Annotated in this window: 48 protein-coding genes and 2 pseudogenes (1 of these 50 cut by a window edge); 24 read left to right on the forward strand and 26 right to left on the reverse strand. The window is 72.4% G+C overall.

All coding sequences use genetic code 11. The features are described 5' to 3' along the window. Positions 1–214 (reverse strand): annotated as a pseudogene (locus MFF61_RS12030) (hypothetical protein); the annotation flags it as partial. 312 nt (positions 215–526) lie between these two features. Between MFF61_RS12030 and MFF61_RS12035 the strand changes: the two are divergent. Continuing rightward, positions 527–1,783 carry a glycosyltransferase gene (locus tag MFF61_RS12035; protein ID WP_238235366.1) on the forward strand — a complete coding sequence of 419 codons (1,257 nt, stop codon included), beginning with the start codon at positions 527–529 and terminating at the stop codon, positions 1,781–1,783. Positions 1,784–1,838: 55 nt separating this feature from the next. Next, positions 1,839–3,368: an undecaprenyl-phosphate glucose phosphotransferase gene (locus MFF61_RS12040; RefSeq protein WP_238235367.1), complete on the forward strand. Its 1,530-nt coding sequence runs from the start codon at positions 1,839–1,841 to the stop codon at positions 3,366–3,368. 48 nt (positions 3,369–3,416) lie between these two features. On the opposite strand, the gene MFF61_RS12045 is transcribed toward MFF61_RS12040, so the two are convergent. From MFF61_RS12045 to lexA, 6 genes are all read right to left on the reverse strand, one after another. Next, positions 3,417–3,659: a hypothetical protein gene (locus MFF61_RS12045; protein WP_238235368.1), complete on the reverse strand. Its 243-nt coding sequence runs from the start codon at positions 3,657–3,659 to the stop codon at positions 3,417–3,419. Positions 3,660–3,892: 233 nt separating this feature from the next. Beyond that, on the reverse strand, positions 3,893–6,676 hold the full coding sequence (gene fdhF / locus MFF61_RS12050; RefSeq protein WP_373324684.1) for a formate dehydrogenase subunit alpha: 2,784 nt from the start codon (positions 6,674–6,676) through the stop codon (positions 3,893–3,895). A 211-nt stretch (positions 6,677–6,887) separates the two neighbouring features. Further along, positions 6,888–8,606: an NAD(P)H-dependent oxidoreductase subunit E gene (locus tag MFF61_RS12055; protein ID WP_238235369.1), complete on the reverse strand. Its 1,719-nt coding sequence runs from the start codon at positions 8,604–8,606 to the stop codon at positions 6,888–6,890. A 350-nt stretch (positions 8,607–8,956) separates the two neighbouring features. Beyond that, positions 8,957–9,262 (reverse strand): hypothetical protein, encoded by a 306-nt coding sequence (locus tag MFF61_RS12060; RefSeq protein ID WP_238235370.1) that lies wholly within the window; start codon positions 9,260–9,262, stop codon positions 8,957–8,959. A gap of 92 nt (positions 9,263–9,354) precedes the next feature. After that, positions 9,355–10,452, reverse strand: coding sequence for an HD-GYP domain-containing protein (locus MFF61_RS12065; RefSeq protein WP_238235371.1), 1,098 nt, complete (start codon positions 10,450–10,452; stop codon positions 9,355–9,357). 324 nt (positions 10,453–10,776) lie between these two features. Next, positions 10,777–11,499: a transcriptional repressor LexA gene (lexA, locus tag MFF61_RS12070; protein ID WP_238235372.1), complete on the reverse strand. Its 723-nt coding sequence runs from the start codon at positions 11,497–11,499 to the stop codon at positions 10,777–10,779. Between the two features lie 240 nt (positions 11,500–11,739). Between lexA and MFF61_RS12075 the strand changes: the two genes are divergently transcribed. The 4 genes from MFF61_RS12075 (at position 11,740) to MFF61_RS12090 (ending at position 14,768) form a co-directional block, all read left to right on the forward strand. Continuing rightward, positions 11,740–12,135 (forward strand): VOC family protein, encoded by a 396-nt coding sequence (locus MFF61_RS12075; protein ID WP_238235373.1) that lies wholly within the window; start codon positions 11,740–11,742, stop codon positions 12,133–12,135. Between the two features lie 57 nt (positions 12,136–12,192). Continuing rightward, a complete protein-coding gene (locus MFF61_RS12080; RefSeq protein WP_238235374.1) occupies positions 12,193–12,735 on the forward strand; it encodes a twin-arginine translocation signal domain-containing protein in 543 nt (180 codons plus the stop codon). Between the two features lie 81 nt (positions 12,736–12,816). After that, a complete protein-coding gene (locus MFF61_RS12085) occupies positions 12,817–14,385 on the forward strand; it encodes a GMC family oxidoreductase (RefSeq protein WP_238235375.1) in 1,569 nt (522 codons plus the stop codon). After that, the gene (locus MFF61_RS12090) at positions 14,385–14,768 is read left to right on the forward strand and encodes a hypothetical protein (RefSeq protein ID WP_238235376.1); all 384 of its coding nucleotides are present in this window, start codon (positions 14,385–14,387) and stop codon (positions 14,766–14,768) included. Before MFF61_RS12085 ends, MFF61_RS12090 begins: the two co-directional genes overlap by 1 nt. Before the next feature lie 12 nt (positions 14,769–14,780). Here the strand turns inward: MFF61_RS12090 and MFF61_RS12095 are convergent, their stop codons facing one another. Next, positions 14,781–15,086 (reverse strand): ribbon-helix-helix domain-containing protein, encoded by a 306-nt coding sequence (locus MFF61_RS12095; RefSeq protein WP_238235377.1) that lies wholly within the window; start codon positions 15,084–15,086, stop codon positions 14,781–14,783. Positions 15,087–15,257: 171 nt separating this feature from the next. Between MFF61_RS12095 and MFF61_RS12100 the strand changes: the two genes are divergently transcribed. Continuing rightward, positions 15,258–16,748 (forward strand): amino acid permease, encoded by a 1,491-nt coding sequence (locus MFF61_RS12100; RefSeq protein WP_238235378.1) that lies wholly within the window; start codon positions 15,258–15,260, stop codon positions 16,746–16,748. 31 nt (positions 16,749–16,779) lie between these two features. Here MFF61_RS12100 and fliP read toward each other — a convergent pair whose 3' ends face one another. The 12 genes from fliP to MFF61_RS12160 form a co-directional block, all read right to left on the reverse strand. Beyond that, complete coding sequence (gene fliP / locus MFF61_RS12105; RefSeq protein WP_238235379.1) at positions 16,780–17,598, reverse strand: flagellar type III secretion system pore protein FliP; 819 nt, start codon at positions 17,596–17,598, stop codon at positions 16,780–16,782. Between the two features lie 20 nt (positions 17,599–17,618). Beyond that, a complete protein-coding gene (locus MFF61_RS12110) occupies positions 17,619–18,110 on the reverse strand; it encodes a flagellar basal body-associated FliL family protein (RefSeq protein WP_238235380.1) in 492 nt (163 codons plus the stop codon). A 10-nt stretch (positions 18,111–18,120) separates the two neighbouring features. Continuing rightward, positions 18,121–18,819, reverse strand: a complete 699-nt coding sequence (gene flgH / locus MFF61_RS12115; RefSeq protein ID WP_238235381.1) for a flagellar basal body L-ring protein FlgH — start codon at positions 18,817–18,819, stop codon at positions 18,121–18,123. Next, positions 18,819–19,331 (reverse strand): MotE family protein, encoded by a 513-nt coding sequence (locus MFF61_RS12120; protein WP_238235382.1) that lies wholly within the window; start codon positions 19,329–19,331, stop codon positions 18,819–18,821. The genes flgH and MFF61_RS12120 overlap by 1 nt, the downstream gene beginning before the upstream one ends. After that, entirely contained in the window at positions 19,328–20,461 is a 1,134-nt protein-coding gene (gene flgI, locus MFF61_RS12125) for a flagellar basal body P-ring protein FlgI (RefSeq protein WP_238235383.1), read from the reverse strand. Before flgI ends, MFF61_RS12120 begins: the two co-directional genes overlap by 4 nt. Beyond that, the gene (gene flgA / locus MFF61_RS12130) at positions 20,461–20,934 is read right to left on the reverse strand and encodes a flagellar basal body P-ring formation chaperone FlgA (RefSeq protein ID WP_238235384.1); all 474 of its coding nucleotides are present in this window, start codon (positions 20,932–20,934) and stop codon (positions 20,461–20,463) included. Before flgA ends, flgI begins: the two co-directional genes overlap by 1 nt. Positions 20,935–20,982: 48 nt before the next feature. Next, complete coding sequence (gene flgG, locus MFF61_RS12135; protein WP_238235385.1) at positions 20,983–21,771, reverse strand: flagellar basal-body rod protein FlgG; 789 nt, start codon at positions 21,769–21,771, stop codon at positions 20,983–20,985. A gap of 9 nt (positions 21,772–21,780) precedes the next feature. Beyond that, on the reverse strand, positions 21,781–22,122 hold the full coding sequence (gene fliE, locus MFF61_RS12140; protein WP_238235386.1) for a flagellar hook-basal body complex protein FliE: 342 nt from the start codon (positions 22,120–22,122) through the stop codon (positions 21,781–21,783). 11 nt (positions 22,123–22,133) lie between these two features. After that, positions 22,134–22,550: a flagellar basal body rod protein FlgC gene (gene flgC, locus MFF61_RS12145; RefSeq protein ID WP_238235387.1), complete on the reverse strand. Its 417-nt coding sequence runs from the start codon at positions 22,548–22,550 to the stop codon at positions 22,134–22,136. Beyond that, positions 22,547–22,930 (reverse strand): flagellar basal body rod protein FlgB, encoded by a 384-nt coding sequence (gene flgB, locus MFF61_RS12150; RefSeq protein ID WP_238235388.1) that lies wholly within the window; start codon positions 22,928–22,930, stop codon positions 22,547–22,549. Before flgB ends, flgC begins: the two co-directional genes overlap by 4 nt. 88 nt (positions 22,931–23,018) lie before the next feature. Further along, the gene (locus tag MFF61_RS12155; protein ID WP_238235389.1) at positions 23,019–23,405 is read right to left on the reverse strand and encodes a DUF2794 domain-containing protein; all 387 of its coding nucleotides are present in this window, start codon (positions 23,403–23,405) and stop codon (positions 23,019–23,021) included. Positions 23,406–23,848: 443 nt separating this feature from the next. Continuing rightward, positions 23,849–24,511, reverse strand: coding sequence for a peroxidase-related enzyme (locus MFF61_RS12160; RefSeq protein WP_238235390.1), 663 nt, complete (start codon positions 24,509–24,511; stop codon positions 23,849–23,851). 154 nt (positions 24,512–24,665) lie between these two features. Here MFF61_RS12160 and MFF61_RS12165 point away from each other — a divergent pair, with 154 nt between their 5' ends. The 3 genes from MFF61_RS12165 to MFF61_RS12175 are packed head-to-tail and all read left to right on the forward strand — an operon-like array spanning position 24,666 to position 31,524. Next, entirely contained in the window at positions 24,666–29,510 is a 4,845-nt protein-coding gene (locus MFF61_RS12165) for an NAD-glutamate dehydrogenase (protein ID WP_238235391.1), read from the forward strand. After that, on the forward strand, positions 29,507–30,154 hold the full coding sequence (bluB, locus tag MFF61_RS12170; protein WP_238235392.1) for a 5,6-dimethylbenzimidazole synthase: 648 nt from the start codon (positions 29,507–29,509) through the stop codon (positions 30,152–30,154). The genes MFF61_RS12165 and bluB overlap by 4 nt, the downstream gene beginning before the upstream one ends. Beyond that, positions 30,154–31,524 (forward strand): MFS transporter, encoded by a 1,371-nt coding sequence (locus MFF61_RS12175; protein ID WP_238235393.1) that lies wholly within the window; start codon positions 30,154–30,156, stop codon positions 31,522–31,524. Before bluB ends, MFF61_RS12175 begins: the two co-directional genes overlap by 1 nt. 6 nt (positions 31,525–31,530) lie before the next feature. Here the strand turns inward: MFF61_RS12175 and MFF61_RS12180 are convergent, their stop codons facing one another. The 4 genes and pseudogenes from MFF61_RS12180 to MFF61_RS12195 form a co-directional block, all read right to left on the reverse strand. Then, on the reverse strand, positions 31,531–32,058 hold the full coding sequence (locus MFF61_RS12180; RefSeq protein WP_238235394.1) for a cyclic nucleotide-binding domain-containing protein: 528 nt from the start codon (positions 32,056–32,058) through the stop codon (positions 31,531–31,533). A gap of 10 nt (positions 32,059–32,068) precedes the next feature. Further along, entirely contained in the window at positions 32,069–34,969 is a 2,901-nt protein-coding gene (locus MFF61_RS12185) for an NHLP bacteriocin export ABC transporter permease/ATPase subunit (RefSeq protein ID WP_238235395.1), read from the reverse strand. Next, a pseudogene (locus MFF61_RS12190) lies at positions 34,966–37,164 on the reverse strand (NHLP family bacteriocin export ABC transporter peptidase/permease/ATPase subunit). Before MFF61_RS12190 ends, MFF61_RS12185 begins: the two are co-directional and overlap by 4 nt. Before the next feature lie 16 nt (positions 37,165–37,180). Then, on the reverse strand, positions 37,181–38,449 hold the full coding sequence (locus MFF61_RS12195; protein ID WP_238235396.1) for an NHLP bacteriocin system secretion protein: 1,269 nt from the start codon (positions 38,447–38,449) through the stop codon (positions 37,181–37,183). A gap of 292 nt (positions 38,450–38,741) precedes the next feature. Between MFF61_RS12195 and MFF61_RS12200 the strand changes: the two genes are divergently transcribed. The 10 genes from MFF61_RS12200 to MFF61_RS12245 all read left to right on the forward strand — a co-directional run bounded on the left by MFF61_RS12200 (position 38,742) and on the right by MFF61_RS12245 (position 51,215). Continuing rightward, positions 38,742–39,224, forward strand: coding sequence for a hypothetical protein (locus MFF61_RS12200; protein WP_238235397.1), 483 nt, complete (start codon positions 38,742–38,744; stop codon positions 39,222–39,224). Between the two features lie 102 nt (positions 39,225–39,326). Then, complete coding sequence (locus MFF61_RS12205; RefSeq protein WP_238235398.1) at positions 39,327–41,267, forward strand: RiPP maturation radical SAM C-methyltransferase; 1,941 nt, start codon at positions 39,327–39,329, stop codon at positions 41,265–41,267. An 8-nt stretch (positions 41,268–41,275) separates the two neighbouring features. After that, positions 41,276–41,623, forward strand: coding sequence for a TIGR04076 family protein (locus MFF61_RS12210; protein WP_238235399.1), 348 nt, complete (start codon positions 41,276–41,278; stop codon positions 41,621–41,623). After that, positions 41,623–42,738: a hypothetical protein gene (locus MFF61_RS12215; protein ID WP_238235400.1), complete on the forward strand. Its 1,116-nt coding sequence runs from the start codon at positions 41,623–41,625 to the stop codon at positions 42,736–42,738. Before MFF61_RS12210 ends, MFF61_RS12215 begins: the two co-directional genes overlap by 1 nt. Further along, complete coding sequence (locus tag MFF61_RS12220; protein ID WP_238235401.1) at positions 42,729–44,828, forward strand: B12-binding domain-containing radical SAM protein; 2,100 nt, start codon at positions 42,729–42,731, stop codon at positions 44,826–44,828. The genes MFF61_RS12215 and MFF61_RS12220 overlap by 10 nt, the downstream gene beginning before the upstream one ends. 167 nt (positions 44,829–44,995) lie before the next feature. Then, on the forward strand, positions 44,996–45,343 hold the full coding sequence (locus tag MFF61_RS12225) for a hypothetical protein (RefSeq protein ID WP_238235402.1): 348 nt from the start codon (positions 44,996–44,998) through the stop codon (positions 45,341–45,343). A gap of 28 nt (positions 45,344–45,371) precedes the next feature. Continuing rightward, the gene (locus tag MFF61_RS12230; RefSeq protein WP_238235403.1) at positions 45,372–47,459 is read left to right on the forward strand and encodes a B12-binding domain-containing radical SAM protein; all 2,088 of its coding nucleotides are present in this window, start codon (positions 45,372–45,374) and stop codon (positions 47,457–47,459) included. Continuing rightward, entirely contained in the window at positions 47,456–47,818 is a 363-nt protein-coding gene (locus MFF61_RS12235; protein WP_238235404.1) for a hypothetical protein, read from the forward strand. Before MFF61_RS12230 ends, MFF61_RS12235 begins: the two co-directional genes overlap by 4 nt. Beyond that, on the forward strand, positions 47,815–48,657 hold the full coding sequence (locus tag MFF61_RS12240) for a lantibiotic dehydratase C-terminal domain-containing protein (protein WP_238235405.1): 843 nt from the start codon (positions 47,815–47,817) through the stop codon (positions 48,655–48,657). Before MFF61_RS12235 ends, MFF61_RS12240 begins: the two co-directional genes overlap by 4 nt. An 8-nt stretch (positions 48,658–48,665) precedes the next feature. Continuing rightward, positions 48,666–51,215, forward strand: a complete 2,550-nt coding sequence (locus MFF61_RS12245) for a lantibiotic dehydratase (protein ID WP_238235406.1) — start codon at positions 48,666–48,668, stop codon at positions 51,213–51,215. Here MFF61_RS12245 and MFF61_RS12250 read toward each other — a convergent pair. Both MFF61_RS12250 and MFF61_RS12255 read right to left on the reverse strand, forming a co-directional pair. After that, a complete protein-coding gene (locus MFF61_RS12250; protein WP_238235407.1) occupies positions 51,194–52,282 on the reverse strand; it encodes a TfuA-like protein in 1,089 nt (362 codons plus the stop codon). The genes MFF61_RS12245 and MFF61_RS12250 overlap by 22 nt on opposite strands. Continuing rightward, the gene (locus MFF61_RS12255; RefSeq protein WP_238235408.1) at positions 52,279–53,532 is read right to left on the reverse strand and encodes a YcaO-like family protein; all 1,254 of its coding nucleotides are present in this window, start codon (positions 53,530–53,532) and stop codon (positions 52,279–52,281) included. The genes MFF61_RS12250 and MFF61_RS12255 overlap by 4 nt, the downstream gene beginning before the upstream one ends. A gap of 403 nt (positions 53,533–53,935) precedes the next feature. Between MFF61_RS12255 and MFF61_RS12260 the strand changes: the two genes are divergently transcribed. The 4 genes from MFF61_RS12260 to MFF61_RS12270 all read left to right on the forward strand — a co-directional run. After that, a complete protein-coding gene (locus MFF61_RS12260; protein ID WP_238235409.1) occupies positions 53,936–55,189 on the forward strand; it encodes an MFS transporter in 1,254 nt (417 codons plus the stop codon). 185 nt (positions 55,190–55,374) lie between these two features. Further along, positions 55,375–55,509: a hypothetical protein gene (locus MFF61_RS33860; RefSeq protein WP_283205997.1), complete on the forward strand. Its 135-nt coding sequence runs from the start codon at positions 55,375–55,377 to the stop codon at positions 55,507–55,509. Next, positions 55,490–55,702: a hypothetical protein gene (locus MFF61_RS12265; RefSeq protein WP_238235410.1), complete on the forward strand. Its 213-nt coding sequence runs from the start codon at positions 55,490–55,492 to the stop codon at positions 55,700–55,702. Before MFF61_RS33860 ends, MFF61_RS12265 begins: the two co-directional genes overlap by 20 nt. A 434-nt stretch (positions 55,703–56,136) precedes the next feature. Further along, positions 56,137–56,845: the 5' portion of a sigma-70 family RNA polymerase sigma factor gene (locus MFF61_RS12270; RefSeq protein WP_238235411.1), read on the forward strand. The gene runs 20 nt beyond the window's last position; 709 of the gene's 729 nt are visible here — the first part of the coding sequence; the start codon lies at positions 56,137–56,139; its stop codon lies beyond the right edge, outside the window.

Genomic DNA, 56,845 nt, shown 5'->3' on the forward strand with positions numbered 1-56,845 from the left:
TGCCCCCGCCGCCCAAGACCGGCACGGATGCCGAGGCGGTCTTGGGCGGCGGGGGCAGGATCGCCCGGGTGTCGAGCGTCCCGGCCGCCAGATAGGGGACGCGGGCGGGTGCCTGCGGCACGACGGGATCGGCCGAGACCGGCGGCGCGGCCTCCCGGGCGGGCGACGCGGCGGCGAGGAGCAGGGAAGCGAAAGCGGGCAGGATGCGGCGCATGGCAGTCCGGGTCTGAGAAGGCGAGCGAGCCGGGGGCAGGACGTGTCGCATCGTCCGGTGCGACCCGGCGCAGCTTGAGCCGCAAGGCGGGCGACGCGATGGCGAGCCACCGCGAGACGGCTCGGCATCGCGCCGTCGCATTGAGCAGCCCTTAACCACCGCCGCATCCGGATCACGGGAGCTGACGGCATTTAACCCCCCGTCGACGCGGCCGCCTCCACAAGACGAGACGCGAGGTTCGACCAACGAACCGGTCCTGTCTTGATGAAGAGACGGCCTCGCATCAGACGTCCTGCGTTGCGGAGAATCCCCGTGGCCGCGCCTCACCTTCGTCCTGTCGATGTCGTTCCGGTCCCGGATCCGGATGCGCAGGCCCCCCACCCGGCACCGGCCCGGCGCGAGCGCATCCTGCACGTTTTCCGGGCCCCGGTGGGCGGGCTGTTCCGCCATGTCCTCGACGTCGCCCGGCTGCAGATCGCGGCGGGCCACGAGGTCGGCTTCTTCTGCGATGCGAGCACCGGGGGCGAGCGCGCCGCGGCGGTGCTGGCCGACCTCACCCCCCGCCTCGCGCTCGGCCTCACCCGGGTGCCGATGCGGCGCAACCCGCACCCGCGCGACCTCGCGGCGGTCGCGGGCCTGTACCGGCTCATGGGCCGCACGGCGCCGACCGTGCTGCACGGGCACGGCTCGAAGGGCGGCCTGTTCGCCCGCATCGCGGTGGCGCCGCGCGGGGTGGCCGATCCGGTCCGCGCCTACACGCCGCACGGCGGCAGCTTCAACTACCGGCCGGGCAGCGCCCTGCACCAGGTCTACATGGCCGCCGAGGCGGCGCTCTCCCGGCGCACCGACGTCTTCCTGTTCGAGAGCGAGTACATCGCCGGGCGCTACCGGGCCTTCGTGGGCGAGACCGACCGGCTGGTGCGCATCGTGCCCAACGGCATCGACGCTTCCGAATTCGCACCGATCGATCGCGCACCGGACCCCTTCGACCTCGTCTATATCGGCGAGTTGCGGGACGCGAAGGGGGTGCCGGTGCTGTTCGAGGCGCTGGCGCGCCTGCGCCACGCCTTCGACCGCCGCCTGACCCTGCTGGTGGTCGGATCCGGGCCGGACGAGGCCGCCCTGAAGGCACGCGCCGACCGCCTCGGGCTCTCCGGGGCGATCCGCTTCGAGCCGCCCCAGGCGATCCGCTCGGCCCTCTGCCGCGGCCGCGTGATGGTGGTGCCCTCCTTCGCCGAATCACTGCCCTACGTCGTGCTGGAGGCCGCCGCCGCGGCCCAGCCGCTCGTCGCCACGACGGTCGGCGGCATCCCGGAGATCTTCGGCCCCGCGGCCGGCGCGCTGGTGCCGCCCCGGGACGTGGAGGCCCTCGCCCTCGCGGTGATGCGCAAGCTCGACCAGCCCGAGACAGAGCGCCAGGGCGAGGCGGCGGGGCTCAGCGCCTTCATTCGTACCCGCTTCTCCATGCAGCGCATGGCCGACGGGGTGCTCGCCGGCTACGCCGCCGCCCACGCACAGCGGGCCGGCGCCCTGCCCGTCCCGGGCGCGCCCGCACCGTCGCGCCGCTGACCCCCGCGGCCGTCACCCCCGAGCCGTCCGCCCCGACCTCAGCCGGATCCACGTCATGAGCGCGTTCGACGTCCGCGACATCCTGAAGACGGCCGCCGCCCAGGAGGCGGGGGCCGGGCCGGCTCCCGCGCGCGGCGCGATGCCGCCGGCCGAGAACCTCGTTCCGCCGCGCGCCGATGCGCCGCTCTCGCCGGTCGTCGTGGCGGGCTGCGTGCGCCTCGCCGAGCTGGTCCTGGTGGCGGCGACCGGCCTTGTGGTCCATGCGGCGGTGCTGGGCGGCGTGGTGCCGCTCAACCACGTCTATCTGGCGGCCATCGGCGGGCTCGCGGTGCTCACCGTGGCGGTGCTGCAGTCTGCCGGAACCTACGGGATCCGCGCCCTCCGGGCGTTCTTCACCGCCGGCATGCGCGTCGTGGTCGGCTGGTCGCTGGTGTTCCTGATGGCCGGCACGGTCGTGTTCTTCGCCAAGCTCGGTGATCACTACTCGCGGCTGTGGCTCGGCACGTTCTATCTCGCGGGCCTGAGCGTGCTGCTCACCGAGCGGCTGGTGCTGTCCCTGATCATCGGCACGCAGATGCGCCGGGGCCGGTTCGACCGGCGCACCGCCATCGTGGGCGGCGGCGAGTCCGCCGAGGCGCTGATCCGCTCCCTGGAGCATCAAAGCGATTCCGGCATCCGCATCGTCGGCGTGTTCGACGACCGCAACGACGGGCGCTCGGCCGACGTGGTGGCGGGCTATCCCAAGCTCGGCACCGTGAGCGACCTCGTGACCTATGCCCGCCACACGCGGCTCGACCTGATCGTGTTCACCCTGCCGATCTCCGCCGAGGGCCGCATCCTGGCGATGCTGTCGAAGCTCTGGGTGCTGCCGATCGACATCCGCCTCTCGGCCCATGCGAGCAAGCTGCGCCTGCGCCCGCGCTCCTACTCCTATCTCGGCTCCGTGCCGGTGCTCGACGTCTTCGACAAGCCGATCGCCGACTGGGACGTGGTGGTGAAGAGCCTGTTCGACCGCGTGGTCGGCGGCCTGATGCTCATCGGCTTCGCGCCCGTCATGATCGCGGTGGCGCTCGCCGTGAAGCTGACCTCGCGCGGGCCGGTGTTCTTCCGGCAGAAGCGCTACGGCTTCAACAACGAGCTGATCGAGGTCTACAAGTTCCGCTCGATGTACGTCGACCAGAGCGATGCGGGTGCCGCCAGACTCGTCACCAAGGGCGACCCGCGGGTGACCCCGGTCGGGCGCTTCATCCGCAGGACCTCGCTCGACGAACTGCCGCAGCTCTTCAACGTGCTGAAGGGCGACCTCTCCCTCGTCGGTCCCCGTCCGCACGCGCTCCAGGCCAAGGCCGCCAACACGCTCTACGATCAGGTCGTCGACGGCTACTTCGCACGCCACAAGGTCAAGCCGGGGCTGACCGGCTGGGCGCAGATCAACGGCTGGCGCGGCGAGACCGACACCAGCGAGAAGATCCAGCGCCGCGTCGAGCACGACCTCTACTACATCGAGAACTGGTCGGTGCTGTTCGACCTGCGCATCCTGGCCAAGACGCCCTTCGCGCTACTCAAGGCCGAGAACGCCTACTGACATCAACGGCCCAGGATGCCGACGCATCGGGCCGTTGAGCCGCTCCCCTCACCCCGCGAGCGGCGCGAAGAAGCAGAAGACGTAGTCGCCGCGGTGGCACCAGTGGAAGTTGCCGTCCTTGCTCGGCCGGACCTTGGACAACGGCACGAAGATGCCGTGGGTCTGGTAGCCGCCCGGCACCTCCACGGCGTCCTGCACCGGTTCGCAATCATGGTCGGAGCAGCACTCGTAGGGATACCACGAATGTGCCGGCTGGATGAGCGACAGCGCGACGAGCAGCGCAGCTTTCATGGGCGGCGGACCCTCCCCTGAGCCGGCCGGCGATGCCGGGTCCCGGTCACTCCGGCATTCCTCATGCCAGTTCGGGCGGTCTGCCATTCACAAAATCAAGTCGACGGCTCGCCGGATGTCCCGACCATCTGCCGGTCGACCGGACCCTGTGCCGGAGCGAAGGCCTGCAGGGCGCACCGAACGGATCGCCGCGCGAGCGGGGCCGGGCGCCGCCGGAGCGGCGCCCGGCGGCGCTATTCGGCGGCGATCGAGGTCGCGACCGCGGGCACGACCCGGGCCGCGCAGAACTTGAATTCCGGGATCTTGCCCATCGGGTCCAGCGCCGGGTTGGTGAGGAGATTGGCGGCCGCCTCGGCGTAGCAGAAGGGCATGAACACCATGCCGTCCGGCACGTCGCGGTCGGAGCGCACCTTCACCTCCACGGCACCGCGCCGCGTCTCCAGCCGCACCCGGTCGCCCGGCACGAGGCCGAGACGGCCGAGTTCCCGCGGCCCCATCAGCGCCATCGCCTCGGGCTCGATCGCGTCGAGGATCCCGGCCCGCCGCGTCATGGAGCCGGTATGCCAGTGCTCCAGCACCCGGCCCGTGGAGAGCACCATCGGGAATTCGGTGTCGGGCACCTCGTCCGGGGGCACGATCGCGGCGGGCACGATCTTCGCCCGGCCGCTCTCGGTGGGGAAGCCGGCGTAGAAGATGATCTCGTGGCCGGGCTCGTCGGGCGCGTCCACCGGGTAGGTCACCGCACCCTCGCGCTCCACCCGCTCCCAGGTGATGTTCTTGAGGGAAGGCATCACCTGCGCCATCTCGGCGAAGACGTCGGCGGGGCCGCGGTAGTCCCACGACAGGCCGAGGCCCCGGGCCATTTCCTGGATGATCCACCAATCCTGGCGCGCGTCCCCGGGCGGGGGCACCACCGGGCGGGCCATCTGCACCCGCCGGTCGGTGTTGGTGAAGGTGCCGGCCTTCTCGGCGAAGGCCGAGGCCGGCAGGACCACATCGGCGTGGAAGGCGGTCTCGGTGAGGAAGAGGTCCTGCACCACGAGATGGTCGAGCTTGGCCAGCGCCTCGCGGGCGTGGTTGAGGTCGGGGTCCGACATCGCCGGGTTCTCGCCCTCGACGTACATGCCCCGGATCTGCCCGGCGTGGATCGCCTTCATGATCTCGACGACGGTGAGGCCCTGCTTGGGGTCGAGCGACTGGCCCCAGAAGGTCTCGAACAGCTCCCGCACCGCCGCCTTCTCGACGGATTGGTAATCGGGATAGACCATCGGGATCAGGCCGGCGTCGGAGGCGCCCTGCACGTTGTTCTGGCCGCGCAGCGGGTGCAGCCCGGTGCCGGGGCGGCCGATCTGGCCGGTGGTGAGCGCGAGCGCGATCAGGCAGCGGGAATTGTCCGTGCCGTGGACGTGCTGGCTCACCCCCATGCCCCAGAAGATGATCGAGGCGCGCGAGCGGGCGTAGAGGCGGGCGACCTCGCGCAGGGTCTCGGCCGGGATGCCGCAGACCTTCTCCATCCGCTCGGGCGTGAACTCGCGGATGCGCTCCTTCAGCGTGTCGAAGTTCTCGGTGTAGCCGGCGATGTACTGCTGATCGGTGAGGCCCTCCTCGATGATCACGTTGAGCATCGCGTTCAGCATCGCCACGTCGGAGCCCGGCTTGAAGGCGAGGTGCCGGTAGGCGTGGCGCGACAGGACCTGACGCCGCGGATCCATGATGATCAGCTTGGCGCCGCGCTCCTTGACGGCGTTCTTGATGAAGGTGGCGGCGACCGGGTGGTTCACGGTCGGGTTGGCGCCGATGATGACGATCACCTCGGCGTCGAGGGCGGCCGAGAACGGGGCGCTCACGGCGCCCGAGTTCAGCCCCTCCATCAGGGCCGCCACCGAGGAGGCGTGGCAGAGCCGGGTGCAATGGTCGACGTTGTTGGTGCCGAAGCCGAGCCGCACCAGCTTCTGGAACAGGTAGGCCTCTTCGTTCGAGCCCTTGGCGGAGCCGAAGCCCGCCAGCGCGCCGCGGCCGTGCGTGTCGCGGATGGCGCGCAGGCCGCCCGCGGCGCGCTCCAGCGCCTCCTCCCAGGTCGCCTCGCGGAAATGCGTCCAGGGATTGGCCGGATCGACTTGGTCGTTGACGTGCTTGGGCACGTTGTCCAGGCGGATCAGCGGCGCCGTCAGCCGGTGGGGGTGGTGGACGTAATCGAAGCCGAAGCGGCCCTTCACGCAGAGCCGGTTGCGGTTGGCCGGGCCGTCCTTGCCCTCCGCGTAGACGATGCGCTCGTCCTTGACCTTGTAGGAGACCTGACAGCCGACGCCGCAATAGGGGCAGAGGGAATCGACCGTGCGGTCCGGATAGACGACGCGCTCCTGCGCGTCGTTGAGGTAGGCGGCGGGCATCAGGGCGCCGGTCGGGCAGGCCTGCACGCACTCGCCGCAGGCCACGCAGGTCGACTGGCCCATCGGGTCGTCGAAGTCGAACACCACCTTGGCGTCGGCATTGCGGTAGGCCATGCCGATGACGTCGTTGACCTGGACCTCGCGGCAGGCCCGGACGCAGAGATTGCACTGGATGCAGGCGTCGAGATTGACCCGCATCGCCGGGTGGCTCGAATCCGGGTGCCAGCGCTCCTCGGAGGGGAAGCGGCTCTCGGTCACGCCGGCACAATCGGCCTGGGCCCAGAAGTGGGAATCCGGGTCGTGGGAGGTCGCGCGCTCCGGCTGGTCGGCGACCAGCAGCTCCATGACCATGGCGCGGGACTTCACCGCCCGGTCGCTCTGGGTCTTCACCTTCATGCCGACGGCCGGCACGCGCTTGCAGGAGGCGGCGAGCACGCGCTCGCCCTCGATCTCGACCATGCAGGCGCGGCAATTGCCGTCCGGCCGGTAGCCCGGGGCGGGCTTGTGGCAGAGATGCGGGATATGCGTGCCGAGGCGCCGGGAGACCTCCCACAGGGTCTCGCCGGGCCGCGCCTCGACGGTCTGCCCGTCGAGTTCGAACACCACGCCCGGGATGCCGGCCGGCATCTCGCGCAGGCCCGCCGTCCCGCTCGGGGCGGGTCCCGCCTGCCCGCCGGACTTCTGCCCTTGCGAGTAGGCGCCGCCCTGCGCGGCGCCGCCCGTGCCGCCCGCATCCTGCGGACCGGCGGGACCGGTGACGAGGGGATCGCCGCCGGCCGGCTTGCTGATCTGGGTACCGCTGCTCATGGGGTCGCTTTCGCTTGTCCGGCCCGCCGCGCTACTCGGCCGCCATGGGCCGCGGCGTCGGAAACAGGTCCGGGAAATACTTGATGACGCTGGTGAGCGGGTTCGAGGCCGCCTGCCCCAGGCCGCAGATCGAGGCGTCGCGCATGCAGGCCGAGAGTTCGCCGAGGAGGTCGGTGTCCCAGACCCCGTGCTCCATCAGCATGCGGGCCTTCTGGGTTCCGACCCGGCAGGGTGTGCACTGGCCGCAGGACTCGTCCTCGAAGAAGCGCATCAGGTTGAGCGCCGCCCCGCGCACGTCGTCCTGATCCGAGAGCACCACCACGGCGGCCGAGCCGATGAAGCAGCCGTACTTCTCGAGGGTGCCGAAATCGAGCGGGATGTCGTCCATCGAGGCCGGCAGGATGCCGCCCGAGGCGCCGCCCGGCAGATAGGCCGCGAAGCTGTGCCCCTCGGCCATGCCGCCGCAGAACTCCTCGATGAGTTCGCGGATGGTGACGCCGGCCGGCGCGAGCTTGACGCCGGGTTCCTTCACGCGGCCCGAGACCGAGTACGAGCGCAGGCCGGTGCGGCCGTTGCGCCCATGGCTCTTCCACCACGCCGCGCCCTTCTCGATCAGGTCGCGCACCCAGTAGAGCGTCTCGACGTTGTTGATCAGCGTCGGGCGGCCGAACAGGCCGACCTGGAACGGGAAGGGCGGCTTGTGGCGCGGCAGGCCGCGCTTGCCCTCCAGGCTCTCGATCAGCGAGGATTCCTCGCCGCAGATATAGGCCCCGGCCCCGCGCCGCAGGTGAAGGCGCGGCCCTCCCGGCGGCAGCTTGGCGATCTCGCGCGCCAGGATCTCGCGGGCGATCGGGTATTCGTCGCGGATGTAGAGGTAGACCTCCTCCGCCTCGACCACGTGGGCGCCGATCAGCGTCCCTTCGAGGAAGCGGTGCGGGTCGGTGTTGAGATAGAGCTGGTCCTTGAAGGTGCCGGGCTCGCCCTCGTCGCCGTTGACGGCCATCAGGCGCGGCCCGGGCTCGCCGCGCACCGAGCGCCACTTGCGTCCCGTGGGGAAGCCCGCCCCGCCGAGGCCCCGCAGCGAGCCGTCGTCGAGGATCGCCAGCACCTGATCAACCGTGAGGTCGCCGGAGCGCAGGCGTTCCAGCGTCGCGTAGCCGCCGCCCGCCCGGTAGGCGTCGTAATCGACGTAGTCCGGGATGTGCGCGTGGGTGTCGCCTGCCGCGACCGCCGCCTTGACGCTCTCGGGCGTGGCGCGGTGCAGGAAATTGTGGCCGACCTCCGCCGCCGGGGCGTGGTCGCACAGGCCCACGCAGGGTGCGCGTACCACCCGCACCTGCCCGCCGATCTCGGCCTGGAGCGCCGCCAGCAGGTCCTCGGCGCCGTGCATCGCGCAGGTCAGGCTGTCGCAGACCCGCACGGTGAGCGCCGGCACCGGGGTCTCGCCCTCCTTCACCACGTCGAAATGGGCGTAGAAGGTTGCGGTCTCGAACACCTCCGCGAAGGCGAGCCCCATCTCGTCGGCGAGCGCCGCGAGATGGGGAGCGCTGATCTGGCCGTAGGTGTCCTGGATCCGATGCAGGTGCTCGATCAGGAGGTCGCGTTGCCGAGACGCCTCGCCGAGGAGGCCTGCAATTTCGGCCTTGGCGCGCGGATCCACTTGGCGGCCCTTCGGGACGGGCCTCGCCCGCTCGCGTCCGCGTCCCGGATGATCGAAGCGCTGAACGCGCGTGACGTCGTGCTGGCTCATGGCCTCACCGTATCATCTGGCATACAAAATACAAGCAGCGGCGCGAGCAAGCGCATAGGGAGTCAGGATCCCGGGCTTAGGGGGCGGCGGTGGAGGCGGGGGACCGGGGGCCAGCGCCCGGTTCCGATCGCCGCGCCCGACGCGACGAACCGTCCCTCTCACGGGGTCCGAGAATAAGGTTCCGGCCCGTCGTCGTCAGGGTAGGCGGTCTTCGACCAAGGTCCAAGACGTCGCAGGACTCCCTTCGCAGGAGACGCGTCCTGCAGGAATGGCTTCGGCGCACATCCGTGTCGCCCCTTGAGGCGCCGAGCCGCCGCGAGAGGCCGGATTCGCGCGAGGCGGCGGGCGGTTCACTGTCCGCCGAAGGTCCGCAGCGGACGGCCGGCTTCGGAGCGGTGGCCCATCGTGACGTGACCGGCCGCGTCGAGTTCCGCCACCCGCGGCCCGGCCACCGCGTTCAGCTCGGCCTCGAAGGCGTCGAGGGCGGCGTTGGCGGCCTGCCGCGGTGCCTCGCCGCCGTGCAGAGCCTCGGCGAGCCGCCCGAGCAGGTCCTCCGCCATGCGCGGCGTCAGAGGCGGCCGCACCCCGGCGAGATAGGCCTGCGCGATGCGGCGCGGCCAATCGGGATGCGGGGTCTCCGGGTTCGTCGGCATCATGGCTCCTCCCGCGGAGGAAACGCGCCGCGGCCGCTTTCGTCCCCGAGGTTTAGCCCCCCAAGGTGTCGTCCCTGGTGTCGTCCCCTGGGCCGTCACGCGGCGGAGGCGGTGCGGAGGTCGGTCACGGTCGAGCGGAAGGCCTTGAGGAGCGCGGCGTCGAGCTTGCCGCCCATCTGCTCCATCACGCTCCAGGCCTCCGCCGCTCGCAACGGGGCGCGGTAGGGGCGGCGCTCGGTCAGCGCCGAGTAGATGTCGCAGATCGTGACGAGGCGGACGAGGTCGGTGATCTCCCGGCCCTGGAGCCCGTCCGGATAGCCGGAGCCGTCGAGCAGCTCGTGGTGATGGCGCACGACGTCGAGGGTCTCGGCGTCGAAGCCGGGCTGCGCCGCCAGCAGGTCCGCCCCGATGGCTGGGTGCCGGCGCATGGTCGCGAGTTCGTCCGGCGTCAGGCTGCTCGGCTTGACGAGAATGGCGCGCGGGATCTTCGCCTTGCCGACGTCGTGCAGCAGGGCCGCCCGGGCGAGGCGGTGCTGGTCGCTGCGGCGGAAGCCGAGGACGCTCGCGAAGATCGCCGCGTGGCCCGCCACGCTGAGGGAATGCTGGTAGACCTCGCTCTGGTGCGACCAGATCGTCTCCAGCCACGCCTGGATCCCGGCCTCCGAGATCGCGTCGAGGACGATCTCGGTGCCGGCCTCGACATCCTCGTGGGACAGCGCCCGGCCCGACCCGGCGGCATCGAACAGGCCGGTGACGAGCGCGCAGGCCTCGACGGCCTGGGCGCGGATCTGCACCCCCGGCTCCCGCGCGCGCTCGGCGGCGCACAGCTGAACGAGGTCGATGAGGGCGGCCGACAGGACCGCGCGGGAGGTGAAGGGCGGCAGGATGCGGGAGGCCCCGAGGGCGCGCGCCCTGGCGAGCGTGGCCGACGTCAGATCGCGCGCGAGGTACAGGCACGGCCGCGCGCAGGCCCGCACGTGGCTCATCAGGCCGCGCAGGCTCGCCAGGATGGACGGATCGTCGAGCGCGACGTCGAGCACCACCGCCAGCACGGTGCCGGCCGGACGGCGCTGGCCGGGTGCCGCCACGCGGCAGGGCAGATGGCAGGTGATGCTGTGGGCGAGCGAGTGGGCCTTCTTGGGATCGTCCGAGACCAGGAGGATGAAGCCGTCGGGCATTGGTGCGTTCCGCATCGCCTTCATCAGTGCATGGCAGACCGGCCGGCACGCCCAGGGTTCTCCACGCTCCTCAGGACAGTATCGGTGCGGCGGTTAAGTTTTCCTGTCGCCGCGGCGGTCATCCTTCGAGCGGCGGCTGGATTGCGTCCCAGCAACCCCAAGGTCAGGTGCGCCAGCGTCGCAGAGCCGGGGGGACGGAGTCGTTCGCATCCGTGCGCGCCCCTGCGGCACAACGCATCTCGGTCCGACGATGTCCAGACATGCCGAAGGCCCGCGCGGGACTTCGCGCAGGCCTTGCGATTGTCACCATGCCCCGTGCGGGCAGCCGGAGCGGAATGGTCAGTACTTGCGGATCAGGCTGACGAGCCGGCCCTGGATGCGCACCCGGTCGGGGCCGAGCACGCGCGTCTCGTAGGCCGGATTGGCGGCCTCCAGGGCGATCGACGAGCCGCGGCGGCGCAGGCGCTTGAGCGTGGCCTCCTCGTCGTCGATCAGCGCCACCACGATGTCGCCGGTATTGGCCGTGTCCTGGCGGCGGATCACCACGAGGTCTCCGTCGAGGATGCCCGCCTCGATCATCGAGTCGCCGCGCACTTCGAGCGCGTAATGCTCGCCGCCGGCCAGGAAGTCGGGCGACATCGCCACGCTGCGGCTCTGGGACTGGATCGCCGAGATCGGTGTACCGGCGGCGATGCGGCCCATCACCGGGATGGCCACGGAGCCTGCCCGGTGATCGTCCACCGCCACCCCGGCCGGCATGGCGGGCTTGGCCGGCGGCTCCTTGGCGCGACCGCCTTCGACCACGCTCGGGTTGAACCGCACCACCTCGGCGGAGGGCGCGCTCACCGTCTCGGGCAGGCGGATCACCTCGATCGCCCGGGCGCGATTCGGCAGCCGGCGCAGGAAGCCCCGCTCCTCGAGCGCCGTGATCAGGCGGTGGATGCCCGATTTGGACTTGAGGTCGAGGGCGTCCTTCATCTCGTCGAAGGACGGGGGGACGCCCGTCTCGCGCATCCGCTGCTGGATGAAGCGGAGCAGGTCCAACTGCTTACGGGTGAGCATGGGTCACTCTCATCGCCTGCGCGGGCACGCCGATCGAAACAAATCGCGAACATGGTAAGCGTTCCTCAAGTGTTCCGCAAGCGGCTCGACAGCGTCTCCGGCGTCGTAGGGCGGTTGCGGCGGCAGAGCCGGCACCGGACCGCAACAGCCCGCTACCACCCGCGGCCCGGACCGCGGGCTACGATCGGTGCGTGCAGACTCGCCGGCATCGGCTGCAAGTCCAGGAGACGTTTTTCCGCGATGGCCAAGCCCGTCCATTCCATGATCCGCGTGCGCGACGAGGCCCGCTCGTGCGACTATTATGCCCGCGCCTTCGGCCTGAAGGTCGCCGACCGCTTCGCGTTCGACACCTTCGCGCTCGTCTACCTGCGCGACCCCGCCTCGCCGTTCGAACTCGAACTCACGGTCAACTTCGACCGGCCCGACCCCTACGAGATCGGCAACGGCTACGGCCATCTCGCCGTGGTGGTGGACGACATCGATGCCGAGCATGCGCGTTTCGCGCGCGAGGGCCTGCCCGCGACGCCGGTGAAGGATTTCCAGCACCAGGGCCGCACCCTCGCCCGGTTCTTCTTCGCCACCGATCCGGACGGCTACAAGATCGAAGTCATCCAGAAGGGCGGCCGCTTCGGCTGACTGCCCCGCGCCGGCAGACGCCTCACGCCAAAAAAGACCATAACGAGGAGACGCCCGATGAGAGAAGTCGATCCGCGCCGGCGGGTGAGCCGGCGCAGCTTCCTGCAGAGTGCGGCCGCGGCGGCCCCGGTCGCCGCCATCGCCACCGGCCTGTCGGTCGAGGAAGCCTGGGCGGAGGGCGGCGCCGCCCTGTCGCCGGCGGAACTCAAGACGCTGGTGAAGGTGGCGCGGGACATCTACCCGCACGATTTCCTGGCCGACACCTACTACATCGCCGCGGTGAAGCCGTGGGACGGCAAGGCGGCGGGCGACCCGGCGACGAAGCAGCTCCTCACGGAGGGCCTGCGCCGCCTCGACGAGGATGCCCGCACCCGCCACAAGGTCGCCTACGCGCAGATCGGCTGGGAGGCCGACCGCATCGTCCTGCTCCAGGCGATCGAGCACACGCCCTTCTTCAAGGCGCTGCGGGCCGACCTCGTGGTCTCCCTCTACAACCAGCCCGAGCTGTGGCCGAAATTCGGCTACGAGGGCCCCTCCGCCGACAAGGGCGGCTACCTCCACCGCGGCTTCAACGACATCGACTGGCTGCCGAAGGTCTGACCCGGCCGCCACGACCCGAGACATTCACGCGCGGCAGGAGGGCGCGGAAGGCGCGGACCGCCGGCGCGACCGGAGGACAGCATGGCCACTTTCGATCTCAACGACGACGGGCTCGTCGTCATCGTGGGTTCGGGCGCGGGCGGGGGCACGCTCGGCACCGAACTGGCGCTCAAGGGGATCAGGACGGTGATCCTGGAGGCGGGCGCCCGCCACAACATGGAGGACTTCGTCAACGACGAATGGGCGAGCTTCGCGCAGCTCGCCTGGACCGACATGCGCACCACCTCGGGCTCCTGGCGGGTGGCGCGGGACTTCCCCAACCTCCCGGCCTGGATCGTCAAGGCGGTGGGCGGCTCGACCGTGCACTGGGCCGGCGCGTCCCTGCGCTTCGAGGAGCACGAGTTCCGCATCCGCGACCATTACGGAGCGATGTCCGGCGCCAACCTCCTCGACTGGCCGATCACCCGGGCGGAGCTCGACCCCTGGTACGAGAAGGCCGAGGACCGGATGGGCGTGACGCGCACCAACGGCATCAAGGGCCTGCCCGGGAATAACAACTTCAAGGTGCTGGAGGCCGGCGCCCGCCGCCTCGGCTACAAGGAGGTGCACACGGGCCGGATGGCCATCAACAGCGAGGAGCGCCACGACCGCGGCGCCTGCCAGCAGATCGGCTTCTGCTTCCAGGGCTGCAAGTCGGGGGCGAAGTGGTCGACCCTGATCGCCGAGATCCCCCGCGGCGAGGAGACCGGCAACCTCGAAGTGCGCCCTAACTGCATGGCGATCCGCATCGAGCACGACGCCGCCGGCAAGGTCACGGGCGTCGTCTACGCGGATGAGAAGGGGCAGCTCCAGCGCCAGAAGGCCCGCATCGTGGCGGTGGCGGGCAACTCCATCGAGAGCCCGCGGCTCCTCCTCAACAGCGCCTCCACCCTCTTCCCGGACGGGCTCGCCAACTCCTCGGGGCAGGTCGGGCGCAACTACATGCGGCACATGACCGGCAGCGTCTACGGCGTGTTCGAGAAGTCGGTGCACATGTACCGCGGCACCACCATGGCGGGCATCATCCGCGACGAGGCGCATCATGACCCGAAGCGCGGCTTCGCGGGCGGCTACGAGATGGAGACGCTCTCGCTCGGCATCCCCTTCATGGCCGCCTTCCTCAACCCGGGCGGCTGGGGGCGCCCCTTCACGAGCGCGATGGAGCAGTACCCGCGCATGGCCGGGATGTGGCTCGTCGGCGAGGACATGCCGCAGGAGACGAACCGCATCACCCTCGATCCCGCCGTCAAGGACAAGCACGGGATGCCGGTGGCGCACGTGCATTTCGACGACCACCCCAACGACGTCGCCATGCGCAACCACGCCTACCGGCAGGGCGCGGCGGTCTACGAGGCGGTGGGCGCCACCGTCACCTACCCGACCCCGCCCTATCCGAGCACCCACAACATGGGCACGAACCGCATGAGCGCGAAGCCGCGGGACGGCGTGGTGAACAGGTTCGGCCAGACCCACGACGTGAAGAACCTGTTCGTCTCGGACGGCAGCCAGTTCACGAGCGGGGCCGCCTGCAATCCGACGCTCACCATCGTGGCGCTGGCCCTGCGTCAGGCCGACCACATCGCCGGCGCGATGCAGCGGCGGGAGATCTGATGGCCCGCCTCACCCTCACCGCCCTGCTGCTCGCGGGCCTCGCGGCGGCGCCGGCCGCCGCCGAGGTCCACCTCGCCCAGGGCTCGCCCAGCCCGGCAGGAACTTCGGCCGGACCGCCGGCTCCCGCCGGGGGCGCGGCGGCCTATCCCAACAACCCGGCCGGCACCCCGGCCGCGGAGCGGGACGCCCGCCCGGTTGCGGCCCCCTGCCCGCCGGGCGGGCCCTGCCCGGGCCGGCCCGACCCGTCCGGCGCCGCCGATGCGAGCCGCACCGCGACGCCGAGCACGTCGGCCGGCCGCACCGACCGCGTCCCGAGCACCGCCTATCCGGACGCGCCGGGCGGGCTGCCCTCCAACCGGCCGGACGGGACGGCGCCGCGCTGAGCGCGCAGGCCTCTACTCCGCCGCCATCAGGGCGGGCCGGGACGACCGGCCCGCCTCGCCCTGCTGCGCGAGGTAGGTCAGGCAGCAGCAGCGCAGGAGCGAGGCGAAGTTGCGCACCTCGCCCTGCCGCTCCAGCACCTCGTCGTGCAGCTTGGTGGCGAACTTGGCGACGCTCAGGCTCTCCTGGCGGGCGATCTCCTCCAGGATGGTCCAGAAGGCGGCCTCCAGCCGCAGCGAGGTGCAGTGGCCGCCGATGCGCAGCGACCGGGTCTCGCAGGCGTAGCTCTCCGGCGGCTGCTCCGCGAAGATGCGGCACATGGGGTTCCCTCCATCTTTTGGAACGAGCCTAGACAAAGCCCCCCGCGTCCCGCAACCGCACCGAGGGCGGTCGGCCGTTCTGCCGCAGCGGAAGATTCTTGCCGGCCCGTGCCACCTCGGCGGCGCTGACGCGTTGAGCCGGCGAGCCACGACGGCGGGAGGCGCGGGTCCATGGCGGGGGGAGCGGATGCGGGCGGGCTGTGGCGCAGGAAGCCGATCGAGCGGCTGACCGAGGACGCGACGGCGGGCGAGCACGCGCTCCACCGCACGCTCGGGCCGCTGAGCCTCGTCGGGCTCGGCATCGGGGCGATCATCGGGGCGGGCCTGTTCTCGCTCACCGGCATCGCGGCGGCCGAGCATGCGGGACCGGCGGTGGTGCTCTCCTTCGCCATCGCGGCACTCGGCTGCGCCTTCGCGGGCATGTGCTACAGCGAACTCGCCAGCATGATCCCGGTCTCGGGCAGCGCCTACACCTACGCCTACGCCACCATGGGCGAGTTCATCGCCTGGATCATCGGCTGGGACCTCGTGCTCGAATACGCGGTCGGCGCGGCCACGGTCTCGGTGAGCTGGTCGAAATACGTCGTCACCCTGCTGCAGGACTGGGGCATCGCGCTGCCGGCCCGGCTGGTCCACTCGCCCTTCGAGACCGTGACGCTCGCCGACGGCAGCACCGCGCAGGGGATCGTCAACCTGCCCGCCGCCCTGATCCTCGTGGTGATCTCGCTGCTGCTGGTGCGCGGCGTGCGCGAATCCGCCCGCGTCAACGCGGTGATCGTGGTGGTGAAGGTCGCGGTGGTGCTCGCGGTGATCGGGGTCGGCTTCTTCTACGTGAAGTCGCAGAACTACGTGCCGTTCATCCCGCAGAACACCGGCTCCTTCGGCGAGTACGGCTGGAGCGGGATCATGCGCGCGGCCGGCGTGGTGTTCTTCGCCTATATCGGCTTCGACGCGGTCTCGACGGCGGCCCAGGAGGTGAAGAACCCCCAGCGCAACATGATGATCGGCATCCTCGGCTCGCTGGCGATCTGCACCGTGCTCTACATCGCCTTCGCGGGGGTGCTCACAGGCCTCGTGCGCTACGACGCCATGAAGGGCGATGCCGCGCCGGTCGCCACGGCGATCCAGCAGACGCCCTTCCCCTGGCTTCAGACCCTCGTGACGCTCGGCGTCATCGCGGGCTTCACCACCGTGATGCTGGTGCTGCTCTACGGCCAGTCGCGGGTCTTCTACGCGATGGCGCAGGACCGGCTGCTGCCGCGCTTCTTCGCCACCATCCACCCGACGTGGCGCACGCCCTACCGCTCGAACCTGTTCTTCATGGTGCTGGCCGCCCTGCTCGGCGGCTTCCTGCCCATCAGCCAGCTCGGCCACATGACCAGCATCGGCACGCTGCTCGCCTTCGTGATCGTCTGCGCGGGCGTCATCATCATGCGGCGCACCCACCCGGAGCTGGAGCGGGGCTACCGCACGCCGCTGGTGCCCTTCGTGCCCATCGCCGGCATCGTGGTCTGCCTCGCCATGATGGTGTCCCTCGACGGCGAGACGTGGCTGCGGCTGGTGATCTGGCTGGCGATCGGGCTCGCCATCTACTTCGGCTACGGCCGCCGCCACAGCCGGGTCGGCCGCGAGCGGGCGCTCGGCGGGGCGCACACCCGCTGACGCTCCGCGTCAGAACCGCTGACGCTCCGCGTCAGAAGTAGGAGCGCACCAGCCCGCTCACCAGCATGTTCCAGCCGTCGATCAGGACGAAGAACAGCACCTTGAACGGCAGCGAGATCACGGTGGGCGGCAGCATCATCATGCCCATCGACATCACCACCGTGGCGACGATCATGTCGATGACGAGGAAGGGCAGCGCGATCAGGAAGCCGATCTCGAAGCCGCGGCGCAGCTCGGAGATCATGAAGGCCGGGATCAGGATGCGCAGGTCCACCTTCTGTCCGGCCTCGGCCCGGGGGAAGTTGCGGCTGGCGAGATCGGTGAAGGTCTGCAGGTCCTTCTCGCGCACATGCGCCAGCATGAACTCTCGGAACGGGTCGGCCACCTTGCCGAACGCCTCCTCCTCGCTGATGCGGTTCTCGGTGAGCGGCTTCACCCCATCCTGCCACGCCCGGTCGAAGGTCGGGGCCATGACGTAGAAGGTCATGAACAGCGACAGGCTGACGAGGAACAGGTTGGCCGGCGTGCTCTGGAGGCCGAGGCCGGAGCGCAGGAACGACAGGGCCACGACGAAGCGGGTGAAGCTCGTCACCATCACGAGCAGGCCCGGCGCCACCGACAGCACCGTGAGGAGCGCGACCATCTGGATGATGCGCCCGCTCGCCGCGCCGTTGCCGGGCGGCAGGAGCTGGTCGAGGCCCGGCAGACCGGTCGCCGGCGCCTGCGCGGCGGCGGGGCCCGCCAGAAGGAGCGGCAGCCCCGCCAGGAGCAGCCTGCTCAAGAGGAGCAGCCCGGTCGAGAGGAGCGGCAGGCCCGCGAGGAGGGGCCGCGTCGCTGATCTGTGTCGCATGGGGATCCGGTCCGGCGCCGCTACTGGACGATCAGCGTCTCGATGATGAAGTCGCGCACCACTCCCTTGGTGCGAAGCCCCACGCGCTCGGCGAGGTCCTCGCGCAGGTGCTGGAGCCCGCTCGCGCCCTCGATCTGGGCGAGCGAGACGGTGCGCAGATAGGCCAGCACGTCCTGGCGGATCTCCGCCACCGTCGCGTCGGGGTTCGGCAGGGCGCCGATCTTGAAGACGATCGCCCCCTCCAGCCGCACCCAGGTGTCGCCAGAATCCGCGAGGTTGGTGACGAGCGGGCCGACGCTGCGCAGGCTGAGATCGCCCGAATAGGTCAGCACCTTCCTGGCCTTGTCCTCTTCGTCCTTCTTCTTCAGGTCGACCGACTTCTCGACCTTGGAGACGAGATAGGTGCCGAGCCCGCCGCCGGTGCCGACCGCCACCAGCGTCATCAGGGCGAGGGCGCCGATCCAGCCCTTGCCCGATCCCTTCGCCTTGCCGTCGGTCTTGGTCGCCGCCATCGCCCGGTCCTCAGAACGGCGCCAGGGTCTCGAAGACGCGCTGGCCGAAGGTCGGATCCTGCACGTCGGTGATGCGCCCGCGCCCGCCGTAGGACACCCGGGCCTCGGCGATCTTGTCGTAGTCGATGGTGTTGCGCCGCGAGATGTCGCGCGGGCGAACGATGCCGGCCACCGTGAGCACGCGCACCTCGCTGTTGACGCGCACCTCCTGCGAGCCGCTGATCACCACGTTGCCGTTGGGCAAGACCTCCGTGACCACGGCCGCGACCGAGAGCCGGAGGTTCTCCGAGCGGTCGATGGTGCCCTCGCCCTTGGTCTCGGTGCCCGAGCGGATGCCGGCATCGGCGGTGGCGGAATCCTTGAGGCCCGAGACGCCGTAGCCGAAATCGAAGCCGAGGCTCGACTTCTGGCTGCGCGAGCGCTCGGTGGCGTTGTCGAACTGCGCCTTGTCGTTGATCAGGATGCTCACCGTGATCACGTCGCCGATGGTCCGGGCGCGGGGGTCCTGGAACAGGTCGGCGCTGCCGGGCGACCACGTGGAATGGTAGGTGTGGCGCGCCCGCGCGCCGTAATCCGAGGGCAGCGCCTCGCGCGGCACCGACAGCCCCGTGCCGATCGGGGTGAGGAGCGGCGGCTTGCCGATCGGATCGAGGGAGTTGCAGGCGCCGAGGGCGGCCAGCAGCGGGAGGACGAGGAGACGGGGGCGCATCAGGACTTCTCGTCTCCCTTCGGCTTGCGGCCGCCAGCGGTCATCAGGCGGGCGAGATGCGCGGCGCGGGAGGCCTCCATCTCGCTCAGGATCGTGCTCGCGGCGCGCGCGCTGAGCTTGGTGAGCAGCGCCGCCGCGGATTCGTCGGGCATGTTGGCGAGCTGCAGCGCCGCCGCGTCGGGCCGCATCTTGGTGTAGATCGCCACCACCGCCTCGTCGGCCTTGGCCAGGAAGGCGTTGCGCCGCGCCAGCCACTCCTCGTACTCGGCGCGCTTTGCTTCGAGGCGGCGGATGCGCTCCTCGACCTGCTTCTCGAGGTCGGCGAGCGTCTCCTTCTGCCACGCGAAGCGGGCATCGGCCGCCGCGTCCGCGATGCCGGCGCAGTAGGCCGGAGGCTTGACCGCCTCCGCCGGGGGCTTGGCCGCCTCCGCCGGGGGCTTGGCCGCGTCCTGCGCGGCGGCCGGGCCGGCGAGGCCGAGCAGGAGGGCCGAGAGGAACCGGGCGTGTCTCACTGCACCACGAGCTCCGCCTGAAGGGCGCCTGCGGTCTTGACCGCCTGCAGGATCGAGATGATGTCGCTCGGCTTGAGACCGACTTGGTTGAGGCCCTTGACCAGCGTCTGGAGGTCGGAGCCGCCCAGGATCGCGAGCTGACCCTTCTGCTCGGTCGCCGTCACCTCGGTGCGGGGCACCACCACGGTCTGGCCGCGGGAATAGGGCTCGGGCTGCGACACCTCCGGCGTCTCGGTCACCCGCACGGTCAGGTTGCCGTGCGTCACCGCCACCGTCGAGATCTGGACGTTGCGCCCGATCACCACCGTGCCGGTGCGCTGGTCGACGACCACGCGGGCGGGCGTGTCCGGCATGATCGTGAGGTCGCCGACCTCGGCGATGAAGCGGGTCTGGGCGATGTCGCGGGGGCGGTGCAGCACTACCGAGCGCTGGTCGCGCGGCACCGCCACCCGGCGGCCGAAGCGCGCCAGACCGTAGGCGTTGATCGCGTCGGTGATGAGCGTCGCGGTCTTGAAGTCGGGATTCTTCAGTTCGAGGACGAGCTGCGGCAGGTCGCGGAAGGCCCCCGGCACCTCGCGCTCGATCAGGGCGCCGTTGGGGATGCGCCCGGCGGTCGGCACGCCCTGCGTCAGGGTCTCGGCCTGGCCGCCCACCGCGAAGCCCGACACCGCCATCGGTCCCTGCGCGGCCGCGTAGACCGCGCCGTCGCCGCCCGAGAGCGCGGTCATCAGGAGCGTGCCGCCCTTGAGCGAGGTGGCGTCGCCGAGCGAGGTCACGGTGACGTCGATGCGCGAACCCACGGTGGCGTAGGGCGGCAGGTCCGCCGTCACCATCACGGCTGCCACGTTGCGGGTGCGCAGGCGCGCGTCGCGGACGTTCACGCCCATGCGGTCGAGCATGGATTGCAGCGACTGCTCGGTGAACTGCGCGTTGCGCAGCGTGTCGCCGGTGCCCTGGAGGCCGGTGACGAGGCCGTAGCCGACGAGCTGGTTGTCGCGCACGCCCTGGAGCGCGGCGATGTCCTTGATGCGCGTGCCGGCCGAGGCCGGCGCGGCGAGGACGAGCCCCAGCACGAGCGCAAGGACGAGCGTGACGGAGAGCGCGCGCAGGACGGCGGGCGGGCGGCGCATCAGCGGATCGCCCCGATGCGGATGCGCCCGTCCGCCTGCACGGTGCCGGTGACGATGCGGCCGGTATCGGCGTTGCGCACGCGGATCACCTCGCCGAGGCCGCCGTTCTGGAGCGGCGCCCCGAGGGTCGTGATGACGAGGCCGTTCTCCTCGAAGATCATCGTGGTGAGCGCCCCGCGGCTGACGAGGCGCGGATCGTCGACGGCATTCACCGGCACCGGCTCGCCCGGCAGCAGCGTGCGCCGGGCGATGCGCCCGACGATGGCGAGCGGCGCGTCGATCACCGCCGAGCGCGCCCGGTAGGTCGGCGGAAACGCCTGCTGGCGCAGCATCGTCTCCTTGACCACGTCGCCCGGATAGATCGTGACGGTGGGCACCGGCAGCATCAGGTCCTCGGCCCGGGCCGGGCCGGCGAAGCCGCCCGCGACGAGGAGGAGCGCGCAGGCGCGCCGGACAATGCTGCTCTGGACCATGGTGATCGCTATCCTGAACTGCCTCACGGGCGGGACGGCGCGCCCGCGCTAGCGGATGCCCTTCGAGACGGTCGAGGCCATCTCGTCGGCGGCCTGGATCACCTTCGAGTTCATCTCGAAGGCGCGCTGCGCGGTGATGAGGTTCGTGATCTCCTTGACGGGATCGACGTTCGAACTCTCGAGGTAGCCCTGGTGGATCCTGCCGAAGCCGGCATCGCCCGCGACGCCGACCACCGGCGCCCCCGAGGCCGCGGTCTCGCGGTAGAGGCCGTTGCCGAGCGGCTCCAGGCCGGATTCGTTGGCGAAGTTGGCGACCGTGAGCTGGCCGAGGTTCTGCGGCTGGGCTTGGCCGTCGACCTTGGCGTAGACTTGGCCCGACTGGTTGACCACCACCTCGATCGTGTTCGGCGGGATCAGGATCGCCGGCTCGACCGTGTAGCCCTCCAGGGTGACGAGCTGCCCGTTGTTGCCCTTGTTGAAGGAGCCGGCACGGGTGTAGTTCGTCTCGCCGTTCGGGTTGGTGATCTGGAAGTAGCCGCGCCCGTTGATGGCGAGGTCGAGCTGGTTCGAGGTCTGGGCGAGCGGCCCCTGACGGTGCAGGTTGCGGATCGCCGCGGCGCGCACGCCGAGACCGAGCATCGCCCCCTCGGGCACCGGCTCCTGGCCGGACTGGTTGGGCACGCCCTGCTGCCGCTCGGCCTGGTAGAGCAGGTCGGTGAACTCGGCCCGCGCGCCCTTGAACCCCGTGGTGTTCAGGTTCGCGACGTTGTTGGCGATGACTTCGAGATTGAGCTGCTGGGCATTCATGCCCGTGGCGGCGATCGCGAGCGCTCTCATGATGACACCTCAGATCGCCATGCGGCTGATTTCGAGATAGGCGGCCACGACCTTGTCGCGGATGGCGATGGCGGTCTGCAGGCTCTGCTCGGCGCTCATCACCGCCTCGACCACCTGCTGGGCGGAGGCCTTGCCCTGGATGCCCGAGATGGCCGCGGCCTCGCCCGCCCGCAGGGAGTCGCGCATGCCGGCCGCCACCTGGGCCATGACGTCGCCGAAGGCCGGCCCGGCGGTTGCCGCCGCGGCCGTCGCCGGCGCGAGCGCACCCGCCACGGGTCCGGCCGCGAGGGCGCCGGAGACCGGGCCGGTCCGGTCGATCAGCGCGTTCAGGGAGGCGACGGCCTCGATCATCGCTCAGTGCCTCACGTCTTCAGAAGGTCGATGACGCTCGCCACGAGGGCGCGGGCCTGCTTGATCACCTGCAGGTTGGCCTCGTAGGAGCGGTTGGCCTCGCGCATGTCGGCCATCTCGACGAGCACGTTGACGTTGGGGAACTTCACCTCGCCGTTCTCGTCGGCGGCGGGGTTCCCCGGGTCGTGCTCGACGCGGAAGGGCGAGGCGTCGGTGCCGACCTCCCGCACCCGCACGGAGGCCGCGCCCGCCGCCCGGTCGAGTTCGGTGCGGAAGGTGACGGTCTTGCGCTGGTAGGGGTCGGAGCCGGGCGTCGTGCCGGTGGATTGCGCGTTGGCGATGTTCTCGGCCACGACGCGCAGGCGCAGCGACTGCGCCTCCATGCCGGCGCTGGCGAGCCGCGTCGAGAGCTGCAGCGGATCGATCACGCGCCGCTCCTCAGGCTCGCGATCAGCATGCGGTGGAAGCTCTTCACCACCGCCGTGTTGAGGCTGTGCTCGCGGGCGACCTCGTTCGACTTCAGGAGTTCCTGCTCGAGGCTGACCGAGCGGCCGGTATCGAGCGGATCCCAGGTCTCGGAGGGGCGCACCTTGACGGCGGCCGCGGCCGGGTTGCCCGGCAGGTGCCGGCCGTCGGTCGCCGCCATGCCGAGGCCGGTGCGCGCCAGCACCTCCGCGAAGGGCGCGACGTCGCGCGCCTTGTAGCCCGGCGTGTCGGCATTCGCGACGTTGCCGGCGATCGTCGCCTGCCGCACGGCCAGATGCTGGGCTTGGCGCGAGGCGAGGCCGAAGAGGTAGACGCCGCTCACTGGAAGAAGACCTCCGGAACCTGACGGCCCGAGGTCTAGGGAGGCTACCTTGCCTGAGGCTGACGCTCAGGCTTGCGCCGCATCGGGCTCAGGACACCACGCGCAGCGGCGTCTCCAGCACCTTCAGCACCTGCGCGAGGTCGTGGCCGCGCTTGAGGATGCGGCCGGTCTCGGCCACCACCGCGTAGGCGCCCTGCCGCCGGGCGAGCCGGGGATCCTTCTCGATGCGGTAGAGCGGGCGCTCGGAGGTGCGGCGGTGGATGGCGAACACCGCCTTCTCGCGGGTGAAGTCGATGGTGTAGTCGCGCCACTCGCCCGCCGCGACCATGCGGCCGTAGAGGTTCAGGATGACCCGCAATTCGTCGCGGTGGAACGACACCTGCGGTGGCGGCGCGGGCGTGTGGGTGGCCGGGAAGGGAACCACCCGGGCGCCCACGCCCGAGAACGGACTGTCCGTGCTCTCTCCCTCGCTCATCGCTCCTCCTGGATCGGCCGGGTGCGGGCGCCCTCGCCGGGCCGTCCGCCAATCCCGCATGATGGGATGCCCCCTGCGGCCCCGCAAGGGTGGTGCCCGGGCGACACGTTGCCGGCTTCGCAGCGCGGCCCGCCGGATACCGCATCGCTGCCGCCATATGGCCAACATTCCGCCCTTTTGGCGCCTTCCGCCAGCCGCGAAGCAGCTCTATCCCGGATGATGACCTCTAGGCTCGGCCGTCCGTTCCGATCGGATCCCAGACCCCAGTAGCCCCCGGCCGTGTCGGCCGGCAGAGCCCCTCCAGAGGTTTCGAGACCCTACCTTTGAGGCCGCCTCTCCGGAGCGCGGTCTCCTTTTTTGACCGGCTCCGCCCGGCGCCGTCCCGGACGACCGGAGCGTCGGCGGACGGCGATCCGCGACGGGGGGTTGCGCACGGGACCCGTCTATACCTCCGGCAGCGCCCGGGCGTCGCCGTGGTAGGAGCGGTTCGGCCGCATGTCGACGGCGGAAGCCATGCGGTTCGACATGTTGAAGAAGCTCGCCACCGCGGCGATGTCCCAGATGTCCCGGTCGGTGAAGCCCGCATCGCGCAGGGTCTCGCGGTCCTCCTCCTCGATCGTCCAGGGCGCCTCGCTCAGCGCCACCGCGAAGTCGAGCATGGCCCGGTGCCGGGGCGACAGGTCGGCGGCGCGGTAGTTCATCGCCATCATCTCGCCGAGCACCGGATCCCCCGAGAGAGAGCGCACCGCCGCCCCGTGCGCGGTGAGGCAGTAGTAGCAGCGGTTCACGCTCGACACCGCCACGGCGATCATCTCGCGCTCCAGCTTCGACAGGCCCGAGGGCGCCAGCATCAGGTCGTTGTACAGCGTCGCGAAGGCCGAGAGCTTGGCCGCGTCGTGCGCGTAGGCGAGGAGGACGTTCGGCACGAAGCCGATCTTCTCGCGGCACTTGTCGAAGTAGGCCGCGAGGTCGGGCGGCAGCTCGGCCAGCGGCGGCAGGTCGAGCGCCATCACGGCCCCGTCCGTCTCCTGGGGCCGGGGACGTTCGCCGCTCTCGGGCCGGCCCGTCCGCTGTCCCGTCTTTCCTTCAGGCTTCGATCCGGCCATGCTTCGTCTCCCTGTCGCAGGATCCGAGCTATAGGGCGTCGCGCGGGGCCGGACGAGGGTGTCGGGCCGGGAGGTGGACCAGGGAGGCCGGGCTTGCGACCGGCCGAGGTCTGTGCCACCGCTCCGCGACGTCAACCTGGGCGGAGGACGAGCCGTGGACACCTCGACCGCGACACCCGAAGCGCAGGCGAGCCGGACCGATCTGATCGCCGCGGCCGTCTCGGCGGCGGAGGGACGCCAAGCCCCCGGCGGCTTCGTGCGCGACCTGTTCGGGCGCGTGCCGCCCGACGACCTCACCGCCTACACGCCCGAGACCCTGGCCGACCTCGCTCTCGCCGCCCGCCAGCACCTCGCCGCCGTGCGGGCGCCCGGCACCGTCTCGGACGTCCGCCTCAACGACGTGGTGGTGGAGCGCGACGGCCGCCGCCGCGACGTCACGGTGCTGGAGGCGGTGAACGCCAACCGGCCCTTCCTGCTCGACTCGACGCTCGCCGAACTGGTGGCGCGGGGCTACGAGCCGCGCCTCGTCGCCCACCCGATCCTCGCCGTCGAGCGCGACGCCGAGGGCGCGCTGGTGCGGCTCGCCGGCGAGACCACGGCGGCCGGCGCGGGCGAGCGCGGCCGCGAGAGCTTCATCCACATCCACCTCGACCGCATCGACGACGAGGAGGAGCGCCGCGGCCTCGTCGCCGCCCTCGCGCAGGTCTATGCCGACGTCGCGGTGGCGACCGAGGACCACGCGGCCATGCTGGCGCGGCTCGACGCCGCCACCGCCGCCTACCGGGACACGCCCCCTCCCCTGCCGGAGGCGGAGGTCGCCGAGGCGCGCGCCTTCCTCGACTGGCTCGCGGAGGACCAGTTCACCCTGCTCGGCCTGCGCGAGTACCGGCTCGGGCCGGACGGCGGCCACGAGGCGGTGCCGGGCAGCGGGCTCGGCCTCCTGCGCGACCCTGCGGTCGAGGTGCTGCGCCGCGGCCGGAGCATGGTGGCGGTGACGCCGGAGATCCGCGCCTTCCTGGAACGGCCCGAGGCGCTGATCATCACCAAGGCGAGCCAGATCTCGCGGGTGCACCGGCGCACCCACCTCGACATGGTGGGCGTCAAGCTGTTCTCGTCCGCCGGCAAGGTCGCCGGGGAACTGCGCCTCGTCGGCCTCTTCGCGGGCAGCGTCTACACCAGCCGGGCCGAGGAGGTGCCGGTCCTGCGCCGCAAGGTGGCCCGGGTGGTGGCCGAGGCCGGCCTCGACCCCACGAGCCACGCCGGCCGCTCGCTGCTGCACGTGCTGGAGACCTATCCGCGCGACGACCTCTTCCAGATCGACACCGATCTGCTGCGGACCTTCGCGCTCGCCATCGTGTCGCTCGCCGAGCGGCCCCGGGTGCGGGTGCTGGCGCGGCCCGACAAGTTCGGCCGCTTCGTCTCGCTCCTCGTCTACGTGCCCAAGGACCGCACCGACGCCGCCCTGCAGAAGCGCATCAGCGCCCATCTGGCGGCGGCGTTGGGCGGGCACATCGCGGCAGTCTATCCCGACTATCCGGAAGGGCCGCTCGCGCGCCTCCACATCGTCATCGGCCGGCGCGAGGAGACGCCGCCCGAGATCGACCCGGCCGCCCTGGAGGCCGCCGTGACGGCGCTGAGCCGGACCTGGGCAGACGGACTGCGCGAGGCCCTGGCCGACACGATGGACGGCACCCGCGCCCGGGCGCTCGGCAGCTACTACGCCGAGGCCTTCCCGGCGGGCTACCGGGAGGCCTATGCGAGCGCGCAGGCCCTGTCCGACATCGCCATCCTGGAACGGATCAGCGACGAGCGGCCCCGCGCCGTGGATCTGCACCGGCGGCCGGGCGACCCCGAGACGCGCATCGGCCTCAAGGTCTTCTCGAAGGGGACGTCGCTGCCGCTCTCCGACCGGGTGCCGGTCCTGGAGAATCTCGGCTTCCACGTCATCGACGAGCGCACCTTCGAGATCGGCCGGCCCGGCACCGCGCAGGCGGACGGGATCTGGCTGCACGACATGCTGCTGGAGCGGGCGGGCGGCGGGCCGGTCGCGCTCGCGGCCGTCGAGGGGCCGGTGGAGGCGGCTCTCCTGGCGATCGCGCGCGACCTCGCGGAATCCGACGCCTACAATCGCCTCGTGCTCGAAGCCTCGCTCGGCTGGCGCGACGTGGCGCTGCTGCGCGCCCTCGGCCGCTACCTGCGCCAGCTGCGCGTGCGCTACGGGCAGGATTACCTCGCGGCCACGCTCGCCCGCCATGCCGGCCTCGCGCGTCAGCTCGTCGCCCTGTTCTACGCCCGCTTCGACCCGCGGGCCGAGGGCGACCGGACGGCGCGCCAGGAGGCGATCCGGGCCGAGATCGAGGCCGGGCTCTCGGCCGTGACCAGCCTCGACGAGGACCGCATCCTGCGCCGCTTCGTCAACCTCGTGGAGGCGGCCCAGCGCACCAACTTCTTCCAGGTCGCGCATCACGGCCTGCCGCCCGAGACCATCGCCTTCAAGTTCCGCTGCGCGAAGGTCGACGGGATGCCGCTGCCGCGGCCGCTGTTCGAGATCTTCGTCTACTCGCCGCGGGTCGAGGGCGTGCACATGCGCTTCGGCTACATCGCCCGCGGGGGCCTGCGCTGGTCGGACCGGCCGGAGGATTTCCGCACCGAGATCCTCGGCCTCGTGAAGGCACAGCAGGTCAAGAACGCCGTGATCGTGCCGGTGGGCGCCAAGGGCGGCTTCTTTCCCAAGCGCCTGCCGCCCGCCTCCGACCGGCAGGCGTGGCTCGCCGAGGGCACCGAGAGCTACCGGATCTTCATCCGCACCCTGCTGTCGGTCACCGACAACATCGTCAACGGCGCCATCGTGCCGCCCGCCGACACGGTGCGGCACGACGGGGACGACGCCTACCTCGTGGTCGCGGCCGACAAGGGCACCGCTACCTTCTCGGACGTCGCCAACGCGATCTCGCTCGACACCAAGCACTGGCTCGGCGACGCCTTCGCATCCGGCGGCAGCCAGGGCTACGACCACAAGCAGATGGGCATCACCGCCCGCGGTGCCTGGGAGGCGGTCAAGCGCCACTTCCGCGAGATCGACATCGACATCCAGAGCGAGCCGGTGACGGTGGTGGGCGTCGGCGACATGTCGGGCGACGTCTTCGGCAACGGCATGCTGCTGTCGCGCTGCCTCAAGCTCGTGGCGGCCTTCGACCACCGCGACATCTTCCTCGACCCCGACCCCGACCCGGCGACGGCCTACGCGGAGCGCCGCCGCCTGTTCGACCTGCCCCGCTCCTCCTGGGCCGATTACGACCGCGCCAAGATCTCGGCGGGCGGCGGCGTCTATCCGCGCTCGGCCAAGACGGTGCCGCTCTCGGGTCCGGTCCGCGCCCGCCTCGGCCTCGACCGCACGGAGGCCACCCCCGCCGAGGTGATGCAGGCGATCCTGAAGGCGCCCGCCGACCTCCTGTGGTTCGGCGGCATCGGCACCTACGTGCGCGCCTCGACCGAGAGCGACGACGAGGCGGGCGACCGCGCCAACGACGCCATCCGCATCACCGGCGCGGACCTGCGGGCGCGGGTCGTCGGCGAGGGCGCGAATCTCGGCCTGACGCAGCGCGGGCGCATCGAGGCGGCGCGCCGGGGCGTGCGGCTCAACACCGACGCCATCGACAACTCGGCGGGCGTGAACACCTCGGACGTCGAGGTGAACATCAAGATCGCCCTGACCACGCCGGAACGCGACGGGCGGCTCGGGACGGAGGCCCGCAACGCGCTGCTCGCCGGCATGACGGGTCAGGTCGCCGACATCGTCCTGCGCAACAACCAGCTCCAGACCCTCGCCCTCTCGCTGGCCCAGCGCGGCGGCGCGGGCGAGAGCGGGTTCGCGACCCGGCTGATGCAGATGCTGGAGGCCGAGAGCCGCCTCGACCGCGGCGTCGAGTTCCTGCCCTCCGACGCCGCGCTCGCCGAGCGGGCGCAAGCGGACGAGGGGCTGACGCGGCCCGAACTCGCGGTGCTGCTCGCCTACGCCAAGCTCTCGCTCAAGGATGCGCTCCTCGACAGCCCGGTCCCGGACGATCCCTATCTGGGGCGCGAGCTGGAGCGCTACTTCCCGCCCGTGCTGCTGGCGCGCTACCCCGATGCGGTGGCCAGCCACCGCCTGCGGCGGGAGATCATCGCCACGGGGCTCGCCAACGCCATCGTCAACCGCGGCGGGCCGACCATCGTCAGCCGCCTCTCCGACGAGACCGGCGCCGAGGCCCCGACCATCGCGGCCGCCTACGCGGTGACGCGCGACGCCTTCGGGCTGCTCGACCTCAACCGCGCGGTCGACGGGCTCGACGGGGTGGTGGCGGGCGGGCCGCAGCTCGCGCTCTATGCCGAGCTGCAGGATCTGCTGCGCCAGCAGATGGTCTGGTTCATCCGCAACACCGACCTGGGCGGCAGCGCGGGCGGGATCGACGGGGTGGTGGCGCGCTACCGCGACGGCATCGCCGCCGTGGCCGCCTCGCTGGCCGAGGTGCTGCCGCCCGCCGCGCGCGAGGCGCTGGCCAAGCGCTCCCGCGCGCTGCAGGACCAGGGCGTGCCGGAGGAGCTGGCCGGCCGTCTCGCGGCGCTCGGCGAACTCGGCTCGGCCCCCGACATCGTGCGCGTGGCCGAGGCCGCCGGGCGCTCGCCCGCGGCGATCGCCGCCACCCACTTCGCCCTGGAAGACCTCTTCCGCCTCGGGCCCCTCACCCGCGCGGCGCGGGGGGTGGCGGTCGGCGACACCTTCGACCGCATCGCCCTGGAGCGCGCCGTGGCCGGGATCGCCGCCGCCCACCGGGCGCTCACCGCCGAGGCCGCCGCCACCGGCGCGCAGGGCCAGGCCGCGGTCGAGACCTGGAGCGCGGCCCGGGGCGCCTCGCTGGCGCGCATCCGCACCGCGGTGGCGGCGATCGCCGCCTCGGGCCTCACCGTCTCCAAGGTCTCGGTGGCGGCGAGCCTGCTCGCGGACCTGACGCGGCCGTGACTGCAGCGGGTGCGCCGGCCTTCGACGCGGGCTTCCGCGCGACCCTCGCGGCGCTGATCGCGTGGCGGCGCGACGTGCGCCGCTTCCGCCCCGACCCGGTGCCGGAGGAGGTTCTGCGCGCCTGCCTGCAGCTGGCCTGCCTCAGCCCCTCGGTCGGCAACAGCCAGCCCTGGCGCTTCGTGCGCGTGGGCGACCCGGCCCGCCGCGCCGCCGTGATCGCGAATTTTTCCGCCTGCAACCGGCAGGCGGCCGAGGCCTACCCGGACGAGCGCGCCGCCGCCTATCGCCGGCTGAAGCTGGAGGGCCTGCGCGAGGCGCCGGTCCACCTCGCGGTGCTGTGCGACGAGGCCACGCAGGCCGGCCACGGGCTGGGGCGCGCCACCATGCCGGAGATGCTGCGCTACTCCGTCGTCACGGCGATCCACACCTTCTGGCTCGCGGCCCGCGCCCACGGGCTCGGGGTCGGCTGGGTCTCGATCCTCGATCCCGCCCCCCTCGTCGCGTCCCTCTCGGTGCCGCCGGCATGGCGCCTGATCGCCTACCTGTGCGTCGGGCTGCCGCAGGAGGAGCACACCGATCCGGAACTGGCGCGCCACGACTGGCAGCCGCGCCTCGCCGCCGATCGCCTGCTCCTGGAGCGCTGATGCAGGCCGCTCCGCGCCGCGCCCTGTTCGGCTGGGTGATGTTCGACTGGGCCTGCCAGCCCTTCTTCACCCTCGTCACCACCTTCGTGTTCGCGCCCTACTTCGCCACCGTGCTGGCCCCGAGCCCGGCCGAGGGGCAGGCCCTGTGGGGCTACGCCACCGCGGCGGCGGGCCTCGTGCTGGCGCTGCTCTCGCCGGTGCTGGGCTCGATCGCCGACGCGGTCGGCCCGAAGAAGCCCTGGATCGCGGCGGCCTGCGCCCCTCTGCTCGTCGCCTGCTTCGCCCTGTGGTGGGCCGCGCCCGGATGGGCCGGCGCGATCCCGCTGGCGCTCGTGGCCTTCGCGGTCGCCACGGTGGCGGCGGAGGTGGCGGCGGCCTTCTACAACGCCCTGATGCCGATCCTCGTCCCGCCCGAGCGGCTGGGCCGCCTCTCCGGCACCGGCTGGGCCACGGGCTACGCGGGCGGGCTCGCGTCGATCGTCGTGGTGCTCGGCTTCCTGGCCGCCGATCCGGGGACGGGACGGACCTATTTCGGCCTCGACCCGCTCTTCGGCCTCGACCCGGCCGCCCGGGAGGGCGACCGCATCACCGGACCGTTCTCGGCCCTCTGGCTCGTGGCCTTCGCGCTGCCGCTCTTCGCCTTCACGCCGGACGCGCCGCGCACCGGCCGGCCGTGGCGCGGCGCCGTGCGCGAGGGCCTGACGCGGCTTGCCGGCACGGTCAGGGAGGCGCGGCGCGACGGGCGCATCCTGCGCTTCCTTCTCGCCAACATGATCTACCAGGACGGCCTCGTGGCGGTCTTCGCCTTCGGGGGCATCTACGGGGCGGGGATGTTCGGCTGGGGGCCGGCGCAGCTCGGCCTGTTCGGCATCCTGCTCACCGTCACGGGCACCCTCGGCGCCTTCACGGGCGGCCGGCTCGACGACCGGCTCGGGCCGCGCCGGGTGATCCTCGGCAGCCTCGGCCTCCTCGCCCTGGTCTGCCTCGGCCTCATCTCGCTCGGGCGCGAGCACGTGCTGTTCGCGATTCCCACCGCGCCGGGCCGGCCCGGCCACCTCTACGACAGTACGCCGGAGAAGGTCTTCGTCGCGCTCGGCCTCCTCATCGGCCTCGTCGCCGGCCCGCTCCAGGCCGCCTCCCGCAGCCTGCTCGCGCGCATCGTGCCCCCCGGCGAGGCAGGCCGCTACTTCGGCCTCCTCGCCCTCTCGGGCCGCCTGACTTCCTTCATGGCCCCGCTCTGCGTGGCCCTCGCCACCTCGTTCACCGGCTCGCTGGGCGCGGGTCCCGCAGTGCTGATCGGGTTCTTCGCGCTCGGCGCGGCGCTGGTATGGGGCGTCTCGGATGCCGCGAGGCTCCGGCCCGGCGCCTGACCGGCGCTACCGCGGCCCGCTCAGGACGGCGAGCATGCGGGTGAAGCGTTCGCCCGCCGCCTGGATGTGGTCGATGATCGCGAGATCGAGTTCGTCCTGGGAGAGGGCGGCGGCGTCGCGCAGGGCGGCCCTCGCCACCCGCGTGGCCCGCAGGCGGTCGGCCAGGAACACCGCGAGCGCCCGGTAGAAGCGGGCGCCGAAGCCCTCGTCCCGGTCGAGCTTGTCGCGCAGGATCTCGAAGTCGAGGAACAGCGCGAGGCTCTCGCCGCGGGCCGTGATGGTGGCCGAGGCCGGCCCGGTATCGACGAGCGACATCTCGCCGACGATCTCGCCGATGCCGAGCCGGGCGATCTCCCCGTGCGACTCAGCCGTGACCACGAACTCGCCGTCGAGGAGAAGGACCAGGGCCTCGGCGCTGGTGCCCTCCCGGATGACCACCTCGCCGTCCGCGAGCCGGCGCCGCGTGCCCGTGCGGGCCATCCAGGCGATGTCCCCGTCGGTGAGGAAGCCGAAGATGTAGAGCACCTTGCGCATGCGGGGCTCCCTACAGCAATTGCCGGCGCGTGAAGTCGAGGAAGACGCCCGCGGCGCTGCTCAGCGCCTCGTAGGTCCCTTCCTGCACGATCTTGCCGTCGACCAGCACCACGATGCGGTCGGCCTCCCGCACCGTGCTCAGGCGGTGGGCGATGACGAGCCGCGTGACGTTGAGCGCCCCGAGCGAGGCGCTGACCACCGCCTGGGAGCGGTTGTCGAGGGAACTCGTCGCCTCGTCGAGGAGCAGGATCCGCGGCCGGCGGGCGATGGCGCGCGCGATCATCAGGCGCTGGCGCTGGCCGCCCGAGAGGGTGTTCACGCCCTCGGCCACCAGCGTGTGCATGCCCATCGGCATCGCCCGGATGTCGCCGTCGAGGGCGGCGAGGCGCGCGGCCTCCCAGGCTTGGTCGAGCGAGAGGCGCACGCCCCCGCAGATGTTGTCGTAGAGGCTGCCCGTGGCGAGCCGCCCGTTCTGGAGCACCACCCCGAGCTGGCGGCGCACCGCGCTGGTGTCGAGCGTATCGAGCGACTTGCCGTCGTAGAACACCGCCCCGGATTCCGGCTGCTCGAAGCCCAGCAGCAGGCGGAACAGCGAGGACTTGCCGCTGCCCGAAGGCCCGACGATCGCCACGTACTCGCCGGCCGCGATCCGCAGCGACACCGCGTCGAGGACGGGCGGGCCGCCGGGCGTGTAGCGGAAGGTGACGCGCGAGAGTTCGAGCGCGCCCGCCAGTTCGCCGGGCGGCTTGCGGTCGTCCGCGATCTCCGCCGCCTGCGTAATCAGCGGCTTCAGACGGGTGAGGTGCGGGATCGCCACCAGCGACTCGCTCACCCCCGAGGCCCAGGAGCCGATGGCGCCCATGGTCTGGCCGAAGGCGGCGAAGAAGGCCAGGAAGACGCCGAGATTCTCGGTCAGCGTGCTGCCGGTCGCCGAGGCGGCGGCGAAGATCACGATGGTGGCGAACGGCGTGTAGGCCGATTCCACGACTTCGAGCAGGTTGGCGGTGCGCTGCGAGGCGATGAAGTGCCGCCGCTGCTCGGCGAAGTGGCGCGACCAGACCGCCAGCGCCCGCACGGTGGCGTCCGCCACCTTGAGCTTGCCGATGCCGGACAGGAACTGCAGGACCAGCCCCGAGACCTTGCCCTGCACGGCGAAGTGCCGGCCCTCGTGGTAGAGGCGCAGCGCACTGGTGGCCATGATGATCAGGCCGCGCAGGACCGCCAGCACCACGGCGATCAGCGCCAGCGTCGCGTCGTAGACCAGCATCAGGGCGATGCTGAACCAGCAGAACGAGCCCGCCACGAGGCTGCGCAGGGTCCGCCCGGTGAGGATGCGGCGCACCGCGTCGATGCCGAGGGAGCGGTCCACGAGGTCGCCCACCGTGTAATCGCGGAAGAGCGAGGCCGGCAGCCGCAGCAGGCGGTCGATCATCGCGGCCTGCAGCTTCCAGTCGATCACCCCCTCGACGCGCAGCATCGCCAGCCCCTCCACCGTCTGCACCCCGGCCGCGGCGAGCGCCGTGACGCCGAGCGCGATGGCGCAGACGAGGAGCTGGTCGAGTTCGCTGCGCGGGATCACCGAGTTGACGAGCGCCTGGGTGATGAGCGGCGAGACCATCGTCAGCAGGCCCATCAGAGTGATGGGTAGGACGATGCGCAGGATGTTGCCGTGCGCGGCGTGCCGGAGCACGAAGGCCAGAAGGTCGCGGAAGCCGAGCGGGCGCGACGGCAGGGTCGGATAGAAGCTCGCGGCCTCGGGATGGAGCTCCTCGGCGACCTGCCGGTCGACCACCCGGCGCCGCCCGCTGCCGGGCTCGACCAGAACGTAGCGCCGGGCCTCGCGCAGGAGCGCCACGGGCGCGCGCGCCTCGCCCTGCCACGCGAGGAGCGGCCCGGCATCCTGCCGCCACCAGTCGCCCCGCAGCAGCGTCTGCCGGACGCGCAGACGCGAGGAGCGGGCGATCTCGATCACCTCCGAGACGTCCTCGCGCGCGGCGCTGCGGCCGGGCGGGCGGACGATGACGGCGGGGATCGTCTCGGCGACGAGGCGGCAGGCGGCGAGCAGCGGGTCGCCCGGGTCCGCCGCCGCCGGCGCGCGCGCCGGCCGCCGGACCACGATCCCCGAGAGGCGGTCGAACAGCTCGACCCGGCGGGCGGTGTCGAGATCGGCGCGGCGGGCGAGCCGCTCCGCCTCGCGGGCCGGCCGCTGCGCCACCTGGGCCTGGAGCAGGTCGAGCGCGACGGCGTGGACGCGGTCGAGCGCCGCCCAGGCCGCCGCGGCCTCGGGCGTGGGCGCGGGCGCGAGGCGACCCCCCTCCGGGCCGGCCTCGATCCAGACGCCCGCGGCGAGCGGCACGGGCGGATCGCCGGGCGCGATGTCCGGCCCGGTGCCCATCAGCCGGGCGCGGCCCGCCTCCACGCTCACCCAGGCGAGCGCCCGGGCGGGGCCGCGCCGGCGCTCGCCGGGCGCGATCTCCGCCTCCCCGCCCTCGGCCTCGCGGATGTCCCAGGCCGGATTGGGGCCGGCGATCACCCGGGCGAGCCGGATCAGCCAGCCCTGGACGAGGTCGGGCCGGTCGAAGGCCTCGCGGGGGGAGGCCTCGGCCTGCGTGTCCGGCCCGCCGACCGCGATGATCGCGAGGCGCCCCTCGCCGTCGGCACGGTCCGGCATCGGCGCGATGATCTCGCCCGGTTCGACCCGGAACAGGTGCTCGCGGGCGCTCTCGCTGCGCCCGTCCGCGGCGATCCGCACCGCGAACAGGTCGGCATAGCCCGCGGCCAGCAGCAGCACCGGCCCGGCCGCGTCGAGGCGGTGGGGCTTGCGCCCGTCGAGGACGAGGGGCCGGGGCGCGGCGGCGTCCTCGGCGACCTCGCCGGGGGACGGGACGGGGCGCAGCCGGGCGTCGCTCATTGCTGGGCCACGAGGTCCGCGTAGGCCCCGCCCCGCGCCATCAGCTGCTCGTGCGTGCCCCGCTCGGCCACCCGCCCCTGCTTGAGCACGATGATCTCGTCGCAGTCGCGGATGGTCGAGAGCCGGTGGGCGATGATCACGCAGGTGCAGCCGCGCCGGCGCAGGTTGTCGTCGATCGCCTTCTCGGTCACCGGATCGAGGGCGGCCGTGGCCTCGTCGAGCACGATCACGGCGGGGTTCGCCACGAGCGCGCGGGCGATCTCGATGCGCTGGCGCTGGCCGCCGCTGAAGTTCGTGCCGCCCTCCAGCACGTGGCAATCGTAGTTGCCGGCCCGGGTCGCGATCTCGGCGTGGATCGCCGCATCCTTGAGGGCCAGCGACAGGTCGGGCTCGGCCACGGTGGCATCCCACAGGGTCAGGTTCTCGCGCGCGCTGCCTTCGAACAGGAAGATGTCCTGATCGACATAGGCGACCGAGTTGGCGAAGACGTCGCGCGGGATCTCGTCGAGGAGGCGGCCGTCGATGCGCACCTCCCCCGACCACGGCTTGTAGAGGCCGCAGATCAGGCGCCCGAGGGTCGATTTCCCGCTGCCCGACAGGCCGACCAGGGCGACGCGCCGGCCCGGCTCGATGGTGATCGACAGATCCTTGAGCAGCGGCGGCTCCAGGATCGAGTAGCCGAACTCGATGCCCATAAGGTCGATGCGGCCTATGAGCTTCGGCGGCACCGGCTCGGCGGGCTTCGGCCGATCGAGCGGGTAGTTGTAGACGTCCTCCAGCCGCTCCAGGCCGCCCTTGATGGTCTGGACGCTGCCCACCTGGTTCACGAGGCCGGTGATCGGCTCGGAAAAGCTCGCCATCAGCGACTGGAAGGCGACGAGCCCTCCCAGCGTCAGCGAGCCCTCGATCACCCGCAGGCCGCCGAGCCCGAGGATCACCGCCAGCGTCAGCCCCGAGAGCAGCGTCGGCACCATGTCGAGCAGGATCGAGGAGGCGCCGAGTTCCTGCTCGGCGTTGAGCGACTTCGCCTGGATGCCGGCCCAGTGCCCGAAGGCCTCGTCCTCCAGCCCGCTCGCCTTCAGGGTCTCGATGGTGCGCACCGCGCCGATCGTGCTGCCGATGAGCTTGCCCTGTTCGAGGGCGAGGCTGCGGCTGAGGTCCTCGCGGCGCTCGCCGATGAGCTTCAGCGCCACCACGTTGACGAGCGAGAGCGCGACGCCGATCGCCGTGAGCAGGACGTCGTAGACCGCCATCGCGGCGGCGAAGAACACGATCGAGGTCAGGCCCAGCACGTTGCTCACCACGCCGCCCGAGAGCAGGCGGGCGATCTGCTCGTTGGCTGCGACCCGGCTGGCGATGTCGCCCGCATGGCGCTGGGCGAAAAACTCCATCGGCAGCGCCATCACGTGCCAGAGGAAGCGGCTGATCATCACCACGGCGAGCTTGGTCTGCAGGCGCAGGAGCAGCGATTGCTGAAGGGCCGTCACGCCGGCCCGGAACAGCGCCGTGAGGCCCATGCCGATCAGGAGCGGCGTGAGCCAGCCGGTGGTGCGCTGGATCAGGATCTCGTCGATGAAGATCTTGGTGAAGCCCGGGATGACGATGCCCGGCACGATGAGCGCGAGGCTGACCGCGATCACGAGCGCCACCGCGGCGCGCGAGTTCGCGAGTTCGCGCAGCAGCAGCCGCAGGCCCTGGGGCTTGTGCCCGAACGGCTTGAACGCCTCGGTCGGCTCCATCGCCAGGACGACGCCCGTGAAGGCGAGGTCGAGTTCCATCATGTTGAGGCGACGCCGGCCCGTCGCCGGGTCGTTGATGTAGACGCGGTCGCCGTCGATTCCCTCCAGCACCACGAAGTGGTTGAAGTTCCAGTGGATGATGCAGGGCATCGGCAGGTCGCCGAGGGTCGTCGGCTCCTTGCGGAAGCCCTTGGCGGCGAAGCCGAAGCCGCGCGCCGCCTTGACGATGTTGCTCGCCTTGCTGCCGTCGCGGGAGACCCCGCAGGCGACGCGCAGCTGTTCGAGCGGCACTCAGGCGCCGTGATGCGCGAGCACCATCGCGAGCGCCGCCGCGCCGCACTCCACCGCCTCCATCTGCAGGATCGTGGGCGTGCGCCGGACCCGCCCGGCGCCCGGCCACCGCGGCAGGAGCCTGGACAGGCCCTGCCCCGACAGGCTCGGCAGGAGGCGGCGCACGCGCGGGCTCCGGGGCCTAGCCGGCGAGGCCGGTCAGGCGCTTGAGCATCGGCACCACGAGGTCGAGCGGGCGCTGCTCGCGCGTGGTGATCTCCGCCTGGGTCAGCGTCCCGCTCGTCAGGCGCAGGGCGGGCCCCTGCCCCACCGCCCAGCGGTAGCCGCTCACCGTGCGCTCGTCGCGCGCGAGGCGGACCGCCGCGGCGTAGGGCGCGCCCTGGCGCGAGAAGCGCGTGACGAGGCTGTCGTTGTGCAGCACCGCCGCCATGCCCTGTGGGGTGATGGGAAAGTCCGAGACCGTCACCACGGTCCCGACCATGGTGCCGAACTCCTCGCGCTTCACCGTGCTGGGTTCGAGGCGCACCTCCATCCCGGGCTTCACGGTCTTGCCGCGATCGGCCGGGATGTAGATCACCGCCTCCAGCGTCGCGCCCTCGGTCTCGACCGCCAGCACGGCCGTCCCGACGTTGAGGACCGAGCCGGGCGCGACCTTGATCTCCAGCACCCGGCCTGAGATCGGGCTTAGAACCTGCGTGTTGCGGCCGAGTTCGCCGGCGAACTGCTCCACCTGCCGCCGCGCGTCGTTGAGGCGGAACTGCGATTCCTGCACCTCGCGCCTGCGCTGGGTTTCGAGGTCGGTCTTCTGGACCCGGAGCTTGAGCACCTCGTTCTGCGCATCCTCGCGGCGCTGGCGCGCGTCGGTGAGGTCGCGCCGCCGCTCCTCCACCACCCGGCGGGTGGTGATGCCCTTCGCCAGCAGGCTCTCCAGGTTCTTCATCTCGGTGGCGAGATAGTCGATCCGCTGGTCGGTGGCCTGGACGATCTGGTTGAAGGCCTCTTCGAGCTTGGCGAAGTTCCGGGCCTTGGCGGCGATCTCCATCTCGGCGTTGGACGCCAGGGTGGCGTGCTCGCGCTCGCGCTCGCGGAAGACCTCGATCGCGGCGCGGTGGCGCTGCTCGATGTCGGTCTGGGCGATGCGGGCGACCGGCTGCCCCTGCGCGACGCGGTCGCCCACCGCGACCTCGACGGCGGCGAGGCGCCCCGGCGCGGCCGAGACCGCATCCACCACCCGCCCGCCGCTCGCCACCAGGATGCCCTCGGCGGAGGTGCGCGTGGGAATGCTGCCGACGACGCTCCAGGTCAGCGCGGTGGCGAGCGACACCAGGATGACCAGGGCGAGAACCCAGTCCACCGGCTTGGTGATGCGCACGAGGTGGTCGAGCTGTTCCGGCGAGGTCGCGCGTTCGAGCGCGATGGCGCGGAAGGGCTTCTGCGAGCTGCCGCTCATGTCGCCTCGCCCGGATTGGCCGACCCGCCGCCCCGATCGGTGGATCTGACGGCATCATAGAGAGATTCGCCGGGTTGACCAGCGGGACACCGGCCGGGCGCGCGAGTTACGACCAAGTCGTCGTGGGGACGGCGCCGGCGATCCTCATTTGGGAACTGGCGCGATCGGGTCCCGAGGATTACGATCGCCGCAAACGGCAGAGGGCGGGCAGGACATGACGCCGACCGCGACGCGTTCCGACCGGTCTCGCGCCGGACCCGGCGGCCGGCGCCGCACGCGGGTGCGCGCCGCTGTGTCCCCCTTGGCGGCGCTCGTCCTGGCGCTGAATCCGGCGGTGGTGCCGCTCGCCGCCCAGGCCAGGATCCTGAGCGAGGTCGACCTCGCCACCGTCGCCCGGATCAAGCCGCTCTTCGCCGAGGTGCTGACGGATGTCAGCCAGACGGCGGAGCGGCCGAACCTCGCGGCGGGCGACAGCGAGTGCATCCGCTCGACCATGCGCTCGCTGCTGCAGATCTCCGAGGAACTCAGGAGCTACGAGTACCTGATCACCATCGAGGGCCAGTTGAACGATTCCGTCGATGACGGCGCGCTCCGGGGCGTGCTGCGCTTCGCGGTGGAGAACGCCCTCAAGATCCTGGGCACGGAGCGGCGCCGGCTCGGCGACCTCTCCGAGCAATGCTCCCGCTACGCTCTGGCGGCCGGCAAGACGAGGCAGGCGCTTCAGTTCATCGAGGACGCCGAGGCCATCCTGAAGGCGGTCCAGCCGCGTTTGTGACGCCAGTCACACAGACGAAACACACGCTCTTTACAAAATCTGAAGACGTTTTATAGTCTTCCTGGCATCCGTTTGGACTGATCTGGCGACGGAGGATTGCCCGTGTCGTTCACGGAACAGGTTCTCCTCGTCGTGCCGCCGGTGCTATACCCCGGTATCCCCACCCTCGGCCCGAGCATACTGGCCCCGGCCTGCCGCAAGCTGGGCGTGTCGGCGCGCGTGCACTACGCCAACCTGAGCTTCGCAGCCCGCTTCGGATTCGAGGCCTGCGTGCGGATCGCGGGGTCGCGCACGCTGCTCGGCGAGGCGATCTTCCTCGGGATGGCCTTCCCCGAACGGGCCGACCGGCTCGACCGGCTGCTCGACATGCTCAAGGAGGATGCGGAGGCCGACGCCAAGCTGCGCCAGCTCGTCCGGCCCCCCTCCGCCAGCGACGAGCAGGTCGCCCGGGTGGTGCGCGAGATTCCGGACTACATCCGCGAGACCGCGGCGCGCCTCGTCGCGGGGCGCCCCCGGATCGTCGGCTTCTCGACCATGGTGCAGCAGACGATGGCGAGCATCGCCATCGCGCGCGAGGTCAAGCGGCTCGATCCCACGATCCTGACGGTGCTGGGCGGCGCCAACGCGGCCGAGCCCATCGGCAGCGCGCTCCTCGAACTCACCGACGTGTTCGACTTCGTGTTCTCGGGCGAATCCGACGTCGAGTTCCCGCGCTTCTGCAAGGCCTACATCGAGGACGGGACGCGGCCCGACAAGCGCATCATCCGCGGCCGCGGCGTGCCCAAGCTCGACGACGTGCCCCCGCCCGATTACGACGACTACTTCGACGAACTCGCGCCCCTGCGCGAGCACGACCCGATCGCCGCGAGCGCCCCGCACTTCCTCATCTTCGAGTCCTCCCGCGGCTGCTGGTGGGGGGACAAGAAGACCTGCACCTTCTGCGGCTACAACTTCCCGGGCACGAACTACCGGGCGAAATCCCCCGACCGCGTGGTGGGCGAACTCGAGGCGCTGATCGAGCGCTACCAAGTGCCCAAGTTCTACGCGAGCGACAACATCATGGCCCGGGACTTCCCCGAGTCGGTGCTCGACGCGCTCGCCCATCGCGGCACGCCCTGCGCGCTGAGCTACGAGGTGAAGTCGCCGATCCGCGCCGAGGACCTCGACCGCTTCGTGCTCGCCGGCATCTTCGAGATCCAGCCGGGCATCGAATCCTTCTCCACCGACATCCTCAAGGGGATGGACAAGGGGGTGAGCGGGATCGACAACGTGCGCGTCCTGCGCGACGCCGGCTCGCGCGGCCTGCGCGTCGTCTGGAACATCCTGACGGCGATCCCGGGCGAGACCTGCGCGGATTACGAGCGGATGCTCGCCATGCTGCCCCTGATGCAGCACCTGCGCCCGCCGACGCGCTGGGGGCCGATCCGCATCTCGCGCTACAGCCCCTACCACAACCAGCCCGACCGGTTCGGCATCCGCGGCCTGCGGGCCTGGGCGGCCTATTACGAGCTGTTCGGCGACTACGCCGACCGCATCGCCCTGCACTTCTTCGGCGAGTACACAACGGAGTTCATGGACAACCCGGAGCTGGTCGCGCGGCTCGACCAGGCGGTGCTCGACTGGACGAATGCGTGGAGCGCCGAGGGCGGTCCGCCGACCCTGAGCCTGTCGCGCCGGGGCGGGGGCTGGATGGAGATCACCGACACCCGCGCGGTCGCCAAGGTGCCGAACTGCCTGCTCACCCCGGACTTGGCGGCGCTGCTCGATTCGGTGCGGCAGCCGGTGTCGCAGCTGCGCGTGCCGCCCGGGGACCGCGAGAAGCTCGACTTCCTCGTCTCGCTCGGCTTCGTGCTCCTGCACGAGAAGCGCTACGTCTCCCTCGTCACGGAACCGGAGATCGGCGAGCGGCTGATCGCCCAGCGCAGCCGCAACCTCGCCCACCGCACCAACACGGCGCTCCCGCGCATCGACATCGGCGATTTGCGCGTCGGCACCGAGCGGCGGCGTCTCGCCTTCGCCCATACCGAGACCCTGCGGATCTAGGAGGCGCGATGAACCGCGAGAGAGGACATCCCGTCCGGGCCACCGTCACCTGCATCAAGGGCACCTGCAATGCCGGGCACAAGGTCGGCGACGTGCTGGAGGTGAGCGCGCGCAACACCGCCGGGATGTGCGGCTACCTCTACCATGCGGCCCATCCGGCGATCCTGATGCTGCAGTTCGGCGGCAGCGTGCCCTGGGGCGCAGCCGACGTAGTCGAGCTGCAATGCCCCGATACGCTGAACCTCCTCACCGTCGAGCTGCGGCGCGTGAGCGAGGAGGCGCCGGCCGAAGCCCGGCCCGCCCCCGCAGTCCGGCTCGGGCGGGTGGTGGCCAAGGTCGGCGGCGGGGACGGCTGATGAGCGCCGCCGCCCCGACGCGGTTCGAGGCGGCCTGCCTCCCGTTGCGCGCGCTCGCCGGGAGCCTGGGCTTCTCGGCGGACGAGACGGACGCGATGGTCGCCTGCCTGCGCGTCCTCGCCGCGTCCTGGGCCGACGCGCCGCTCGCCGATCCGCCGCCCTGGTCGGGCCTCGGCGCCGATGCGAGCGGCTGCGACTATTCCCTCGTCCTCGACGGGGAGCGCCGGGAGATCCGCGTGACGGTGGAGGCGCAGGGCGCTCCCCCCTCCCCCCGCAGCTATCTGGCGGCCGCGCTCGCCCTCTCGGAGACGCTGGAGGCCCGCTACGGCGCCGACCTGTCGCGGCTGCGCGCCGTGCTGCCGGTGCTGGCGGACCTCGATCCGCAGGCGGCGGGCGTGCTGTGGCACGGTGCGGTCTTCCGCGCCGGCCGGGCGCCCTGGTTCAAGGTCTATCTCCACCTGATGGCGGCGGGCCGGCGGCAGGCGCGCGCGACCGCGCGGGCGGCGCTCGACCGTCTCGGCCTTGGCGCCTGCTGGGAGGGGGTCGCCGCCCGGCTCGGCCCGGACGACGACCTGCTGTTCCTCGGCTTCGACCTCCTGCCCGGCGATGCAGCCCGGGTGAAGCTCTACCTCCGCCATGCCGAGGCCGATGCGGCGCAGCTCGCGCAGCACGCGGCCGATCCGTCCCGCCGCGAGGGCGTGCGGGCCTTCGTCGAGACCCTGGCGGGTCCCGGGCGCGCGCTGCGGCGGGGCGCGCTCAGCGCGCTCCACCTGACGCCCGGTTCGACCGCGCCGGCCCGGGTCACCACGCATCTGCGGCTGTTTCCCCATTGCGCGACGTCCGACGCGGTGCTGCGCGACCGCCTGCGCGCGGCGCTGCGCCGCCTCGGCCTGCCGACCGGGCCCTACGATGCGGCGCTGCGCGCGCTCGCGGGCGACGACCTCGCCGACGAGGAGGGCCTGCACGGCTGGGCCTCGCTGCAATGGGCGGGCGGGCGCCCCGCCGTGACGGTCTACCTGTCGCCGCGGCTCTACCTCGCGCGCTTCGGCCCGGTCGCCCTCGCGCCGGAGCGGATGTGGCCCTCGCCCGTGCCGGGGAGGCTCGCATGCGCGTGAGCCTGATCTTCCCGCCCGCCACCGACCCGCGGGCACCCCACTTGGCCCTGCCCTACCTCGCGGCGGTGCTGCGCCGGGCCGGCGTCGCGACGACGCTGATCGATGCGGATCTGGGCGGCCTGCTCTGGCTCCTCAGGCCCGAGGTGGTGGCGCATCACCTGCGCCGGGTCGCGAAGGCGCCGCCCGGCCGCGACGCCGACGAGATCGCGCGGCTGCTGCGGCGCGGCGACCGCTTGGTGGAGGACGTGCCCCGCGCCCTCGCGATCCTGCGCGACAGGGTCAGGTTCTACGATCCGCACGCCTTCGCGTTCGCCCGCGAGACGATCCAGGACGCGGTCCAGCTCGCCGCCGGCGGCACCGCCGTGCGCTACGATCTCTGCCCGATCCGCTACGAGGTGGCGGGCATCGACGAGCAGCGGCTGCCCGACCTGATCGCGGCGAGCACCGATCCGCGCGCCAACCTGTTCGAGGAGCATTGGCGGGCGGAGCTGCTGCCCGCGCTCGACCGCGAGCGCCCGGACCTCGTCGGCCTGTCGATCGTCAACCGCCAGCAGATCCTGCCGGGTCTCGCCCTCGCGCACCGCCTCAAGGCGGGCGGGCACCGCGTGGTGATCGGCGGCACGGTGTTCACCAAGTTCGTGCGCCAGCTCCTCGCGCGGCCCGAACTCTTCGCGCATTTCGCGGACGGCATCGTCGCCTACGAGGGCGAGACCGCGATCCTCGCCCTCGTCGAGGCGCTGCGCCGCGGGGGCGATCTCGGCTCCGTCCCGAACCTCCTCTCCGTCGTGGACGGGCGCGTGCGGATGGGTCCGACCCGCGTCGAGGACGTGGACGAGTTGCCCACGCCCGACTTCGCGGGCCTGCCGCTCGGCGCGTATCTCGCCCCCGAGCCGGTCCTGCCGATCCTTGTCGGCAAGGGCTGCTACTTCAACGAGTGCAAGTTCTGCGACATTCCCTTCATCAATCACGTCTCCCGCAAGCCCTATCGGGTCCGCAGCACGCAGCGGATCGTCGAGGACATCCTGACGCTCAACGACCGCACGGGATGCCGGCACTTCGTGTTCACGGACGAGGCCCTGCCGCCGCGGCTGCTGGAGCGGCTGGCCGACGCGCTGGAGCCCCACCGGGACCGCGGCTTCTCCTTCGTCGGCTATGCGCGCTTCGAGCGCGGCTTCACGGGCGAGGTCTGCGCCAAGATCGCCCGCATGGGGATGCGCAAGATCTTCTTCGGCCTCGAATCCGGCGACCAGGCCACCCTCGACCACATGCGCAAGGGCATCCGGATCGCGGACGTCCGTCCCGTGCTCAGCCATTGCCGCGAGGCCGGCATCCTGTTCCACATCTTCTCGATGGTCGGCTTCCCGGAGGAGACGCGCGCGAGCGCCCGCACCACGCTGCGCTTCTTCGAGGAGAACGCCGACGTCATCGACCATCCGGGTAATACCTTCGACATCCACCCCTTCGGCCTCGAGCTGCGCACCGGCTACTTCGCGGAAGCCGCGGAGCTCGGCGTGGACGTGCCCGAGGAGGCCCTCGCCAAGGACTTCGTGATCGGCGTGCGCAGCGGGTGGTCGAACGCCCGCGGCCTGTCGCAGGACGAGGTGATGGCACTCGTCGCCGAGTACGGCGCGGTGCTGCGGACGCTCTACGCCCGCCACCACAACACCCCGCTGCATCTCTGGCCGGGCTTCGAGGAATACGCGATTCTCTACGGCGATCGGTACCGGAACCGGGATTTCCCGTACCGGACCTCCCTGCCTGAGGATGGCGACCCGCGGCCCTTCACCATCGCCTGGAATCCCGCCGCGGCGGTCGACCGCCGCGACGGACTGGTGCGGGTGGCCTCGCGGACGGGCGCCGTCACGGTCGACGAGCCCCTGTTCGGCCTGTTCGCGGCCCCGCGCCCGCGCCGCGTCGGCGATGTCCTCGCCGCCTGCGCCGCGCTCCAGGGCGAGGAGGCCGATCCGGCCGAGACCCGCGCGGCGATCGACGCGATGGTCGGCGCGCGCCTGCTGCAGATCACTTTGGCGCGCGACGGCCCGGCCCGCAGCGCGCCGGAGGAGCGGGTATCAGAGCCGGCCATCGCCTGACGAGGGCCGGCTCCGACCGACATCGGACCGGATGGCGCGCGTTCCGGTCCGAAAAACCCAAGACAATCAAGCGCGAGACGATCTTCGATACTTGGGAACACTGTTGCGACAGGGCCGCAACACGTGTATTTTGGAATTCCACGCCCTGACGGATCAGGAGGTGTCAGATGGCCGATCAGCAAGAGAGCCCGTCCGGACTGGTGATCACCGACGACGCGGGCAACTACTACTATCTGCGCTCGGAGATCCTCGAACAGGCGAGGATGCCCGACGAGGACGTGCAGAAGCTCAAGTCCGGCATGGCGGCGGCCTCCCCGGGCAGCAACGACGAGTTGAGCAGCGAGGCGCTGGATGCGGTCGCGGGCGGCGGCGGGATGATGGGCGCGGGCGGCCTGCCGGGCATCGCCACCATCCCGCAGCTCAACCCGAGCGCCCTCAAGACGGCGGCGTCGCTCAAGGGCGGCAAGTTCGATCTGTCCAAGGTCTCGTACTCGACCGTGATGTGCCCCTGGTAGGACGCCGGCCGGGCGCGGGCGCCGAAGCATGGCTCGCATAGCCCTCATCTACCCGCCGGGCGGCGATCCGCGGGCGCCGCGGCTGCCGCTCCCGGCGCTCGCCGCGGTGCTGCGCCCGGCGGGCGTCCATGTCGACCTGTTCGACCTCGACATCGACGGCGTCCTGGCGCTCCTGCGCCCGGACGTCCTGACGCGGGCCGGCGACACCCTGCGCGCGCGGGCCGCGGGCGGCGCGGAGGACCGCGCCGCCGGGCGGCTGGCCGTCCGCGCGCCGGAACTGGCCGAGACCATCGCGGACGCGCTCGCCACCCTGCGCGATCCCGTGCGCTTCCTCGATCCGACCCGGCTCAACGCGGCGCGCGAGCGCATCTACGATGCGCTCGACCTCGTCTCCGCAGCAGCCCCCCGGCGCCTGCGCTACCAGACAGAGGTGCTGCGCTACGACGTGGAGGGGGTCGATCCGAGCCGCTTTGCGGACCTGCTCGCCGTCACGGCCGATCCGGGCGCGAACCTGTTCGAGGATCACTGGACGGCCGAGGTGCTCCCCGCCCTCGATCGCGGCGGCTACGACCTCGTCGGCCTCTCGCTCACCCTGCGCTGGCAGCTCATCCCGGGCCTCTCGCTCGCCCGGCGCCTGCGGGAGCGCGGGCACCGCGTGGTGCTGGGCGGCACCGCGCTTGCCAAGATCGCCCACCGGCTGCCGCACCTGCCCGCCTTCTTCGACGCCTTCGCGGACGGCGTCGTCACCCGCGAGGGCGAGGCGGCGCTCCTCGAACTCGTCGACCAGCTGCAGGGCGGGCGGGATTTCGCGCGCGTGCCGAACTTCCTGTTCAAGGACGGCGACGCGGTCCGCGCCGGCCGGACCCACATCGAGAACTACGCCGCCGTCCCGACCCCGGATTTCGACGGCCTGCCCCTCGACCGCTACCTCAGCCCGCACCTCGTGCTGCCGGTCCTCGTGGGCAAGGGCTGCTACCACGACGAGTGCACCTTCTGCGACATACCCTTCATCAACCGCATCTCGCCCAAGCGCTACCGCGTGCGCCGGCCCGAGACGGTGGCGGAGGACATCCGGGCGCTCTCGCAGCGGCACGGCTGCCGCCACTTCCTCATCGCCGACGAGGCGCTGCCGCCGCGCATCCTCGAGCGCGTGGCCGACGCGCTGGAGGCGCAGGGCACCACCGGCTGCGCCTTCTCGGGCTATGCCCGGCTGGAGCCCGGCTTCACCCCGGACCTGTGCCGGAAGCTCGCCCGGGTCGGCCTGCGGCGGCTCTATTTCGGCCTCGAATCCGCGAGCCAGGCGACGCTCGACGGGATGCGCAAGGGCATCCAGGTCGAGAACGCCGCGCCGGTGCTGCGCCATTGCGCGGAGGCGGGCATCCGCTTCCACGTCTTCTCGATGATCGGCTTCCCGGGCGAGGACGAGGCGAGCGCGCGGGCGACGATGGCCTTCTTCGACGAGAACGCCGCCCTGTTCGACGATCCGGGCAACTCCCTCGACATCCACGAACTCGAACTCCTCACCGACACCCCGTACTTCGCCGAGCCCGAGCGGTTCGGCCTGCGCCTGCTGGCGCCGACGGAGGGACGCGACTTCCTGTTCGGCATCGGCACCGCCTGGGAGAACACGCGCGGCCTGAGCCGGCCGGAGATCGCCGCCCTGATGGCGGAGGCCACCGAGCGCATCGCGGCCCGCTTCTCCCGCTTCCACGCCTGGCCGCCGATCCTGTGGCCCGCGCAGGAGGAATGGTCGCTCTGCTACGCCGCCGCCTATTTCGGGCAATCCTTCCCCTACCGGGTCTCGGTGCCCGAGAGCGCGGATCCCTCCCTCTGGCGCCTCGCCTGGAGCCGGGCGGCGGCCGTCGAGCAGGATGCGGAGCACTGCACCATCACCTCGCGCCGCGGCAGCGTCGCCCTCGATCCGGCGACCTTCCGGGCGCTCGGCGGCGATCCGCGCTACCGCGCCGCCGCCGAGATCATCGTCGGTCTGTCGGGCGAGGACGCGAGCCAGGAGGACGTCGCCTTCGCGCGCGACGTGGTGACGAACCTCGTGCGCCACCGCCTCCTCGACGTCGTGCCGGCGACGGTCCCGGGCGCAGCCGTGGCACCGCCATGAGCGCGGACGGGCCGACCGCCTGCGGCGAGACGCTCGCCGTGGTGCGCAAGAAGGCGCTGTTGCGCCTCCTGGCACGCCGCGAGGCCGCGCGGCTCGGGCTCGTCGTGACGCAGGCCGAGATGCAGGCCGAGGCGGAGCGGTTTCTGGCGGCGGCCGGCCTCGACGACGGCGCGGCGCTCGCCGGCTGGCTCGATGCGTCCGGCCTCGGGGAGGCGGCCTTCGCGGCCGCCCTGCAGGATTTCGCGCTGGTGCGCCTCCTGGAGGATCGGCTCGCACGCGAGATCGACGCGCTGGTGCCCGACCATATCGCGGTGAGCAGCGCCCGGCTGCGGCAGGCGGAGCACGAGGGCGCGTCGTGAGGGAGACGCCCCTTGCGTGGGTGCAGCTCAACCTCGGCCTCGCCCGCGCGGACGGCTCGGCGCTGCCTGCCGCGCGCGCCGTGCTGCGCGGGCTCGCGGACGAGTTGCCGGGCCTGCGCCGGGATCGCCTCGTCACGCGGTTCGTGTTCCAGCGCAAGCCGCCCGACCTGCGCCTGCGCTTCCGCGCGCCGCGCGCCGCCCTGGCGGCGCGGCTGCGGCCGCTGCTGGCGCGCGTGGCGGCCGAGGGACACCTCACCGCGCGGTTCTGGAGCGTCTACGAGCCGGAGACGCGCCAGTTCGGCGGGCCGGAGGCGATGGCCCGCGTGCACGCCTATTGGGAGGCGGACGGCCTCGCCTGGATCGCGCGCGACCGCCTCGCCGAGGCGGGGACCGCCCTGCTGCCGACCCCGCTGCTGCTGGGCGCGGTGCTGAACGACCTGTTCTGGCGCACGCTGGGCGACGGGCCCGAGGTCTGGGACACGTGGTGCAACCTCGCGGCGATCCTGCGGGACGAGGCGGAGGCGACCGGTCCCGCCGAGCCGTCCGGGCTCGACCAGCTGATCCCCTCGGCCGGCGCCGCGGAAGCCGCGCTCCTCGGCGGCTACGCCCGCGCCAACGCGGCCCTGGCCCGGGGCCTCCGGGGCGCCTGGAGCCGCGGCCGGCTGACCGGGGGCCTGCGGGCGATCCTGCCGTTCGTCGCCCTGTTCACCCTCAACCGCCACGGGATCGGGCAGCCGGAGGCGGCGCTCCTCGCCCGCGCCATGCGGGCGGCCTGGAACCCCCGGCAGGGCCTGCGCGGCGCGGCGCCCGATGGCCGCCTGCGGGCCGGTGCGGTGTGAGGACCGGCGTGCCGCCCGGGCCCGACCGCCCTCTCGGCCCGGCGATCCTGCGCATCGCCGCGTGGCCGATCGAGACCATCGCGCCCCTGCGCGGCGACGCCTTTGCGGCGCGGGTCGATGCCTGGATCGAGGCCGGGGACGCGATCGGCCGCGACAGCGGGACGCTGACCGGACGCCTGCACGCCGTCATCCCGGCCCTCGCTGACCGGGCGACGCGCCGCGCCGCCCTCGACCTCAAGCGCCGGCTGCACGGGGGCGCCGAGCCGCTGCCGGGCGAGCCGGTCGCGCGGCTTCTCGCCTCCCCCGCCCTGCCGCCGGAGGTCGGGGACGGGCTCCGCCGCATGGCGCGGCGGCGGGAGTCGCACGCGGCCGAGCGCGCCGCGATTGAGGCCGCCCACGCGGCGGAACTCGACCGGGCGGGCGCGGAACTCGCGCGGATCGCGCGGAGCGACGCGTTCCTGCGGGCGCTCTGCCTCGCCAGCCCCTCGACCTACCGCCAATGGTGCCAATCCGGCGCGGGCGGGGGCCGCGAGCGCAGCCGGCGCCGCCTGCAGGCGACGCTGCACCGCTACCTGATGCGGGCCGTCGGCCGCGCCACGCCGAACGGGCTCTGGGCCGGCATCGCCCTTGAAGATCCCGGCCTGTCGGCCGAACGGCCGCTCGACATCCGGCCCGCGCAGGCGGCGACGCGCGTGAGCCCGGCGCTGGCGCCCTTCGCCCGCGCGCTGGAGGCCCTCAACCGGCAGCGCCCCTGGATCGAGGCGGTGGGATGGCGGATCAACCCGACGCTGCGCCGGGCCGGACCGGAGCGCTGGGTGTTCGGCACGGTCGCGGACGGGATCTGGCGCGCCCTGCAGGTCGAGCATCATCCGGTGCTGGACTGGCTGACGGCGCGGGCGCCGGCGAGCGGCGGTCCCTGGCGGCTGGCGGAGATCGAGGCGGATCTGGGCCGCCACGCCCCGCCCGCGGCGGCGCGCGCGATCGCCGAAGGCTGGATCGCGGCCGGCCTGCTCTGGTCCGACGCCGCCTTCCCGGCGATCTACGCCGATGGCTGGGAGGCGCTGGACGCCATCGCGTCGGTCCTGCCCGCCGCGGAGGCACCGCTGTGGCGCCGCTGCCGCGACGCGCTGCGGCAGATCGCGCAGACGCTCGAAGCGGGGATCGACCGTCTCGCGCCTGACGCGCTGCGGGCGCAGCTCGATGCGGCGAACGCCGCGGCCGCCCGCGTGCTCGACCGCTACGGGCCGGCCGAACCGCACGGCGACGTGCTGGTGGTGGACCGCGGCGCGCCGTTCCGCTTCGCGCTCTCGGACGCCTTCGCGCACGCGATCGACGGGCGCTGCCGGGCCGCCTTCGCGTTCGACCGGTTCGGCCTCGGGACGAGCGAATCGCGGATCGGGCTGCGCCGCCTCTTCGGAGGCCTGGGCCCCGGCGAGGCGGTGCCGCTGGCGGACTTCCTCACCCGCGGCCTCGACACGGAGCCCGTCCCGCGCGGCCTCGCCTGGGAGGAGCGGGTCCTGCCCTGCGCGGGCGACCTCGCGCCGCAGGCCCGGGCGGCCTTCGCGGGCTGGGAGCGCGCCATCGGGGCCGGCTGGGCCGATCCGGTGCTCGCGCTTGAGGCCGGCGCCGCCCCCGACGTGCCGCTGCCGCCCGGCTCGGCGCTTCTCCTCGTCGGGACCGGCGCGGAGGAGCCCGCCCTGCGCCTCGGCGGCATCACCCCCGAGCCGTGCTTCTTCTACGCCCGCTTCTCCCACCTGTTCGGGGATGCGGGCGCGGGTCCGGACCCGTTCCGGGCCTGGCTTCAGGCGTCCCTGCGGGCGGTCGAGGCGCGCGCGCCGCATCTGCGCTTTGCGGACCTCGCGGTGCGCAACCAGCGTGCGCCCAACGTCGCGGCGCGCCCGCGCCTGTCGCCCGACCTCGTCGATCCGCTCGACCCGGCGGCGCTGCGGGAGCTGACGGTCTCGTGCGACGCGGCCGGCCGGCCGGTCCTGCGGCGCGCCGGCGAGGCGGCGGCCCTGATCCCCTCGGCGCGCTCGGCCGCCTATCTCGGCGGGCTCGACCGGTTCGCGGCGATCCTCTCCGGCATCGCGGTCTTCCTCGGCCGGCCGGCCCTGCTCGCCCCGATCCCGCGGCTGTCGCGCGAGATCGCGGACTGGCACCACCTGCCGCGGCTCGACCTCGGCTCCACGACGATCAGCCCCGAGCGCTGGACGCCGCCCGAGGCGCTCGGCGCGGGTCTCGTCGCGGCGCGCGGCGCCGAGCGGTTCATCCTCTGGCGCCGCTTCGTGCGTGAGGCCCGCCTGCCCGCCTTCGTGCACAGCTTCCAGGGCCGGCACCAGACCGAGAGCCTGCTCGCCACCGCGAGCGCACTCGGCATCGAGATCCTGGCGCAGGACCTCGCCGCCCACGGCCCCGCCCTCCGGCTCCAGGAGGTGCATCCCGCCCCCGACCGCTTCGTCGCGCGCGATGCCGAGGGCCGGCGCTACTTCGCCGAACTGGCCGTCGCCTGGGCCGGCGACCCGGCCTTCTTCGACGGCTATCCGGCGCCCGGCTCCTGATCCCCGGGCGCCCGGAACGCCCGCGCGAGGCGCAGCGCCTCGGGCAGCGCCCGCGCGATCTCGACCTCATGCCGGCGCATCAGGCGGGCGACGAGGAGGTCGTCCCGCAGGCGGGCCCACACCGCCTCCTCGGACAGGCCGTGCGCCTGCATCCAGGCCTCCACCTGCGCCGGGCCGCTCAGCCCGAGCCGGGCGAACAGCGCGCCGGCCGCCTCCGTCAACTCGTCGGGACCCGGCGACCAGCCGAACTCGCGGGCGGCCGCGTGCGCGACAAGCGCGAGCAGCGTCGATTCGCGCAGCGCCGCGGGCACCGGGCCGCGCCCGCCCGCGCGCTCCAGGGCGACCTCGTTGAGGAGACGCTCCACGAACACCGTGTGGGCCACCGTGTAGTCGACGGACCGGGGCTCCCAGGGCTGCGCCGCCTCCCGGTCGATCTCGGCGAGCAGCGCCGCGGCATCGCGGGCCTTGAGGCTGACGAAATCCATCCGCGCGTGCTCCTGCCACGCCGCGATCTCGCGGGCCGGGACCGTGCCCGCGAGATGCAGCCGGGCCGCGACCGTCTCGACGGTCCGCTCGGCATAGTAGACCGCCCGGGCCGCCGCGACGATCGCCGCGGCGGCCTCCGGCCCGATCAGCCCCCCCTCGCGGGCGGAGTCGGTGCTGGCACGGATATCGACCAGCGCCTGCGTCAGGGGCAGGTAGCCGAGCCCCTCGGGAGCGTGCTGGACTGCGACCTCGTCGTCGGCCGTGATCCGGCCGTCGCGATACCATTCGAAGATCGTGCCCACGCCCCTCATGCCGAAGCCGTGCAGCTCCGCCGCCCGCAGCGCCCCCATGCTGGCGGCGCCGTAGACGCGCACGCCGCGGCTCATGGCGATCAGGATCTCCTTGTGCCAGACCGCCGGGACCGTCTCGAAGTAGCCGTCGATGATGCCGACGTGGCGCGGCGGGCGGTCGAGGAGGCGCAGGAGGTCGCCCTGCTGGACCGGCGGCAGGTAGGTGGCGTCGAGGAGGCGCGCCGCCTGCTCGCGCGGCAGGCTCGGGCCGAGGAAGACGACGACGCTCATGCGGCGGCGCCCGCGGCCCGGGCGCGCCGGCCCGGCACCCAGGAGGGCGAGTCCACCGGCCCCTCCAGCCCCGGCACGATCACCCGCGCCACGCGCACCGGCAGACCGTCCCGGGACAGGTCGACGACGAGGATGCGGTCGAGGCCGGCCCGCGCGAGGCAGCCCGTCACGTGGGCGAGATCCGCCTCGACGCTCCCGGCCGCGTGAGCCGGCACGGCGGAGAAGGGCCGGCGCCCCGCGACGCCGGCCAGCGCCCGGACCGTGCCGAGGGCCTCGGCGCTCTGAGTCTCGCCGTACTGTGCCCGGCCGAGGTCGTCGCGCGCGCCGGCGATCGCGGTCAGCCGGCTCTGCGCCGCCTCCGTGAGGGCGCGGCAGAGGGCGATGACCGGGTCCGGGTGGCACCCGGCCCCGCCGCTGCCGGGCATCGGCCGCGTCTCGGCATCCGCCGCGTCGTCGGCCAGGACCGCCCGGATCGTCGCGACGCCGACATCGCTCGTGACGTCCCAGGCGGCGGGGGACACGCCGGCCTGCCGCAGCCGGTCGAGGACGCCGCGCACGGCCGGATGGGCGACCCGCGTCAGGTCGAGCCGGGTCGCGGCCTGCCGGGCCGCCCCGGCCTGGAGCCAGAGCGCCACCGCGTCGCGCTCGATGCACTCGCACAGGCCGTGCAGCACCGCCTCGTGGAGGGTGTTGCCGGAGGCGAGCCCGTTGGTGCTGTGCAGGAAGGCGCCCATGCCCCGCATCCGCGGCACGGTCGCATCCGCGTGCACGAGTTCGTAGGGGACGAAGACCGGCGCGCCGGTCGCCCAGTCGCGCGCCGGCGTCCAGGGGATCTCGGTCCGCAGGCCGAACAGGGCATGCCGCGCCGCCGGCAGCGCCGTGACATCCACCACCTCGCCGGCCGTGGCGATCTCCCGCAGGAGGGCGTGGCGCACGGGCAGCCCGGGCTCCTCCGCATGGGCGAGTTCCACCGCCTCCATGACGGCCGAGGCCCGGGCCGCGGCATCGCTGAGACCCTTGCCCTGCGACACCGACAGGGTGCGGGCGTTGGGCCGCACGGCGAACCAGACCGGGATGCCGATGCGGTCGAGCCCGGTGATCTCGCCGACCCGCGTGACGCCGAGACCCGGCAGGTGCGGCCGGATGCGCTCCCAGGTCGTCTCCGGCGGCACGACGCGGCTGCCGTTGGTCAGGGCCTGCTTGACCGACGGCATCTCGGCCGACGGGCCGGGCGGCGGGACGAAGGCCATGCTGCTGCCCCCGAGAGTCGCGAGCCCGAGCGTCGCGGGCGGACCCGGCCAACAGCATAGCATCGCTCGGCGCCGACCTCACGGCCTTCGGGCGAGCGATGCGGCGGCGTCCGGGCCATCGCGACGCCGGCGCATCACGGCCCGATCCACCCCCCGGCGCCCCCCGGCCGGACCATGCGGCCAGCGCGGGCGCGACCATCGCGGCGCGGGGTTGCTCGGAGGAGATTTTTCTGAACTTTGGGGTGTCTGACGACACAAATCTTCTCTGGTCGCGGACCCGTGGAGAACGAGTGCGCGCAGGGGAGGCTGTTCTGCCGGTCCGCGACCGGCGCCGCACCGGCATGGCGCGGAGCGCGGTCTTCCGGACGGGGACCGGGCCGACGACCGCAGCGAGAGACGATCCATGACCGGTGCAGGACATCACGCCGCGGCGGCGCGCGGACTCGCGGTCCCGGGCGAAGCGGTCGATCCGCCAGACGGGCGCCGCAACCTCGCCCGGCTCGTCGTCGCCCAGGCTCTCGGCGGGGCGAACGCCACGGTCGTCTTCGCCACCGGCGCCATCATCGGCCACACGCTGGCGCCGCGGCCGGCGCTCGCGACCCTGCCGATCTCGCTCTTCGTGGTCGGCATGGCGGTCTGCACCCTGCCGGCCGGTCTCATCGCGCAGCGCCACGGCCGGCGCGCCGCCTTCCTGACGGGCACGGCCTGCGGCATTCTCCTCGGGCTGCTGGCCGCCGCCGCGATCGTGCTCGGCGCGTTCTGGCTGTTCTGCGTCGCCATGGTCTTCGGCGGCGCCTACGCGGCGGTGGTGCTGTCCTTCCGCTTCGCCGCCGCGGATTGCGTGCCCGCGGCCCGGCGCCCGCGGGCGCTGTCGGCCGTTATGGCGGGAGGCGTCGCCGCCGGGGTGATCGGCCCGCAGCTCGTGACCACCACGATGCACGCGTGGCCGCCCCACCTGTTCGCCGTCACCTACCTCGCCGCCGCCGGCATCGCGGCGCTGTGCGCGGTGGTGCTGACGGGCGTCAGGCTGCCCGTCCCGACGGCGCCCGACCGGGCCGCCGGCCGCCCGCTCGGCGCAATCGTGCGCCAGCCGCGCTTCGTGACGGCGGTGATCTGCGGCGTGGTCTCCTACACCCTGATGAACTTCGTGATGACCTCGGCGCCGCTGGCGATGCGCCTGTGCGGCCTGTCGCAGGAGGCATCGAACCTCGGCCTGCAATGGCACGTGATCGCCATGTACGGCCCGAGCTTCGTCACCGGGCATCTGATCGCGCGGTTCGGCGCGCCCAGGATCGTCCTCACCGGGCTGGGGCTGACGGCCGCGGCGGCGGCCGTCGGCCTGACCGGCGTGGAGGTGGGGCACTTCTGGCTCACCCTGATCCTGCTCGGCGTCGGCTGGAATTTCGGCTTCGTCGGCGCCTCGGCGATGGTGCTGGAATGCCACCGGACCGAGGAGCGGGCGCGCGTGCAGTCGCTCAACGACTTCGCGGTCTTCGGGATGATGGTCGTGGGATCGTTCGCCTCCGGGGGCCTGCTGACGACCTACGGCTGGGATACGGTCTGCTGGGTCACCTTCCCGCCCCTGCTGCTGGCGGCGGCGGCCGTGTTCGCCACGTCCGCCTCGCGCCCCGTGCCGCCCGGCCTCCTGCGGCCCTGAGGGCCTGCGGCGCTGCGGCCCTGCGGGCCGTTACGCTCAAGGCGCCGGCGGGACCGTCGCGCCGGGATGCGCCACCATGTCGTCGGCACGGCCCGAGCGGACGCCGCGATCTCGACTCCGTACCGCCACATTGCGAGCGTGCCTTGCAGGAGGCTCCGTCCGCGGGGCGATGCGAGGGGTGTGACATGAGCGTGATCAGAGTGCTCGGAGCGGTCCTGTCGGTGTTCGCCGTGCTGATCGTGAGTGCGGCCCTCAGGCTGCTGCTGCTGCCGTTCCGGTCGCTGCGCAGGATCCGGCCACGTGCCGTCGAGCAGCACTGACACCGGGCCGTCCCATCCGGAGGAGATGCGGGCGAGGGTCGAGCTGAGGATCGGGCAGGCCGTCGCGGTCAAGGCCACCGTCCGGGCGACGCCGGCAGGCCTGATGGCCGTTGCGGTCCTGATGGGCGCGATCCTGGTTCCGACGCTCTGGCTCGCCAGGGGTCGCGTACGCATGCGCCCGCCCACCGCCTGAAGGCCCGGCGCCACACGGTTCTCGCGCCGGTCCGTTCGGCCGCGGGAGAGCAACGGCCGAGCGAGCGGGGGTGCCCGTGGGCGCCCCAGCCAGGCTTGGATCGGGCCGTTCGGTCCGGTCCGATGGCACAGCTTGATTCCAATCGCTCCACGATTGTACAGTGAATTAGCAACAGGGATTTGCTGTACAGGATACGGCTCGGTCGGTCGCTTCACGCTCGCAAGCAACGGTACCGCTCAGCGACTCCGATTCGGACTGCCAGGGAGGGTGCGCATGTGAACGCCCCGTTCGGATCAGACGCCCGAAGATGAATCATGAGGCACAAGACCGAACAAGCGGACCAGATATTCCGATCTGCGTTGATTGTTATCTGAATGGCCTGGTTCTTCCGTTCACACAATCGTCTGCAACGAGAAAAGAGAGATCGACACGCGATGACGATCAGCCTCCGGCACACCAAGGCAGCGCACCAGCCGCCGACCACGCCCCACGTGCCTGCGCCGAACGATCCTCGCCCTCTTCTGCCGTCGTTCCTGCGCGATCACCTCGGCCGGCAGCTGCGCGCGGCCTATGAGGTCTTCGTCACCGAGGCCCAGCCACGCCCTCTGCTCGATCTCGCCGTCCGGCTGGAGAGGGTGCTCGCCAGCGCGCCGGATGCGCCGGAGTTCCGGGACGCCTTGCTGGCCGCGCTCCCGGCCCTTCGCGCCTTCGCCACCTCGCTGACCGGCTCGCCGGCCCAGGCCGACGATCTGGTGCAGGACACGCTGCTGCGGGCATGGCAGAGCCAGCACAGCTTCACGCCCGGCACGAACCTCAATGCGTGGCTGTTCACGATCCTGCGCAACCAGTTCTACACGACGATGCGCAAGCGCAAGCGGGAGGTCGAGGACAGCGACGGGACCGCCGCCGCGCAGCTGACCGCGCTCCCGAGCCAGGAGGACGGCCTCGAGCTGCGCGAGGTGTGGACGCAGCTGGGCAAGCTTCCACCGTTGCAGCGCGAGGCGCTGCTGCTGATCGCTACCCAGGACCTCACCTACGAGGCGGCGGCGGAGTTGATGGGATGCCAGACCGGCACGGTGAAGAGCCGGGTCAACCGCGCACGCGCCGCCCTGGTGCAGGCGCTCGGCTACGAGGACCGTCTCG

The organism is Methylobacterium isbiliense (assembly GCF_022179325.1).
GTDB lineage: Bacteria > Pseudomonadota > Alphaproteobacteria > Rhizobiales > Beijerinckiaceae > Methylobacterium > Methylobacterium isbiliense.

Bases quoted from the DNA above. Each gene is read 5' to 3' on its own strand.
- MFF61_RS12220 (WP_238235401.1), top strand. From the start codon at position 42,729: ATGCGCGTGAGCCTGATCTTCCCGCCCGCCACCGACCCGCGGGCACCC.
- MFF61_RS12235 (WP_238235404.1), top strand. From the start codon at position 47,456: ATGAGCGCGGACGGGCCGACCGCCTGCGGCGAGACGCTCGCCGTGGTG.
- flgI (WP_238235383.1), bottom strand. From the start codon at position 20,461: ATGCGCCGCCCGCCCGCCGTCCTGCGCGCGCTCTCCGTCACGCTCGTC.
- MFF61_RS12210 (WP_238235399.1), top strand. From the start codon at position 41,276: ATGAACCGCGAGAGAGGACATCCCGTCCGGGCCACCGTCACCTGCATC.
- MFF61_RS12085 (WP_238235375.1), top strand. From the start codon at position 12,817: ATGGCCACTTTCGATCTCAACGACGACGGGCTCGTCGTCATCGTGGGT.
- MFF61_RS12230 (WP_238235403.1), top strand. From the start codon at position 45,372: ATGGCTCGCATAGCCCTCATCTACCCGCCGGGCGGCGATCCGCGGGCG.
- MFF61_RS33860 (WP_283205997.1), top strand. From the start codon at position 55,375: ATGAGCGTGATCAGAGTGCTCGGAGCGGTCCTGTCGGTGTTCGCCGTG.
- MFF61_RS12250 (WP_238235407.1), bottom strand. From the start codon at position 52,282: ATGAGCGTCGTCGTCTTCCTCGGCCCGAGCCTGCCGCGCGAGCAGGCG.
- MFF61_RS12160 (WP_238235390.1), bottom strand. From the start codon at position 24,511: ATGGCCGGATCGAAGCCTGAAGGAAAGACGGGACAGCGGACGGGCCGG.
- MFF61_RS12110 (WP_238235380.1), bottom strand. From the start codon at position 18,110: ATGGCGGCGACCAAGACCGACGGCAAGGCGAAGGGATCGGGCAAGGGC.
- MFF61_RS12215 (WP_238235400.1), top strand. From the start codon at position 41,623: ATGAGCGCCGCCGCCCCGACGCGGTTCGAGGCGGCCTGCCTCCCGTTG.
- lexA (WP_238235372.1), bottom strand. From the start codon at position 11,499: ATGCTCACCCGTAAGCAGTTGGACCTGCTCCGCTTCATCCAGCAGCGG.
- MFF61_RS12055 (WP_238235369.1), bottom strand. From the start codon at position 8,606: ATGAGCCAGCACGACGTCACGCGCGTTCAGCGCTTCGATCATCCGGGA.
- fliP (WP_238235379.1), bottom strand. From the start codon at position 17,598: ATGCGACACAGATCAGCGACGCGGCCCCTCCTCGCGGGCCTGCCGCTC.
- MFF61_RS12155 (WP_238235389.1), bottom strand. From the start codon at position 23,405: ATGAGCGAGGGAGAGAGCACGGACAGTCCGTTCTCGGGCGTGGGCGCC.
- MFF61_RS12090 (WP_238235376.1), top strand. From the start codon at position 14,385: ATGGCCCGCCTCACCCTCACCGCCCTGCTGCTCGCGGGCCTCGCGGCG.
- flgA (WP_238235384.1), bottom strand. From the start codon at position 20,934: ATGGTCCAGAGCAGCATTGTCCGGCGCGCCTGCGCGCTCCTCCTCGTC.
- MFF61_RS12100 (WP_238235378.1), top strand. From the start codon at position 15,258: ATGGCGGGGGGAGCGGATGCGGGCGGGCTGTGGCGCAGGAAGCCGATC.
- MFF61_RS12225 (WP_238235402.1), top strand. From the start codon at position 44,996: ATGGCCGATCAGCAAGAGAGCCCGTCCGGACTGGTGATCACCGACGAC.
- MFF61_RS12185 (WP_238235395.1), bottom strand. From the start codon at position 34,969: ATGAGCGACGCCCGGCTGCGCCCCGTCCCGTCCCCCGGCGAGGTCGCC.
- MFF61_RS12195 (WP_238235396.1), bottom strand. From the start codon at position 38,449: ATGAGCGGCAGCTCGCAGAAGCCCTTCCGCGCCATCGCGCTCGAACGC.
- fdhF (WP_373324684.1), bottom strand. From the start codon at position 6,676: ATGCCGGCCGGCATCCCGGGCGTGGTGTTCGAACTCGACGGGCAGACC.
- MFF61_RS12180 (WP_238235394.1), bottom strand. From the start codon at position 32,058: ATGCGCAAGGTGCTCTACATCTTCGGCTTCCTCACCGACGGGGACATC.
- MFF61_RS12095 (WP_238235377.1), bottom strand. From the start codon at position 15,086: ATGTGCCGCATCTTCGCGGAGCAGCCGCCGGAGAGCTACGCCTGCGAG.
- MFF61_RS12065 (WP_238235371.1), bottom strand. From the start codon at position 10,452: ATGCGGAACGCACCAATGCCCGACGGCTTCATCCTCCTGGTCTCGGAC.
- MFF61_RS12080 (WP_238235374.1), top strand. From the start codon at position 12,193: ATGAGAGAAGTCGATCCGCGCCGGCGGGTGAGCCGGCGCAGCTTCCTG.
- MFF61_RS12255 (WP_238235408.1), bottom strand. From the start codon at position 53,532: ATGGCCTTCGTCCCGCCGCCCGGCCCGTCGGCCGAGATGCCGTCGGTC.
- MFF61_RS12175 (WP_238235393.1), top strand. From the start codon at position 30,154: ATGCAGGCCGCTCCGCGCCGCGCCCTGTTCGGCTGGGTGATGTTCGAC.
- flgG (WP_238235385.1), bottom strand. From the start codon at position 21,771: ATGAGAGCGCTCGCGATCGCCGCCACGGGCATGAATGCCCAGCAGCTC.
- MFF61_RS12060 (WP_238235370.1), bottom strand. From the start codon at position 9,262: ATGATGCCGACGAACCCGGAGACCCCGCATCCCGATTGGCCGCGCCGC.
- MFF61_RS12040 (WP_238235367.1), top strand. From the start codon at position 1,839: ATGAGCGCGTTCGACGTCCGCGACATCCTGAAGACGGCCGCCGCCCAG.
- flgH (WP_238235381.1), bottom strand. From the start codon at position 18,819: ATGCGCCCCCGTCTCCTCGTCCTCCCGCTGCTGGCCGCCCTCGGCGCC.
- MFF61_RS12260 (WP_238235409.1), top strand. From the start codon at position 53,936: ATGACCGGTGCAGGACATCACGCCGCGGCGGCGCGCGGACTCGCGGTC.
- fliE (WP_238235386.1), bottom strand. From the start codon at position 22,122: ATGATCGAGGCCGTCGCCTCCCTGAACGCGCTGATCGACCGGACCGGC.
- MFF61_RS12075 (WP_238235373.1), top strand. From the start codon at position 11,740: ATGGCCAAGCCCGTCCATTCCATGATCCGCGTGCGCGACGAGGCCCGC.
- MFF61_RS12045 (WP_238235368.1), bottom strand. From the start codon at position 3,659: ATGAAAGCTGCGCTGCTCGTCGCGCTGTCGCTCATCCAGCCGGCACAT.